Raw genomic sequence first — 57,671 nt, 5'->3', positions numbered from 1 at the left:
CGGCCGGTGCAGTGCGTCGCGGATCTCGCGGCTGGGGTGCCACGCCAGGTCCAGTGGCGCCCCCACCCTCTCGAGGAGGTCTTGAAGTTCGGTATCCGAAAGCGCGGGCAAGCTGAGACAGTCAGCCTGCCGGAGGTTGGCGTCCGGACGGCTGGTGGCCAGAACCTTGCGGCCGGGCGCACTGTAGAGCCACGATCGGAGATCATCAAGGACCTCTGCCGATCGCGCAGCCCCGAACTCGTCCACGCCGTCAAGGAAGACCGTCACCTGCTTATGGTCCCCGGGGAAGCGCGCGAGCTGATCGTCGAGTGCCCGCCGTAGGTCGGATCCACCCGACTTCGCAGTGAAGTGGACCGGCAGCGGCGCGTCGGGATCGTCAATGGCCCGCAGCGCCAATGCCTGGTACTCCCGCTCCAGGGCGACGGTCTTCCCAGAGCCGAAATCGCCTGTCAGGACGGCGAATCTGCGTCCGACGTGAAAGTGCTCGAACTCCTGGCACGCGCCGGTAGCGCTGTCGTCCGCCAGTTCCTCCGCCTGCTCGGGATCCAGCCCCACGGCAATCCAGCGGGTCACCAACCGACCCCGGCTGGCGGACAGGTCGGCGAGCAACGCATCCCGCCTGACCGCCTCGCTCGCGGCGCCGCCGCCGCCGGAAACCTCCTGTCGGCGGACAGCCTCCTCGTGGGCACGCTTCATCGCCAGGAGGGTGTCCACCCGGAAATTCCGTCCGTGTTCCTTGTCGATCAGCGTGTGATGGGTCGGGCAGAGCAGGATGAGGTTGTCGTATGCGTTCCGGTCCGCGAGCGGAAGGCCAGGGTTGCCCCTCGGACCGTCATCCTCTCGCGCGACGATGTGCGCCTCTTCTCCGAGCACAATCGGGTTCCGCAGCGCCGGATCGCCGCCTAGGTCGACCGTGAGCTCCTGGCGACAGCCAGGGAAGGCACACTCGTTCCCGGACCTGCCCCAGAGGCGCTTCCGGTCCACGTCCTTGATGGCCAAAGGCCCTCCGTCCTATTCCGTACTTCGGCCCCAGTGTGCTCGTCCGCCCGGTCGGTCGAGGGGCAGAAGGCAGGGGCACGATGGCGGCATGGAGCTGCTGACTGACCTCTCAACTGCTCAGCGGCTGAACGTGTTTCATTCGAAGAGCAGGCTCAAGAGTCTGGCATGCCGAGCCGTACTGCTCGCGATTGCTACGCCGTCGCAATCAGCTGATGATCCGTCGGCAATGTTGGCAGCTGCAACACCAGCAGCACAGCCCCAGCAGACCAGACCGCCCAAGGGCTGCCCCGAAACTGGGGCGGGGCAGGCCCTTTCATGCAGGGCCGGCCCCGGTGGGAGGATGGCGTCCTCAACGATGTCCAGGAGGCGCTCCGCGTGCACACGCCCGCCGACTACCGTGATCTGGCGCGTGCCTCGAATGATGGTTCCGTCTTGCATCGGCTCGCGCGGTGCTCGTACCCCTTCGTCTGGCATGAGCTGGCTGCCAATCCCCACACGCCGCCCATTGCTCTGCTGGAGCTGACTGCGGCCCGCCACACCAGCTGGAACGACAACAGGCTCCTTCGCCTACTGGCCGAGCACCCCGGAGCGGACCGTACCGTCCTGCGTGCCGTCCTGGACGCCACAGCAGCGAAGCTGACGGAGGGTGAACGACCCTATGCCGCCGTGCTGGCTCTGGCAGAGCGGGTCGAGCTTGAAGCGGACGAGGTGAGGAAGCTCGCGGCTCTCCCCGGTGCTTCCGCCCGTCTGCGCGGTCTGCTTCACCGACGGCTCGCCGCCCGCGGCTGAGTCAGCGCAGGATGGCCGCGCTCACTGCGTTCACGGGCGCCTTTGGAGGACTGACAAAACCCCTTAGGCAGCGATGAACTGCAGGAGGTGGTCGTTGACCAGGTCCGGGCGTTCCAGGTTGAGTCCGTGGCCGGCGCGTTGCACGATCTCGGCCCGAACTCCCGGGATCAGTGCGGTGACCCTGTCCAGCACCTGGCGCGGCCGGAGCAGGGCGCTGCGACTGCCCAGCAGGACGAGGGTGGGCAGCCGGATGGAGCTCAGTTCCTCGTCGGTGAAGGGCCTGGCCGCGGGGCGGGTGCTCGGCTTGTAGGTCCGCATGGCCAGCATCAGGGGGGCGATCATCTCGGGCGGTGAGCTGAGTGCGGGGTTGGCGAGCAGCCGGCCCAGGGCCGGGCGCAGGCGCCGCGGGGCGAGCATCCCGAACAGGCCGCCGATCATGTGTGCGTAGAACCGCGCGGGAACCTTCTCGATCCCGCCGGGGTCCAGCGGCGCGATCGAGGCGAGGCGTTCGGGCGCGTGGATGGCCTGGTTGAGGGTCAGCCAGCCGCCGTAGGACAGGCCGACGAGGTGGATCCGCTCCAGGCCGAGAGCGGCGAAGACCTCGCCGAGCCAGGCCGCGTTCTCCTCGGAGCCGGCCGCGACGGCGCGCTGAACGCTGCGGCCGGGGTCGTCGAGCGTGTCGATCGCGTAGACCGGGTGGTGCAGACCCAGGGCGGCGACCTGCGGGTACCAGTTGGACGCGTGGCCGGCGTGACCGTGCAGCAGCACGATCGGTTCGCCGGTCCGGGGTCCGTAGTGGTGGACGTGGACGGTGCCGTAACCGGTCTCGACGTCGAGCTCCCGGCGGGGGCTCGGCCACAGCTCCATCGCCTGGTCGTAGGCCACGAGGAACTTCGCCCGGGCCTCCTCGCTGACGAAGTGTCCGATGCTCGTCCTGGTCATGTTCCCTCCCGATACGCAGTAGAGCAGCAGCGTTTGATGATATGTTTGTACCATAAAATATTCGAAGGGGACCCGATGCCGAAGCTGGTGGACCACGAGGAGCGGCGAGCCCACATCACCGACGCGCTGCTCCGCGCGGCGGCGAGCGACGGCCTGCATGCCGTCACCATGCGGTCCGTCGCGATCGAGGCGGGTGTCTCGGTGCGGCTCGTGCAGTACTACTTCGACACCAAGGAGCAGCTGCTGCTCGCGGCCCTCACCCGGCTCGCCGTGCGGATGGGCGAGCGGGTCCGCGACCGGGTGAGGGCGGCCGGCCCCGTGACGGCTCCGCGGGACGTCATCGAGGCGGTGCTGCTCGAAGCCGTGCCGACCGACGAGGAGAGCCGGACCTTCCACCTCGTCTACACCGAGTACGCGGTGCTCGCCGTCACCGATCCCGCACTCGCCGACCAGTCGTTCCTCGCGGCGCCCAACGAGATGGAGGGCTTCCTGGTCGGCCAACTGACCGCCGCCCGGCAGGCCGGCGAGACCGATCCACGCATGGACGCCCGCCAGGAGGCCGTCGTCCTGCTGGCGGTCTCCGCCGGCCTCGGCCTGAGCGTCCTGCTCGGCCAGCGGACGCCGGAGGACGCGACCGCGGTGCTGCACTACCACCTCGGCCGGCTCTTCCCCGGCACTGGGGCTCCGAGCGCGACGGCCGTGCGCTAGCTAGCGGGGCCCCTTCGACAGGCGGCGGGCGGCGCGGGAGCGGGAGCGGGGGTGCAGCAGGACGGCCGCCACGGCGGCGGGGACCGTGGTGAGCAGCAGGTAGGAGACGGTCGAGCGGCTCTGCGCGGCTCGGCTGTGGCGGTGGCCCAGCAGCGCGCCGACGGCGGACGACGGCGTGCCGGACGGTCGCGGGCGGACCGCGGAGGGGGATGGGGTCGCGGATGGGGACGGGGACGGGGTGCCGGCGGGCGGGGTGCTGGCGGGTGGGGTGCTGGCGGGTGGCGTCGCGGACGGGGTGATGGCCGGGGGCGCGGGCGGGACTGCTGCGGGCGGCTCGGCGGGCGGTGGCGGTGGCGGTGGCGGTGGCGGCAGGAGTGGAGGGGGCGGCGGGGGCGGCGCGGCGGCGGCCACGGCGGCGGGGACTGGTGGCACGGCCGGCGGGATCACGGCCGGCGTAGGTGCCACGGGTGACGCGGGCGGAACGGACGGGGGTGCAGGTGCGGATACGGACGGCGAGGGCGTCGGCGTGGGCGACACGGTCGGGGTGGGGGTTGGGGTAGGGGTGAGGGTGGGCGTGGGCGTGGTCGGTGACGTCGCGGCGGCGATGGCCAGGGTGCCACCCGGCGTGCCGGAGGGTGTGGTCGGCAGCGGGGAGCCGGCCGAGACCTCCGGACAGGGCGCGGCCGTCGCCTCGGGCGGGCCTGACGCGCCGTCGGCAGTCGCTGCCGTGGCACCCACTGCCGCCGGGCCGCAGCTGAGTGCCGCAGCTGCCACGACGGCCAGCGCCGCGGCGATTCGCCGCGGTCTACGAGCAACCTGCCGATCCGGCTGATCCGTCGGCGCACCCTGGCTCATCATCGGATTGTCTCCGCCCCAGGTCCCCGCGGGCCCAGCGACACCCACCCGCTGAGCCGTCCCGCACCGGCGCCGCCCGAACGGAGCAACCCCGGTCGGCAGAGGCCGCTGCCGGCCTCAACGGGAAGCGCTCCAGTGCCGGTAGGCGGCGCCGAGGAGCAGGAGCAGGAGGGCGAGGATGCCGAAGCGGCGGCAGCCGGGGCGCCCGCCCGAGCGTCCGTCCGGGCGGCTGCCGGGCCGGCTGCCGGGCCGTCTTCGGTTGATCTCGACGTGGCCGCCCGGGGGGATGCCGGGGTGGCGCTTGGCGTAGTGGGTGATCTGCTGGCGTTCGCCCTGGGGCTGGGTGAGCCAGGGGGTCTTGAAGCCGCATTCGCCGCACCAGTAGCGGTAGGCCATCGGGGTGACTCCTGTGGGGGCGGCGGCGGGTCAGCGGCGGGGTCGGCGGCGGGAGCGTGGACGGGCCCTGGGTAACCCGCACCGGGTGACGGGGGGTGGCGGCCCTGCGGCCGTCACGGCCCGCACGGCCACCCCCCTGCAGCACTGATCGTCGGCCTTTCCGCTGGTCAGCGAACAGGCCACGGCACCGGCCATTTATGACCGGCCGTCACGGTAGGCTCACTCGCCGGGGATACTGGCGAGTAGGGGAGACGACCCGGTGACTGATCAGCTCGGCACGCTGCTGCGTCGGTTGCGCCGCCAGGCCGGGCTGACGCAGGAGCAGGCGGCGGAACGGTCCGGGGTGAGCGTCCGCACGATTCGCCGGCTGGAGACCGGCAAGTCCACCGATCACCGGCTGGGCACGGTGCACCTGCTGGCGGACGCACTCGACGTCGGACCGGCCGACCGCCGCCTGCTGGCCGCCCTGCTCGCGCGCACGCAGGAGGTGGCGGACACCGGCGCCGGGGTGCCGGAGGTCGAGCCCATACCGCCCGGGCCCATACCGCCCGAGGCCGTGCACCGGACGCCGGGCATGGAGCGCGAGCGCGAGCGCGAGCGCGAGCCCCAGCCCCAGCCCCAGCCCGTGTCCGCTCCCCCCGGCTTCGTGCCGCCCGCGCCGCTGCCGGTTCACGGCGCGCTCGCCGAGGCCGTGCAGGAGCTGGCCCGGGAGGTCCGGCGGCGCTGGCGGTACGAGGAGGAGCAGCGCCGGGTGCACGACCCGTTCCCGCTGCCGGTCCGCTGGCGGCCCGCGCCCGCCGGCCTGACGGACCACTGGGAGAACATCCAGCGCCTCGGCCCGGGTGCCGAGCCGCGCCGGCTCGACCTGAGCGGTGACCTGCGCAGCGTGGCGGCGGTCTACCGGCGGATCTCCTCCGGCCGGCTGGTGATCCTCGGCCGGGCCGGCTCGGGCAAGTCGATCCTCACGATCCGGTTCGTCCTGGATTTCCTCGATTTCCCGGATTTCCAGGAGCCCACGGCCGGGCCGGGCCGGGTGCCGGTCATCTTCAGCCTCGGCTCCTGGGACCCGACCACCACCGCGCTGCGGGACTGGCTGATCGGCCGGCTGCTGCGCGACCACCCGCACCTGGCCCGCCCGAGCGCCGGCGGTTCGACGCTGGCGACCGCGCTGCTCGACGCCGACCTGATACTCCCGGTGCTCGACGGGTTCGACGAGATCGCGGAGGGCCTGCGCCGCCAGGCGCTGGAGGCGCTCAACGCGACCTCGCTGCCGCTGGTCCTCACCAGCCGCCGCGGCGAGTTCGCCGAGGCCGTCCAGGCGGCGCACGCACCACTGGTCTGGGCGGCCGGGATCGAGCTCACCGACCTCACGCTGGACGACCTCGCGGGCTACCTGCCCCGCACCGCCCGTGCGATCGGTCGGCCCGACGACGACAGCAACCACTGCGGCAGCACCGCCCCCGAAGCCCGGTGGGACGCCGTCCTCGGCGAACTGCGCACGCAGCAGGCCCCGGCGAGCGCCCGCCTCGCCGCCGTACTGACCACCCCGCTGATGGTCATCCTGGCCCGCACCAGCTACAGCGAGGTACCCGACCGCGATCCGGCGGAGCTGCTGGACCCCGTGCGCTTCCCCACCGAACACGCCGTCGAGGAGCACCTGCTGGCCGGCTTCGTCCCGGCGGTCTACCGTCGCCGCGTCCCCGAACAGGACGCCGGCGGCCACCGGCGCCGGCGGCACGGCCCGGATCCCGAGCGCGCCCAGCGGTGGCTCGGCCATCTGGCCCACCACCTGGGCCGGCTCGACCTCGACCAGCAGGACCTGGCCTGGTGGCGGATCGGCGACTCGGTGCGGCACTCGACCCGGATCATGGTGGTCGTCCTGGCGACAGCGCTGAGCGTCACCCTGGCCGACTGGCTCGGCGGCGCGCTGGTCGCCCCGGCCGGGATCGGTGAGGTGCTCCTCCAGGGCGCCCTGATGGGCCCGGTGGCCGGCCTCGCCTTCGGCTGCGTGTACGCGCTGATGCTCGCCTACCGAGGCGGCCCGGTGTTCGAACCGGCCCGCGTACGGCTGCGCCTGCGCCTGCCCGGGGCCGGTCCCGCGATCGGACGGCGGACGCTGCGGACCTTCGCCGCGCGGTTCGGGGACGGGCTGCTCGGCGGCTCGGTCATGGGCGTCGGGTGCGCGTGCGCGCTCACCCTCGAACGCGCGCTCTACTCCGGGCCCCCGCTCACCGCCCCGCACGTGCTCGAGTCCACGCTGATCAACATGGTCTGCTTCGGACTGATCTTCGGCACGGCCGCCGGGCTGGTCTTCGGGCTGATGTCCGCGCTGGAGGCGCCGGTGGACGTCACCTCGGCGGCCACCCCGGTGAGCCTGCTGGCCGCCAACCGCGCGACGGTCGGGCGGCAGATCCTGGTCCTGGTGCCGCTGCTCACGGTGGCGATCGCCTGCGGGGGCCGCCTGATCGTCGACCTGCTCCGCGGGCCGCTGGGGCCGCTGAACTGGGAGCTCTCGGACGGGCTCATGATCGGCGCGATCGGCGGGCTCGGCGGCGCGGTCTCCTACGGCCTCGCCTTCACCGCCTGGGGGCAGTGGCTGGTGCTCTCCCGGGTCTGGCTGCCGCTGACCGGCAAGCTGCCGTGGGACACCGTCGCGTTCCTGGAAGACGCCTACCACCGCGGCGTGCTGCGCCAGACCGGCGCGGTCTACCAGTTCCGCCACATCCGGCTGCAGCACCACCTCGGCCGCAGCTTCCGCGAGCAGCAGGCCCGGTACCGGCCGGCCAGCTTCCCCGGCGAACAGCACGGCCCGTCCTAGCTACTCGGACCCGTCCCGATGCCCCCGGCGCGGCGCCGGTCCTGACGACCGGCCATGGATGGCCGGTGGCCCGATGGCCGGTGCGGTGGCCTGTCCCGCGGGCCCGGCCGGGCGCCAGCATCGACGTACCCGGTCAGCGGCGTCCCGGACACCGCGTCACCTGGGGTCTGACGACAGGCCCTCGGACCGGAACCCTCACCGCCGTGGACGAAGGAGTCCAATGAAGTCCCTCCGCTTGACCGCCGTCGGCGTGACGCTGCTGCTGGCCGCCCTGGCCGGTACCGGCTCGGCGAACGCGGACGCACCGACCGCGGCCGGCATCCTGCAGGCCGGCGCCCAGCAGGGTGTCGCCGACGGGTACCCCGGCGTGATCGGCCTGGCCCGCGTGGGCGACACCACCCAGTACGTGCACGCGGGCACCGGCAACCTCGCCACCGGTGTGCCCGCCGACCCGCAGGCGCAGTTCCGGATCGGCAGCAACACCAAGGCGTTCACCTCCACCGTGCTGCTCCAGCTGGAGGCCGAGCACCGGCTCTCGCTGGACGACACCGTCGCCAGGTGGCTGCCGGGGGCGGTCAACGCCAACGGCTACGACGGCTCGAAGATCACCATCCGCGAGCTGCTCAACCACACCTCCGGCCTGCCCGACTACGCCGGGCTCACGCAGTACTCCGGCCCGTACGTGCTCGGCCTTAACGCGACCCAGACCTACTCGCCGCAGTCCCTGGTGGACGCCGCGCTCGCCTCGGTGGCCCCGAGCAGCGCACCGGGCCAGGCCTGGCACTACGCGAACACCAACTACGTGCTGGCCGGCATGGTGATCACCGCCGTCACCGGCAACAGCCCGGCCACCGAGATCCAGAACCGGATCATCCAGCCGCTCGGACTGGCCCACACCAGCTTCCCGACCAGCGACCCGAACCTGTACGGCAACTACCTGCACGGTTACGTGCACCCGGTGACCTTCTACACGAACGACGTCACGGTCTCGAACGTCCAGCTCTACAACGCGGCGGGCGCGATGGTGTCGACCCTGGACGACCTGACCACCTTCAGCCGGGCCCTGCTGACCGGGAAGCTGCTGCCGCCCGCCCAGGAGGCCGAGCTGAAGACGACGGTGCCGGCGGACAGCGCCGGAGACGGCTACGGCCTGGGCATCGAGCACGCCAAGCTGCCTTGCGGCTGGGCCTGGGCGCACGACGGCGCCGTGATCGGCTACCTCAGCAACTGGCTCACCAGCGACGACGGGACCAAGCAGATCGCCGAGGTCAACAACGAGTACCACCTGCTCTCCCCCACCACCGGCCAGACCGACACCGGAACCGCGCTGCTGAACGCCTACTGCGCGCTCTGACCGTTCACGGCCCTCGCACCGCACTCGCATCGCTCGCGCTCCTGCTGCCGCTCCCGCTCGCGCTCCGAAAGGACCACCCATGACCTCCCTGCTCCCCCGCCGCTGGCGCCGGCACGCGACCACCGCCGCCGTCGCCGCGGCGATGGCCGTGACCGGACTGCTCGGGGTCTCGCCCGTCGCCGCCCACGCGGACGCCGGCGCCCCGCCGAGCTTCACCAACGGGTTCGGCCTGACCCAGATCGGTGCCCCCGAGGTGCACTCCAGCACCGACTTCACGCTCACGGTGGCCACCGCACAGCTCTCCGGCACGCACAAGATCCGGATCCTCCTCCCGCAGGGCTACGCGGCCGACCCGACCAAGCGCTGGCCGGTGACCTACTTCCTGCACGGCGCCGGCGGCACCGTGGACGACGCCGCGGCCGCGCCCGCGCTGCACTCGGACTCGATGATCACGGTGGTGCCGGACGGCGGCCTGAAGGGCTGGTACCAGGACTGGGCCATGCAGAACACCGCCCTGGGCGCGGCGAACTGGGAGACCTTCCACACCACCCAGGTGGTCCCGTTCATCGACGCCAACCTGCGCACCATCGCCGACCGGGCCCACCGGGCCGTCGTCGGTCTGTCGATGGGCGGCTTCGGCGCCCTGCACTACGCCGAGGACCGCCCCGACCTGTTCGGCCACACCGCCGCGCTCTCCGGCGGCATCGACTTCGGCATGGCGGAGATCCGCGGCGCCGTCCTGGCCACGGAGCTCAACCTGCTCGGCGCCTGGTGCGCGGTGAGCACCTCCGGCACCGGCCAGTGCACCGGCGACGGGCCCTACGTCGACAGCGACGCGATCTTCGGCTCGCCCTACCCGGTCTTCAACGCGGACCACATCTGGAACCAGGTCAACCCCGCCGACCCCGCCAACCTGGCCAAGCTCGGCAGCACCGACATCACCCTCTACACCGGCAACCAGGGGCCGATCGACCACTTCACCGAGATCGCGTCCAACACGGTCAAGGCCCGCCTGGACCAACTCGGCATCCCGAGCCGCTACGTGGACTACGGCAACGGCGCCTCGCTCTCCCCCACCTGCGACGGCGGCCACGACTACGGCTGCTGGGCGCCCGCCTTCGCCGACTACATCCCCCGCCTCGCGGCCGCCTTCAACGCCGCGGGCTGACCCGACGCGAGCGACTGCGCGCACGCCCGACGCTGACGCGGCCGACCCGACCGGCGGATGCCGGTCGGGTCGGCCGCGTAAGCGTCAGCGGAGGGCGTGGGCAGCGGGCAGGTGGCGAGTGGCGGGTCGCGGGTGGCAGGTGGCGGGTGGCAGGTGGCGGGTGGCGGGTGGCGGGTGGCGGGTGGCGGGTGGCGGGTGGCGGCTGAGGGATCATGGAAGCGTGGCAGAGCAGCTCACCCCCGGCGGCGTCCTCGATGTCGCGCCGAGCGCGCGCACCGCGGTGGCGTGGCTGCCGCCGCCGGAGCTGTGGCCGCCGATCCAGGACATCCGCTGGGAGCACGACCCGCAGATCCGGCGCTGGCCACCGCACGTCAACGTGCTCTTCGGCTTCGTGCCGGAGTCCGACTTCGAACGGGCGGCGCCGCTGCTGGCCGCCGCGGCAACCGAGGTGCCGGCGTTCGACGCCCGGTTGCAGGGCGTGCACGCGTTCCGGCACCGGCGCGGCTCGACCGTCTGGCTCGACCCGGCCGCGGCCGACCCCGCCCCGTGGGCGGCGCTGCACCGCGCACTCGTGGAGCGGTTCCCACGCTGCCGGGGCCGGGCCGAAGGCTTCACCCCGCACCTCTCGCTGGGCCGGAGCGACCGGCCGAAGCAGCTGATCGCCGAGTGCAACGCCCGACTCGGCGGGATGTCCGCGCCGGTCGGCGAACTCACCTTGCTCTCCCGCCGCGGGGACGAGCCGATGCGGGCCCGCGCGACGGTCGCCCTGGGCACGGGTGAGGTCCGCCGGCTTTGACCACGCTGCACCGATTACCGTCCACCGCACGCCGACCCGTACCGTGCGAGAACCGCCCTGCTCCCCACCCCGGAACGGACGACATGAAGCTCAGCGCACTGCTGCACGGCCTGGACCACACCGTTCTCAGCGGCGACCCGGACGTCGAGATCACCGGCGGCGTGGTCTTCGACTCCCGCGCGGTGCGCCCCGGCGCGCTGTTCGCCGCGATCCGGGGCCGGCACATCGACGGGCACCGCTTCCTCGCCCAGGCCGGGCTGGCGGGCGCCAGGGCCGCGCTGGTCGAGCAGGACGTCCCGGCGGTGCCCGGTCTGACGCTCGTCAGGGTGGCCGGCACGCGGGCCGCGACTGCGCACGCCGCCGCCCGGTACTTCGGCGAGCCGGGCCGCGAGCTCCAGGTGATCGCGGTGACCGGCACCAACGGCAAGACCTCGGTCGGGTACCTGCTGGAGGCGGCTCTCGGCTCACTCGGCCGCCGGGTCGGGGTGATCGGCACCGGAGGCCCGCGGCTGGCCGGCCGGCCGCTGGCCGTCGCGACCACGACGCCGACCACGCCCGAGGCACCCGATCTGCAGGCGATCCTGCGTCAACTGGTCGATGCGGCGGCGGACACCGTGGTCATGGAGACCTCATCCACCGCGCTGCTCCAGCACCGGAGCGACCACAGCTTCGTCGACATCGGCGTCTTCACCAATCTGACGCCCGACCACCTGGACGACCACGGCACCATGGCGGCCTACCGGGACGCCAAACTGCGGCTCTTCCGCGGGCAGTGCCGCACCGCCGTGGTCAACGCCGACGACCCGGTGAGCGCCGAGGTCCGCGCGCTGATGCCGGACGCTACCCGCACGTTCTCCGCCGCCGGCGCGGCCGCCGACTTCACCGCGCGGAACGTCCGGATCAGCGCTGCCGGCAGCTCGTTCACGCTCCACCACGACGGTCGGTCCTACGCGTGCCGGCTGCCCGTGCCGGGCCGGTTCGCCGTCGCGAACGCGCTCGCGGCGGTGGCGGTCGCGGTCACCGCCGGCCACGAGCTCGGAGCCGTCCTCGCCGGGCTCGCCGAACTGCCGCAGATCCCAGGCCGGTTCGAGACCCATCGGACGAGCACCGGGACGACCGTGGTGGTCGACTACGCGCACTCCGAGGACTCGTTGGGGCAGGTGCTCGACACCATCCGCGGCTTCGCCACCGGCAGGGTCGTCACCGTGTTCGGCTGCGGCGGCGACCGCGACACCACGAAGCGCGCGCCGATGGGCGCGGTGGCGGCCCGGCTCAGCGACCTGGTCGTCCTCACCTCCGACAACCCGCGCACCGAGGACCCGGAGGCGATCCTCGACCAGGTCGAGGCCGGGCTGGCCGGCGGCCGGACACCGTACGAGCGGATCACCGACCGCCGTCAGGCGATCTCCCGGGCCCTGCGACTGGCCGGTGCCGACGACATCGTGCTGCTGGCCGGCAAGGGCGCCGAGCCCTACCAGCTGATCGCCGGCCGCAGCGTCCCGTTCCAGGACATGGCCGTGGTCAGGGAACTCGACCTGGCGGGCAGGCCGGCCTGAGGACGGCCTGACCGCGACCCGCCGGCCGGGCTGGGCAGGCTGAGCCTGCCGGGCGTGTCAGCGGCCGTGTTCGACGAGCTTGCGCACCCGGTCGGCGATCTCCGGGACCGGGACGCGCTCGGTCTCGCCGGTGGCGCGGACGGTCAACTCGACCACGCCGTCGGCCAGTCCGCGCTTGCCGACGGTCACCCGCAGCGGGATGCCGACCAGTTCGGAGTCGGCGAACTTCACACCGAGGCGCTCGCCCCGGTCGTCGATCACCGTTTCGACGCCGGCCGCGAGCAGCTGCCGGTAGACCTGCTCACCGGCCGTCGCGGTCTCCTCGTCGTTCGGCTGGGCGACCACGACGACGGCGTGGAACGGCGCGATCGACAGCGGCCAGACGATGCCCCGGTCGTCGTGGTGGCACTCGACGACCGAGGCCATCGCGCGCTCGATGCCGATGCCGTAACTGCCCATGATCAGGTTCACCGGTGCTCCGGCGGCGTCCTGCACGGTGAGGCCGAACGCCTCGCTGTACTTGTAACCGAGCTTGAAGATGTGCCCGACCTCGATCGCCTTCTGCACCTGCAGCCGCTCGCCGCAGTTGACGCACGGCTCGCCGGCCACGACCTCGCGCAGGTCCGCCCAGCCGCCGACCGCGACGTCCCGCTCGACGTCCACGCCGCGCAGGTGCACGCCGTCGGTGTTGGCGCCGGTGAACATGTCGGTCCGGCCGCGCAGCGCCTCGTCGGCGAGCACCCGGATCGCACTGCCCACGCCGACGGCGCCGAGGCTGCCGGGCAGCGCGCCGAGCGCCTCCCGGATCTCGTCCGGACGGGCCGGCCGCACCGTGACGGCGCCGGTCGCGTCGATCAGCTTCTGCTCCGCCAGCGCGTGGTCGCCGCGCAGCAGGACCAGTGCGAGCTCACCGTCCAGCAGGTAGACGAGCGTCTTCACCTGGCGCTCGGCCGGTGCGTCGAAGCGCTGGGCGAGGTCCTCGATGGTGCGCACGCCGGGCGTGTCGAAGCGCTCGGGGGCGGCCGGCCCGGCGGCGTCCCGACTCGGCGCGAGCTGCGAGGTGGCCTTCTCGACGTTCGCCGCGTAGCCGCAGGCCGGACAGTGCACCACGAAGTCCTCGCCGATCCCGGCCGGGCACATGAACTCGGTGGAGTCGGAGCCGCCCATCGTGCCGTTGGACGCCTCGACCGGGATCGCCGGAATGCCGATCCGGTCGAAGATCCGAAGATACGCCTCGCGATGCCGCGCGAACGCGGTGTCCAGGCCCTCGGGGGCGAGGTCGAAGGAGTACGAGTCCTTCATGGTGAACTCGCGGGTGCGCATCAGACCGGCCTTCGGCCTGGGCTCGTCGCGGAACTTCGTCTGGAACTGGTACCAGATCTGCGGCAGTTGCCGGTACGAGCTGAGCTCGGCGGCGAGCGTCGCGAAGATCTCCTCGTGCGTCATACCGAGCGTCAGGTCGGCGCCCTTGCGGTCCTTGAACCGGAACATCTCGTCGCCCAGGATCTCCGAGCGGCCGCTGCGCTGCCAGATCTCGGCGGGATGCATGGTCGGGAGCATGAACTCCTGGGCGCCGATCGCCGTCATCTCCTCGCGGATGATCCCGATCACCTTCGCCCGGACCCGCACCGCGAGCGGCAGCAGCGAGTAGTGACCCGCCATCAGCTGCTTGATGTACCCGGCCCGCAGCAGCAGGCGGTGGCTCGGCGCGTCGGCCTCGGCCGGCGTCTCGCGCAGGGTGGGGATGTGCAGCTGGGACCAGCGCATGGTCGGCACCTTTCTTTTGCGACCCCGGTTTCTTCAGGGGCTCCGGCCAGCCTAGGGCTCAGCGGGGCTCACCCGTTCGGAATTATTCGCGCGCGCGAGTGCGTGACCTGCGGCTCGACCACGGCTGAGCCCGCGCCACCTGCGGACGCGGGCTCAGATTCGGCTGTGGTCAGTGGTGGGGTCAGTGGTGCGCGAGGGCCTGGACGAGCTTGGCGACGTCCACCGTGCCGACGCCGGTCGCCTGGTCGTAACCCGGGCCCGCGGTGTAGCCGTTGGGGCCGGTGGAGCCGGTGGTGACGTCCACGATGCCGGCCGAGTGCTGGGCGTACAGCCGGTACAGGTCGTCGTCGATCTGGCCCAGGCGGTGGCCGGCGGCCTGGTCGGCGAGCGCGACGACGCCGGCGAAGAGCGGCGAGGACTCACTGGTACCGGCACCGTCCGCCGTCCAGCCGGTGTTCTTCGGGTCGAAGCTGGAGTAGATCCAGAGCGCGCCGTTCGGCGAGCCGGCCATGCTGACGTCCGGGGTGCCGCGGTGCTCGCCGACCACCGAGCGGACCGCGTTCTGGTAGCCCGGACGGGCGAAGACCTTGGAGAGCTCGCCGCCGCTGCCCGACCACGCGGCGTCCGGCGCGGTGCGGGTGCCCTGGTCGTCCAGCGAGAGCTCGGTCCCGCCGACCGCGGTGACCAGCGGGTCGCCGGCCGGCCAGGCGGCGTCCAGCTTGGTGGAGTCGCCACCGCCGTCGCCGGAGCTCGCGGTCAGCGTGACGCCGTGCTTGGCGGCGTTGGTGAAGGCGTAGCGCAGCGTGGTGAGGCTGGTGTAGTCGCCGACGTCGAAGCCCGGGAACATCGCCTCGCTGGTCGCCCAGCTCATCGACACCACGTCCGCCTGGTTCGCGTTCACCAGGTGGTTGATGCCGCTCATCATCTCGGGCACGCCGACCGGGCCCTCGGTCTCCGAGACGCCGGTCTCCAGCAGCACGATCTTCGCGCCGGGCGCGACGGCGTGCGCGGCCTCGACGTCCAGCGTGGTCTCGCTCGCCCAGCCGGCCATGTCGGCGTTGGTCGGGTCGAAGGTCGGCACCTGACCCCACTGCACCACCTGGACCTGGCTGCTGGGGATGCCGAACTGCGCGGAGTAGGTGTCGAGGTCGTGCTGGATCGTCGGGGAGCCGTACGAGTCGACGATCACGATGGTCCGGCCCTGACCGGTGGTCCCGGCCTGGTACAGCGGGTTGAGGTCATACGCCGTCCGGTACTGGAGCGGCGTGTAGCAGGCGCGCTGGAGCTGGGCGACGCAGGCGCTGGTGGCGATCGGCGCGGCGAACACCGGGTCGCTCGAGCTGCCGGCCCGGCCGACGGCGCGCAGCGCACCCGAGGCCGGGTGCGCCGCCGGGACCGCGGCGGCACCGGTGGTGCCGGTAGCACCGGCAGCGGAGACCGACGACGAGGCGGCACCGGTCAGCGCCGGGACCAGGGCGAGCGCGAGTGCGCCCGCGGTGGCGGCGGCGAGTCGCAGGCGTGCGGACTTGGACACGTGACGTCCCCTCTGGGATGGGAGCTGAGATCTGAAGGCACTGCACTGACACTGCACTGGCACTGCACTGACTGAGAGCACGGCTGACGGGAGCACCGCTGACGGGAGCAGGACAAGCCCCACCCTAGAAGGAGAGGTGATCAGTTGGCGAGAGGGAGAGCCGGGTCGCTCGGCAAGTTCGCCCCGCTACAGTCGATCTGAAGTTACGTCATATGACGTCCCATCAGCTGCTTTGCCGGCTGTTCGAGCAGCAACATTACGTGAGCATACGGCCGACTTCCGACAATCGCGTCTCCCGACCCGATGAGGAGTTCCCATATGTCGGACTTGGTGCCACGATCGATTAACCGGATGGAACCTCGACCCCCGGGATCGCTATACGCAGCGAGAGGCGGTGTCCCCCATGAGATAAATCCAAGCCATGACCCGTGGGCGCCGACCTTCCGCGGCGCCCACGGCTCTGCCCGCCGGAAACCGACGGAGGAGCGAGCAGCGACGCGCGGTGCCAGAGCCTGTCCGGCCGAGCCGGGAAGAGGCTGCTGGTGGCGCGCCGAACTCGTGTTCGGGTCGGGTGCGGTGGCAGGGTCTTCATGGTCGGCCGAATGGGGACGAAGCGTCTTCGGCCGGATTTCATCGCAGCCGTTTCCGGCGCGCTTTCGGCGTGCGTTCGGCGTGCGTTCGGCACTCGCGAAATGACGCTGCTGACGTTCCGGAATATCTCGTGGCCGCCGCCGGGCACGGCGCGGCGCGCATTACTCCGCATTCCCCGCCAGAATCGCGTTCCCGTGACCCGCAGCGCTCCACCCTCGGAGACGGCGCCGGTCCGGGACTTCCCCGTGGGCCGGAGCAGTGGCCTCAGCGGCCGCAGTAGCTGCAGTGAGCACAGTGGGCGCGATCGATGCCCTGACTGCTCGTCATGCCGGCCCACCCACGCACGGAGGAGAGAAGCTACTGATGCACACGGCTACCAGGCACGCCGCCGGTGACCTGCTGCGCGACGGTTACGCCCGGATCACACTGCGCGACGGCGGGGTGCGCCTGCTGCACCGGGTCCTCGGCGAGAGCCGGCTGTTCTTCGAGCGGCCGGCCGAGCAGAAGGAGCGCCACTCCAGCGCGGACTTCGACCTCGGCTACCGCCCGCTGGGCCGCGAGTTCTCGGTCAGCGCCGACCGGCCCGACCTCAACGACTGCTTCACGCTCTGGGACGACCGGCTCGACCTGATCCCGCATTCGGCCGAGATCCCCGAACTGACCGAGGCGCTGCTTGAGTGGCGCAGCTACCTCGCCGCGATCGTCAGCGAGGCGGTGGGTGAGGTGGCCGGTCTGCTCGGCGGGCACCGGGTGCCGCCGTTCGAGTCGGCCTCCTTCCTCCAGCTCAACAACTACGGCGTCGCCGACTCCGAGCGCGACCTGCTGCAGGACCGGCACGAGGACGGCCACATGGTCACCGTGGTCCACTCCACCGCGCCCGGCCTGGAGCTCTGGCTGAACGGCGCGAGCCGCCCGGTGCACACCGCGCGGAACGAGGTGCTGCTGCTGCCCGGTTCGGTCTTCGGCGAGCTGACCGACGGCCGGGTGCCGGCCCTCCCGCACCAGGTGCGCAACCTGCGCCTGTCGAACCGGACCGCGCTGCAGTTCTTCGTCAGCCCCGAGCTGACCGAACCGGTGTACGCCTGGACCCCGGAGCCCGACTCGGTGCCGGTCGACCTGCGGGAGCGGCTCCGCGGCGCCGCCGCGCGCTTCGGGGTGCCCGAGACCGTCGCGCTCTGATCATCCGACGGTTGAGCTCGACTTCCAGCAGTCCAGCGGCGTTCCGCAGCCCGGACACGGTCCGGGGGCCGGCCGTGCTGGACTCGGTCGTGGACTGAACTCGTGACCAGTGACAAGGGAGAGACCATGAAGATCGGAATCATCGGCGCCGGACGGATCGGCGGCGTGTGCGCCCGGCTGCTGGTCGGCGCGGGCCACCAGGTCGCCGTGGCGAACAGCCGCGGGCCGGCCTCGCTGGCCGAGCTGGTGACCGAACTCGGCCCGGCGGCAACCGCGCTGGACACCGAGCAGGCGGTCAGCGCGGCCGAACTGCTGGTGCTGTCGGTCCCGTTCGGCCGGGTCGAGGGCCTGTTCACGGCGGCTGCCGCCGAGGGCAAGATCCTGATCGACGCCACCAACGCGTTCCCGGCCCGCCCGGCGGGCGACGAGGACACCTCCAGCGAGCGGCTCGCCGCGCTCTACCCGGGCGTGCGGCTGGTCAAGTCGCTCAACACGATGAACTGGGTGACGCTCGGCGAGGCGGCCGGCCGCTCGGGCCCGGACCGGCTGGTCCACTTCACGGCCGGCGACGACAAGGCGGCCAAGGCCGAGGTCGCGGCGCTGATCGAGAGCCTGGGATTCGCCGTGCTGGACAGCGGCGCGCTGCACGCGGGCGGCATGCTGCAGGAGCCCGGCGGCCCGCTGTTCAGCACGCAGTTCACCGAGGCCGAGGCGCAGCGGGCCCTCGCGGCAGCCGCCGGCTGAGAACCGGCTGGCCGCCCGGCGGGCTAACCAGCGGCCTGGCGGTGGCGGCGGTAGCTGCGCCACTTGGTGCGCGCCCAGAGCAGTTGGGCGCCGCCGAGGAGGAGCAGCACCGCCGCGCCGTCGAGCCGTTCGGCCGGTCGGTGGCCGGGGCCGATCCGGCGGACGGCGTGCGCCAGCACGGTCAGATCGGTGGGCCCGGTGAGCGTGACCAGGACGCCGAGGCAGAGCGCGGTGCCGAGCACCAGCACGGCGCTGTAGAGGCGGACCGCACGCCGCTGGGCGGGCGGCAGCTCGCGGCTCGGGTCGGCGGTGGACCGACGGCCGGGCCGGCGGCCCGGCAGCGCGCGGCTCACCAGCCGCCCGGCGAGGTGACGGGCGTAGGCGCGGCCGTCCCCGTACAGGTCGCGGCAGCCGGTGAGGTCCTGGAGCACGAAGTAGACGTCGGTGCGCATGAAGACCAGGCACTGGAACGGCAACGGGATCAGCGCGAGCAGCACCAGGATCTGCACCGCACGCTGCGGGCCGGCGGCGGCGAGGGCGATGATGCCCCCGGCGGCGACCGTGAGGTTGACGGCGATGCCCGCCAGGTACGCGGTGAGGCGGTGCCGGCGCGGGGCCAGGTCGATACCGCTCATATCGGTCTGCGCGACCAGGAACTGCAACCGGGTGCCGAGTTCGATCCGCGCCGGTACGCCGGTGGCGCGGGCGGTGACCAGGTGCGCGGCCTCGTGCAGGAGCAGCAGCGGCCAGCCGGCACCGAACATCACCAGCAGGACCAGGCTGCCGTACGGGCTCCAGAGCAGCGCGTGGTAGCCGGGCAGCACTCCGGGCCGGACGGCCAGCACGGCGAGCGCGGCCACCAGCACCGCGCCGAGCGCCACCGGCACCGCCGGGCTCAGCGACCAGGCCGCCCGGCGCGGTGTCAGCCAGCGGAAGCTCGGCCGCGGCGGTTCGGCGCCCGGCAGCACGACGCCGTCGATCTCCGCGACGAAGCCGAGCCCGGCCAGCGCGCTGACGAACTCGGCGACGTCCACCTCCTCGCCGCACTCGGCGGCGATCCGGTCGCGGACCTGACCGACCGTCAACTCGCGGCCGAGCAGCTCGATCGCCCGGGCGCCGACCGGCGGCAGTGCGACGAAGTCGCCGGTGGCGGGCCGCCCTACGATCACCTCCGCGCCGTCCGGCCGGGAGGCCAGCTCGTGCAGCCGGACGCGGGTGTGCTCGGTCACCACCGGCGTCACCACCGGCTCGGCGGGCGCGGGTGGGGCGGTCACGGTGCTGCCACGGCCGGGCCGCAGGCCGGGCAGTCCGCCCGGCGGGGGAAGCGCTGCAGCACGGTGTCGTCCAGCGCCGCGAGGTTGACGCCGTAGCGCAGGCCCGGGTCCAGCGGCGGCGCGCCGGTCAGCAGCGTGAGCGCGCCGTGCGCGATCAACAGCCCGGACAGACCCGCGGTGACGGCGGTGACCGGGTTCCACGGCATCCGCGGCGAGGCCGCCTGCTCGTCCTGGCCCGGTGCGAGCCCGAGGTCGCGCCGCTCGGCCTCTCCCGCGCGCAGGCACTCCCAGCACGCGCCGTCGCCCGGGACGTACACGCCCGCGGTGACCAGCGGGCCGTGGTAGCCGCCGTCGATCCACGGCAGTCCGGCGTCCAGGCAGGCCCGGTTGGCCCAGCGCCGGATCGCCGCCGGCTGGTCCGCGCAGAGCAGCAGCAGGTCGTACGGCTCGGCGCCGGCCGTGAACAGCGCCGCGAGGTCCGCGGGGCCGGTCACCCGGCGGCGCTCGCCGGTGATCGTCACCTGCGAGTTGAGCGCGCGCAGGTCGTCGAGCGCCGCGTCCACCTTCGGCCGGCCCAGGTCCCGCTCCCGGTAGAGCGGCTGGCGGTTGAGGTTGGACAGCTCGACGGTGTCCTGGTCCACGCAGTGCAGCAGCCCGACGCCGCTGGCGACGAGCGCCTGCGCGGCGTAGCCGCCGGTGCCGCCGAGGCCGATCAGCAGCACCCGGGCCCGGGCCAGCCGCTCCTGCATCTCCCAGGCGCTGCGCCGCGGCGAGCGGTCCAGCCAGCGCAGCAGCGGGACGCCACGGCTGTAACGCTCCTGCTGCTCGGCGGAGAGCACGGGAGCGGGCGCCGCGGCGTCCTCCAGGTGGCCGGCCGCATGGAGATCCGCGACGGCCTGCCGAACGTCGGCCGGGCCGACTTCCGGGTGCGCGGCGGTGACCAGCTGCGCCAGCTCGTCGGCGCCGCGGGAGCCGTCCAGTGCCTGGGCGAGGGTCCAGACCCAGCCGTCCGGGTCGGGGATCTCGACGCCGATGCCGTAGATGACGCTGCCCATCCGGACGTTGCCGTCGACGGTCCGGTACGCGGCGTGCTCCGGCTTGATCCTCGGTCGCAGCAGCATCACAGGTCGTCCAACTCCCCACCCGCACCGACGGATACCGTCCGACCCGATGGCCTCGGCAGCCGACTGAAATCGCTTGACACCCCCTCACCTCACATGACGTACTGATGGTGCGTCAACCACCTTTTGGGTTGGCCGCTATCACTCCGTCCGACGAGAAGGAGAAACTTATGAACAAGATCGAGATCAAGCCCCTCGACAAGAAGCAGACCACTGGCGACAGTGGCGCGACCGGCAACTGAGCCGAGTCGTGCCCGGGCGGCCGCCGGCCTTCGCCGGCGGCCGCTGCCACCCAGTGAGCGGAGTCACCAGCCGTGCCCCTCGACGCGACGAGCGAGGTCGGCCGGGCGATCACGGCCGCCGACCGGTATCCGACGCTCGACGAAGTCACGGCCGCGGCAAGGCTGCTGGCCACCCGCCATGCCGACCTGTGCGGCCTACGCAGCATCGGGCGCTCCCGCGCCGGCCGGCCGCTGCTCCTGCTCTCGATCGGCGACGCGAAGCACCACGCCCTGGTGGTGGCCGGCGCGCACTCCGACGAACCCGTCGGCGGCGCGACAGTGCTGGAGCTCGCCCGCCGGGTGATCGCCGAGCCCGCGCTGCGGGCCGACGTGAGCTGGCATCTGCTGCTCTGCCTGGATCCGGACGGCATGCGGCTGGGCGAGGGCGCGAGCCACAATCCGCGCGCGCTGCGCGAGCAGTTCCGGCACTTCTTCCGGCCGAGCACCGAGGAGCAGCCCGAGTGGGCACCCTCGGTCGGGTCGATGCCGCCGGAGAGCGCGGCGCTGCTGCGACTGATAGCCGAGCTCCGGCCGTTCCTGCAGATCTCGCTGCACAGCGCGGACGTCGGCGGCAGCTATCTCCAGGCCACCCGGGAGATCCCGGGGCTGGCCGAGCCGTTCGGCGCGGCCGCGGCCGCGCTGGGGATCCCGGTCGAGCTCGGACCGTACGACGCGTTCTACTGGCCCAGCCCCGGCCCCGGCGTCTACGTGATGCCGCCGAGCGGGCAGGCCGAACGGTTCGAGGCCAACACGGAGGACGCCGCCACCTCGACCTGGCAGGCGCCGCACCGCTACGGCGGCGCCACGCTCGTGGTGGAGGTGCCGCTGCGGGCGAGCGAGCGGCTGGCGGACCCGACCCCGCTCGCCGACGCGCGGGCACCGCTGGGCGCCAGTGCGGAGCTGCTGCGTGCGCGGGCCCGGCTGCTCGGCACGCTCGTACCGCAGGTCGAGCGCCGGCTCGGGGCCGACGGCGCCGCGATGATGCGTGCGGCGCACACGCTGCTCGCCGTCGCCGAGCCGCTGGCCGACGAGTGGGACAAGTGGGACGAGTGGGGCGGCCTACCGGACGAGGCACCGCTGCCGCTGACCGAGGCCCGGCTGGCCAGTCTGGAGACCTGCGCGCACCGCATCTCGCTGCGTGCCGTGGCGCTGCTGCGCCGCGCCGTCGCCCCGGCCGCGCCCGGCGCCGGGCCACTGCGTGGCGTCGATCCACTGCGCGGCGTCGATCCTCTGCATTGGCGGCTGGACCAGCTGCTGGACGAGTGGTGCGACGCGTACGAGCGCCGCTTCTCCCCCAGCTGGGTACCGGTCGCCCGGCAGGTCGAGCATCAGGTCCGGGTCGCGCTGGCGGCCGTGGCACTGACCGGGCCGACCGGCTGACGCCCGCGGTGAGCGGTGGCGGGGCAGGGTCAATCGGTCGGGCCGCGCGCTCGGGTGGCCCGGCCTCCGTGCGGAGGTCGGGCCACTCGGACCGGGCACCTGCGGCAGGCAGCGCTCGGGATCAGCTGGGCGGGGTGAGCCGGCGGCCGGTGACCCGGGTGGGGGTCAGCCGGATCCACAGCTCGCGCGAGCCGGCCGGGGCGAAGCCCGCGCCGGGGCGGGCGGCGAGCCCGGCGATGGTCTCGGGCTCGGTGACGGGCTCGGCCTTGCCGGTCAGCAGCACGCTCCAGCCGGCGGTGCGCCCGTCGTCGATCTCGTCCACCTCGATCGTCAGGTGCGCGCCGGCCGGCACGGCCGTGCCGCCGCCGGGCGCGCTGTGGTAGACGATGGTCGCGCCGTCCACCAGGTAGTCGATCGGCAGCGCGGCCGAGCCGTGGCCGCCGGGCAGCGCGATCCGCCCGGTCCCGTGCTCGCCGAGCAGCTCCCAGCACTCGCCGGTGGTCAGCTGGGTCAGCACCGGGCGGTGTCCCGTCCTGCGCTGACCGGCGCGGCGCTCCTCCCGGCCGGTCAGCAGCGTGTGCGGGCTGAGCTTCAGCGCGGCGGCCAGCCGCTGCACCCCGTGCGGGTCGAACTCCGCTCCCAGGTCCTCAAGGTGCCGCAGGTAGGCCGGGGCCATCCCGGCCCGCCGGGCGAGCTGCGCCCGGGTCAGGCCGAGCTGCGCGCAGCGCCGGGCCACCCGCTGGGCGATCCCGCCGGGATCAACCGCCGGTCCGGCCGGTGCGCCGGCCGGGTCGGTGTTCGCCGTCATCCGTCTCCCCTTCGTTCGACTTCTTCGTTCGGGTCTTCGTGCGGCTTGTCAGTTCGGCTTCTTCGTTCGGCTTCTTCGTTCGGCTTGTCAGTTCGGCTTCTTCGTTCGCCTTCTTCGTACGTATGGCATCACCTCAGGCCGGCATACCGCCGGACCGGCCGGTCCAGTTCGGCTCGACGGCCTCCCACTCCCGCTCCCAGGCGGTGTCCGCCCGGCGCTCGATCGAGTGCCGGCGCAGCCCGTACCCGGTCAGCACCAGGACCGACACGCCGGTCAGGGTGCCGACGCCGACCGCCAGCGAGTCCGCGAACATGTCGGCGCCGGACGGCGGCGGCGTGCCGAGGCTGCCGTCCTGGGTGACCAGGACCGGCACGCTCGTCCCCGACCTGGCGTCCGCGGCGACCGGGACCAGCCCGGTCACCCGCTGACCGTTCGGCGCCGTCCAGCTCGCCTGCGCCTGGTAGCTGGCCTCGCCGTCGAGCGCCGCGCGGTCCGCCTGCACCGGGCCGGCCATCAGCACCGCCTCGGTCAGGTGCAGCCGGGCGGCCATGGCGTGCGCGTGCACCTGCACCGAGCGCAGGGTCAGCAGCGAGAACGCGACCGCGATCAGCACGGCGAAGAGCAGCCCGCAGTGCAGCGCGAGCCGGAGTCGGCTGCGCGACCGGTCGACCGGACGGCACAGCGGGTTGTGGTCCGTGCCCAGGGCTCGGCGCAGATCCGCGGCCGAGGAGCCGGGGTGCCCCTCCGGCCGGGGACGATGTGGTGTGCTCGGCATTGCTGGCCTCCTGCGACGGAGCGTGTCGGCGCGGGGCAAAGTGGCGACGCGGACCGGGGTTGCCGGGGCGACGCCTGGTGGTGCGGTGCAGGGCGAGGCTGTGCGGGTTCGGTACCTTCGGTGTGCTTACCTTCCAGCCTGCGCGGCCGAAGGCCCGACCGCCAGAGGCCCTCGCCTCTCACGGCCGGTTCCGCCGCCGGCCGCCGAACCGGTCGGCCGGGCACCCGCCCTGGTGGGGGCGGTGCGGCCATCCGGACGGGTGCGGCGGACGAGTACCGGAACTGCGCCAGATTTCGGTGCAGCACCTGGGTTCGGTGGGTCTGCGGCGACTGCGGTGGCCGTCGGCGTCCCGAGTGGCCGTCGCACCCACCGAGAGTTACCATCAGCCGCCGCCGGGCGCCGGTCCGTTCCGCAACGCCGCCAGGCGCTCGTGGTATTCCGCCGTGTCGATCTCGCCGCGGGCGAACCGTTCGGCGAGCAACTGCTCAGCCGACGGCCGCGGCTGACCCGCACCCGACCACCCCGGCGCCGGGGTCACGGGTCGGCGCGAGCCGTGACCTGCGGAGCGGACGAGGAGGGTCACCGCCAGGACGATCAGCAGGACGGCCAGCACCATGATGACGGTGAACAGTCCGATACCCCAGGCGTGTATGCCGTTGTCGTGGAATCGCCTCATCGCGGGCTCCTCACGCTGGGAACGGGCCGCAGGGCCTGCTGCGGCCGCGGGGTGGCTGCGGGGTGGTCACCCTCTCCATAATCCCGCGCGACCAGCCGTCACGGGCCACTCGGTCCACACTGGTAACTCTGGTGACAGCTCTTTTAAGGAAGCGCTCATGACCCAGCAGCCAAGGACGCAGCCGAGTACGCCGCCGAGTATGCCGCCGGACGGGCAGCCCGACCCGGCCCGGTCCCGGCGCAGCAAGACGTGGACGCTGCGGCTGGAACTCACGGAGGAGGGCGACGCCACCACCGTCCACGCCGTCCTCGACACCGGCGGCAGCACGCTGGAGAGCCGCACGCGCGCACAGCGCAACCCGCACGACGACCCGGATCCGCGGATCGGCGACGAGTTCGCCGCCGGCCGCGCGCTGGTCGAGCTGGGGCACCAGCTGCTCCGGGCCGGAACGGCCGACGCGGCGGCGGCCTCGCCGGATCCGGAGGCGTGATTGGCGCGGACAGTGTCCGGACGGGCAGGCTGGTGCCATGTCCGAACGCCGCAACCGCCGCCGCCTGCACGCCCGAGCCCGCGCCCTCGGGGTCCCCGTCGAAGCCGTCCCCCGCCGGGGCGCCGCGAAGGAGTGGCCCGGTCGACGGTTCTCCACCCCGTCCGGCCCCTCCGGCGACGCGCCGCGCTGGCAGGACACCGAGACTCCGGACCGCGAACTGCCCTACCGCGAGCTGCCGTACCGCCAGGACGATGCGCACGACTCTTACGACTCGTACGACCGGGGCGACCTCGTGCCCCGTCGCTCCCGCGCCGCGAACTGCTGCGAGGTCGTGCTCACCCGCAGGGTGCTGGACGGCGGCACGATCGTCATGCTCACTACCCACGCCGCCGAGTGCCCGCTCTGGTCCTCGCAGCCGTAGCCGGGCCCGCTTGCCCGCTCCTCGCCGGGCGAGGGTGGTGCGGACCTATACCCCACGGGGTACCATGGCAGGCACTCGACCCAGGAGGAGCAGCACCGTGAACCCCGATGACGAAGCCTGCGCCGCCGTCCTCAACCGGCTGCGTCGTGCTCAGGGCCAGCTCAATGGCGTGATCGCGATGATCGAGGCGAACCGTGACTGCCGGGAGGTGGTGACCCAGCTCGCCGCCGTCTCCCGTGCGCTCGACCGGGCCGGTTTCAAGATCCTCGCCACCCAGATGCGCGACTGCCTGACCACTCCGGAGGGCGAGGAGCCCGCGATGACGGAGGAGCAGTTGGAGAAGCTCTTCCTCACGCTCTCCTGAGCCTGTCCTGACGCTCCGCTCCACGGTCAGGCGCACGGTCAGGCGGGCGGTCAGGCGCGCGGTCAGGCGTCGGCCGCGGCCGCCGTCCGGGCCGCGCCGGCCGAGGCGCAGGCGACCGCGACGATGCCGATCCACTGCACGGCGGCCAGCTGCTGGCCGAGGAAGAGCAGGCCGACGACCGCACCGACGGCGGGCTCCAGGCTGGTCAGGATGCCGAAGACGCGGGGCGGCAACCGCCGGATCGCCTCGAACTGGAACGAGTACGGCAGCACGCTGGAGAGCACCGCCACCGCCAGCCCGAGCGCGAGCACCCAGGGCTTCAGCAGCGCGGCCCCGCCGGAGGCGATGCCGAACGGCAGGCTGAGCAGCGCGCCCCAGCTGACGGCGAGCGCGAGAGCGCTGCCGCCCGGGACCCGCCGGGCCAGCCGCGCCGAGAGCAGGATGTAGCCGGCCCAGCAGGCGCCCGCCACCGCGGCGAAGCCGAGGCCGGCCGCGTTCAGCGCGAGGCCACCGGCACCCAGCAGCGCCACGCCGCCCAGCGCGAGCACGGCCCAGGCCAGATCGGCGGCACGCCGCGAGCCGGCCAGCGCAAGCGCGAACGGGCCGAGGAACTCCACGGTGGTCGCAGCCCCGAGCGGGATCCGGGCCACCGCGCTGTAGTAGGTCAGATGATGGACCGCCAGCAGCGTCCCGGCCGCGACGATGATGCCGATCGTGCCGCGGTCTAGGCGCCGCCCGGTGCCGCGGTCGGTGATCGGGCCGGGCCGCCAGACCGAGCAGAGCAGCACCGCCGCGAGGCAGAGCCGCAGGGTCACCACGCCGCCGATGCCGACGGCCGGATACAGCCGGGTGGTCAGCGCGGCCCCGGCCTGGAGGCCGCAGACGCCCGCGAGCACCAGCCCGGAGGCAGGGGCCCGCCCGAGCGCGTGGCTGATCGCCCGGGCGGTGGGGTTGGGCAGGGCGGCGCCTTCGGACTGCATGGTTCGCTCACCCCCCGTCGGTCTGCGCTACGGGGGATCATGTCGGGAACGAAAATGCCCTGTCAAGGATGAATATTCAACGGATTCCGCAGGTTTACCGCTGCTCAGGCCTCGTCATCCTCCGCCGGGAGCGCGAGCTGCACCACCGTGGACGGGTGGCTGCGGCGGACCAGCAGCGCGCGCCCCGGCGGGCGCAGGGCCGCGCGCTCGCTGCCGACCAGCGCGCCCTCGCGGGAGTCGCCGGAGAGCAGCAGGCCGACCGAGCCCAGTTCGCGCATCCGGGCCGGCAGCGGCTCGCTCAGCTGGCTGCGGCTGCTGCCGGCCACCCGGCGGGCGACCACCAGGTGCAGGCCGATCTCGCGGGCCTGCGGCAGGTAGTCGGCCAGCTCCGCGAGCGGCGACTGACGGCCGCCGACCAGGTCGTAGTCGTCCACCACGATGTAGAACTCGGGACCGCTCCACCAGCTGCGCTCCTTGAGCTGGCGGTGCGTCACGTTCGCGGGCGGCAGTCGCTCGGCCAGCTTGGCGACCACCTGATCGACGTACGCGCGGGCCGCCGTCGAATCGCCGGCGTAGGCACCCAGGTGCTCCTCGGGGATCCCGCCGAGCAGGCTGCGGCGGTAGTCGAAGACCACGAACCGCAGCTCGGAGGCGGGCCGGCGGGCGGCGAGCTGGGCCATCCACATCCGCAGGAACGAGGACTTGCCGGCTCCCGAGTCGCCGTAGACGAGCAGGTGCGGCTCGTCCACGTCCAGATCCAGCCGGACGGTGGCCAGGTCCTGCTCTCCGACGCCGATCGGCGTGCCCGGCAACGCCTCGACGCCCTCGACGAGTTCGCTGACCTGAAGCCGCTCGGGCAGCATCCGGATCGCGGGTGCCGGGGTGCCGGTCCAGCCGGCCGCGATCTTCGTGATCGCCTCCTGCTGCGCCTCGGCGAGGCCCTCGGTGCTCTCCTGGCCGTCCAGCCGGGGCAGCGCGACCTGGAACAGGTGGCCCTGCGGTGACATGCCGCGACCGGCTCCGGCGCCGACCAGCTGGCGCGCGGCGCGGCGGTTGATCTCGCTGTCCGCCGGGTCGTTGAGCCGCAGTTCCAGGCGGGCCGAGAAGGCGTCGCGCAGCGCCATCCGCAGGTCGGCCCAGCGGTTGGCGGTGAGCACCAGGTGCACCCCGACGCCCAGGCCGCGCCCGGCGATGTCGAGCAGCGTCTCGTCGATCCCGGTGATCTCGCCGCGGGCCGCGCCCCAGCCGTCGATCACCAGGAAGAGGTCCGCCGCCCGGGTGCCGGCCGGCAGCTCGCCGGCCTCCCGGCGGCGGCGGAACTCGGCCGCGCCGTCGATCCCCGACTCGCGGAACAACCGCTCGCGTTCGCTGATCAGTTGGAGCGCCTCGGCCAGTGCCCGGCGCACCCGCGGCTCGTCGTGCCGCCCTGCGACACCGCAGACGTGCGGCGCCCGTTCGTACGGCAGCAGCGAGCCGCCGCCGAAGTCCAGGCAGAGGAACTGGAGTTGGTCCGGGGTGTGGGTGAGCATCGCGGACATCAGCAGCGAGCGCAGGAAGGTGCTCTTGCCGGACTGCGGCGCGCCGACCAGCGCGAGGTGGCCGTGCTCCTTGCCGAAGTCGGGCACCAGCGGGTGCTGCTGCTGGCGCACCGGGACGTCCACCACGCCGACCGGCACGCGCAGTTCGCCGCGGTGCGGCCACCACTCGGCGGCCAGTCCGGCGCCGGGGTCGAGCGAGAGCGGACCGGTCAGCGCGTCGAGTGGCAGCGCGGCGGGCAGCGGTGCCAGCCAGACCTGGTGCACCGACTGGCCGGAGCGGCAGAGCCGGTCGACCAGCACCTGCATCTCGGTCGGCCCCGCGAGCAGCGGGCGCGGGCGCTCGGTGGTCGCCGTGGTGACGGCGGTCTCGGCGTCCGGATCGGGCGCGGTGCGCAGCTGGAACTCCGCCACGGCCGGTACCCCGGAGCCGAGTTGGGCGAGCCGCTGGTCGGCCGACAGGTGCGGTCCGGAGACGTGCGCGACGCGGAACCGCTCGTAGAACGACTCGGCGACCTTGAGGTACGCGGAGCCGGGGATCGGCGGCAGCCGGTAGGCGTCGGGGGTGCCGATCACGGTGCGCGACTCGGCCGCGGAGAAGGTGCGCAGGCAGATCCGGTAGGACAGGTTGGCGTCCAGGCCGCGCAGCTTGCCCTCCTCCAGCCGCTGCGAGGCGAGCAGCAGGTGCATGCCGAGGCTTCGGCCGACCCGGCCGATCTGCCCGAAGAGCTCGATGAAGTCCGGTCGCCCGGTGAGCAGTTCGCCGAACTCGTCGACCACGATCAGCAGGTAGGGCAGCGGCTCCAGCGGCTTGCCGTCGGGGCCGGTCTGGCCGGCCGCGCGGCGCAGCTGGTACTCCCGGACCGAGTCCAGGTTGCCGGCGTCGCGCAGCATCTTCTGCCGCCGCTGCTGCTCGCCGACCAGCGCGTCGCGGACCCGGTCCACCAGCGCGAGGTCGTCCACCAGGTTCGTGATCAGGCCTGCCACGTGCGGGAGTTCGGTGACCCCGGCGAAGGTGGCACCACCCTTGAAGTCGATCAGCACCAGGCTGAGCAGCTCCGGCGAGTGGGTCGTGGTCAGACCGCTCACCAGCGTGCGCAGCAGCTCGCTCTTTCCCGAGCCGGTGGCTCCGACCACCAGGCCGTGCGGGCCCATACCGCCCTGCGCGGCCTCCTTGAGGTCGAGCAGCAGCGGCTGCCCCTCGCCGTCGAAGCCGATCGGCACCCGCAGCACCGACTCCTCGTCGGGCGCGACCCACTGGTCCTCGGGGTCGAAGTTGTCCAGGTCGTGCACGCCGAGCAGGGCCGGCAGCGAGACGGTCTGGGCCAGGATCTCCTCGCCCTCGGCGGAGAGCCGCAGCGGCGCCAGCGCACGGGCGATCGACTCGCACAGCTCGGCCTCCGGCTGGTCGGCGACCGCGTCGGCGACCTGCGACACCTGCTCGGACCGGCGGCCCTCCATGGTGAGCGCGCCGTCCGCCGCGACCCGGACCCGGATGTCCGCCCGGGTCGGCTCGTCGGCCTCCTTCTCGACCACGCAGACCACCGTGACGGCGAGCGCCGGGCTCGCCGCGTCCAACAGCTGCGCGGCGACGGCCGAACGGGCCCAGCTGGTGCGCGGGTCGTAGCGGTCGAGGAAGACCACCAGGCGCTGCCGGGCGTCGGGCGCGCCGCGGTCGGCCAGCGTGGTGCGGCGGCCGGACTGCTCGCGGGCGGTGGTCAGGCGCTGCTGGAGGTAGCCGGCCAGGCCCTCGAAGTCCTCGGCGACCAGCGGGGTGACCCCGGCCGCGCTCGGCGTCTCGGCCGTCTCCGGCTCGTGGGTGTGCGGCAGCCACTTGGCCCAGGCCCAGTCCTCACCGCCGGTCACCACGGCGATCGCGACGTCCTCGGGCGCGTGGCCGACCGCGAGCTGGCAGAGCAGCGCGCGGGCCAGCGCCCGTGCCTGCTCCGCCGGACCGAGCACGCTGACCACGCCCGCCTTGGCGAGGTCGATCACGGCGGGCTGCTGGCCGACGCTGGACATCGAGCCGATCAGCTGTTCGGCCGCCGTCTTCGCGCGCAGGTCGTACTCGACCGTCGGGTCGTTGCGGCTGGCGAGGCGGATCGGCGTGGTGAGCGGCGCGCGGCCGCTGCCGATGCGGATCTTCAGGAAGTCGGCATCGCCGACTCTGCGCTCCCAGACCCGGCGCCGGCGCGCGGCGATCGCGCGCAGCCGGTGCGGGGAGGGGTGCTGCCAGGCGGCCACCACGCGCTGGTCGGCGGCGACCTGGCGGGCGGCGCGGCGGACCTCGATCAGGTGGGCCAGGTAGCGGTCGCGGGCCCGGGTCTTCGTCTTGCGCTGGGCACCGCGCATCTGCATCCGGACGCCGACCGTGACACCGATCGAGAGCAGCACGAACGAGATGCCGAGCAGGATCAGCATCTTCTTGCCGGCCACGATCATGTAGCCCGCCATGCTGACGCTGGAGAGTAGCGGCATCAGCAGCATCACCCAGGACGCGTTGGAGTCCTTGCCCGGCGGCTGCGGCGGCGCGGCCAGCACGACCGGATCGGTCGGCAGCTGCGGCGGGTGGACCCGGGCGGGGCGGTGGAAGACGATCCGGGACATCAGGCCCCCCGGCGACCGGTCGGCGGGACCGGGAACTGCGGCATGACGAGCGGCGGGCGGTTCGCCTGCGCCGCCTGCCGGACACCCGCGAGGATCCCGTTCAGCTGCGCCTGCACCGAGCCGAGCTGCTCGGCCCGCGACTCGATCGCGGCCTGGTGCGCGTGCTGCGCCGCCGTCACCACGAGGTCGGCCAGGCTCTGCGGGTCCTCGGGGTCGATCACCGAGGGGTCGATCCGCAGGTCCAGCAGCCGACCGTCGCCGGCCACCGTCGCGGTGACCAGCCCGTCGGCGGAGTGCCCGGTGGTGGTACCCGACAGCAGCTCGTCCTGCGCGTCCCGCAGGTCGTCGGTGAGTCGCTGCGCTCGCTGCCGCAGCGCGGCGAAGTCGGACTGTCCGGGGTCGGGCATGGGCCGGCTCTCTTCTCGTACGGGTCGGCGTGGCCCGGCCGGTCGGGCGCGGAGGCAGCCGGGGCCGGGGGTGCTGCACGGGCGCCGGCAGCGGGCAGGCCGGTACGGCGCTGACCGGTACGGCGCTGACCTCGGCTGACCTCGGCACTCGTGCACTGGTCATGCTGGCGGTAACGGGGCGGACCTGCCCAGGTCCCTGTTCGGGGACAACGGCGGGGACGTCACTGCGTACGGATCAGTCGGACTGCCTCGGGGATGGAGTCAACCGTGAAGTCCGGGGTGAATTCGGGCGTGGCGTCGGGGGTGGCGTCTGGGGTGGCGTCGGCGGCAGGGCCGGTGCGGAGCCAGATCGTGCGCAGCCCTGCGGCCTGCCCTCCCCCGATGTCGGCGGAGAGGCTGTCGCCGACCATCCAGCCGCCGTGGTCGGCGGGGGCTGCACAGCGGCGGGCGGCCAGGCGGAAGATCTCGGGGTCGGGCTTGCGGATGCCTGCCTCCTCCGAGATGCACCAGGCATCGACCAGCTCGGCCAGGCCACTGCGCCGGATCTTGGCCAGCTGGTTGTCCTGCATGCCGTTGGTGACGATCGCGGTCCGCCACCCGGCGGCGCGCAGTTCACCGAGCGCCGCGAGAGCACCGGGCCGGCAGACGAGGAGTTCCGGCATCCGCCGGCGGTACCGGGCCCAGAGCACCTCCACCGGCTCCGCGAGGCCGAACCTCTCCCGCACGCTCGCGAAGAACCCGTTCATCGGCCCGGCATGGCGAGCGTCCGCCTGCAGCAGCCAATCGTGCGCCGCCGCATCGAGCGACCGCTCGCCGATGAACTCGGCTGCCCAGACGGCGAACGCCGCATCGCGGTCGAGCAGCGTGCCGTCGAGGTCGAAGAGAGCCAGTGGCTGCATTCAGAACACCCTAGCGGTGGGCCTGTTCAGCGGGACTCGCAGTTGGAGATCTTGAGGTCGGCGGGCTCCGGGCGGTTCTGGAGCGTGGTCCGCAGGTCGGGGGTGGTGGTGTGCCAGAGCTGGTGGTCCTGGTCGAGGGGGTCTTGGTCCAGGGGGTGCAGGCCGAGGGGGGTGAGCAGGGCCGACTGCTCGGGGCCGGTGGTGGCGGTCACCAGGACGTGGTCGGCGGACTCGTCGGAGGCGAGCTTGGCGGCGCGGTGGAAGAGCGCGTCGGTGATCTCCTGTGCGCGGCCCTGGGTGGTGTCCGGGAGGAGGGAGGTGATGTGGAGGACGCGGATCGGCTGGTCGGGAGTGGTGCCGGCCGCGAGGGACTGGAGCGGGTGGCTGTCGGAGAGGGTGGTGGTGGCCAGGCCGCCGACCTCGTAGCGCAGCAGGCCCATCGCGCGGCCGTCGTGGGGGTTCAATTGGCCGTCGCCGGCCGGGGCGTGCCAGGTGACGGCCTCCAGGCGGCCGGTGGTCAGGTCGCGGGTGGGGAGCAGCGGGACGGACAGCGGAGGCAGCGTGCCGGCCGAGGTGGCCGCTGCCGCCTGGGAGGCTGCGGCGGCCGAAGCAGCGGCGGCGTTCTTGGCGGCGGCCTCGGAGGTGTTGATCGCGGCGGAGGCGGCCGCCTCGCTGGTGGCGACCGCCTCCTCGGGCGTCGCGGCGGCGGGGCTCAGCAGGACGGCGCCGACCGGGACGGCGGGGAGGGGCACGGTGGTGACCGCCGGCCGGACGGGCCCGGGCACCTTGAGGAAGGCGGAGGAGGCAGCGGAGGAAGTCGGGGAGGCGGACTTTTCGGGGGTGGGCGGGGCGGGAGTGATGGTGATGACGGGTACGGGCGGGGCCGGCGTCGTGACGGTGACGGCCTTCGGGTCTGCCTCAAGCCGGGCGGGTGGCAGGGTGACCGCGCTCGGGGCGGTGATCGGGGCGGTGGTGACGGTGGGAGTGGTGGGGATGGTGGTGACAGTGGGGGTGGTGATGGTGGGAGTGGTGGTGAGAGGGGTGGTGGTGATGGGAGTCGAGGGCGGGAGTTCCTCGTACTCCTCGATCTCGATGGTGGTGACCGTGTAGCCGAGGGCCGGGGGTGCCGTGGGCGTGACGACGATGGTGGGGAGCGCCGCACCCGCCGAGCTGACCGGCGTGGGCTGGACGGGGAGCCACTGGGTGCCCTGCGGGGCCGCCTGTGTGAAGACCGTCCGGCCGGTGCCGCGGACCTGCTCGGTCACCTCCTCCTTCGGGATCGACACCGCGAACGGGACCACGCCCGACAGGCTGTGCGCCGTCGCGGCGGCCTGCGCCTTGTCGCTCCGGCCGTGGTGGAAGGTGAACTCGAACTCGACGTGCCCGTCGAAGTGCACCAGCGAGACCGGGAGCTTGGAGCTGGCGATCGCCCGCCCGCCCGCCGCCTGCTCGCCGCCGCGCCGCTTGCGGTAGCCGCCGCCGAACGTGAAGATCGCCGCGAACTTGCCGGGCAGCTTGCTGAACTCCGCGCCGATCTGCGCCGTCAACTGGCCGTGCCGGGAGGTCAGGTGGCGCTCGGTGCGGCGGGCCGTGGTCTCGCCGACCAGTGCGACCTCGGCCCCCTTCTCCTCGCGGTCGTACGCGAGATCGACGACCTTCGCGGTGACCGAGACCCACGCCGTCTTCCCGTTCACCGTGAACGGCGCGCTGCGCAGCTCGCCGCCGGCGGTCAGCTGCGGCAGGTTGGCCCACAGCTTCTCGCGGCTGAACGCGCCCATCACCAGCTCGGAGCGGCGCTTGCCGCCCGCGCCCTTGCGGTTCCACGCGCCCTGGTAGGCCGCCCGGCCGCCGGCGTCGAGCAGGCCGCGCAGCGCGCCGACGTTCGGCAGGTCGCGGATCGGGTAGTTCGCGGCCAGGCCTTCGGTCCACACCTTCTCCGGCGGCACCTGGAGCTGGCGCGGCTGGGCGAGCTGCGCCGCCTCGGCGGCCCGCACGTCGGGGGTGACCGGCTGGTTCGAGGTCAGCCGGGCGGCCGCCGCGTCCGCGACCTTCACGGTGTCGGCGGTCTCCACCAGCGCCTGGAACCTCACCTCGGCCTGGCCGTAGGCGTGTTCCGCGACGCCGAAACTCTTCTTCGTCATCGGGGCGACGGTGCCCGCGACCGGTGGCGCGGCGAGCTTGGCCGCCGCCGAGGCACGGATCCGGTCGGTCGTCTCGGCGACCTTGGCGTCGTACTGCCTGCGCAGCGAGGCGACCTGCGCCTCGGTGCCCGGCTGCCCGACCAGCTCGTCGATCTGCCCCTGCAGCCAGTCCAGTCGGTGCTGAACGGCGGGGGTCTCAACCGGGATGCTCTGGTCGACCGTGCGGCCCCACGGCCGCCACGGCTTGCGGAACTCGAAGTTCAGCACGGCCACGCCGTCGAAGACGCTGCCGGGGACCTTGCTCTTGGTGCCGATGCCGGTACGGCCCGCGCTGGCCGCCTCGGCCGTGTGGTCCTGACCGCTGGTGTGGGTCACCGTGGCACCGGCGACCACGGCGGCCGGAAGTGCGCCGAGCGGGTCGGAGGTGGCGAGCACCTGGAGTGTGGTGGTCTGCGTCGCGCCGGTGGTCCGGGTCGCCTCGCCGTCGGTGGCGACGCTGGAAACGGCGCTGGTGGCACCGGTGTTGAACTCGGTGGCCTTGGTATTGGCACTGTGGTCGAGCTGCTTGATGCCCGCGGTGACGGTGACGCTGCCGCCGCCCTTGAGCGCGATCACCCAGGGCTGGCCGGCCATCAGCGACTTCATCCGCGGCTGGAGGCCGCCGACGGTGAACTTCTTGCCCAGGCTCTGCTTCGCCGCCGCCCAGGAACTCTCCGAGCCGAAGACGTAACGGCCGGTCTCGTCGAGCTGGTCGAGCACCGCGGCCGTCGCCGTGGCCGCCGTGACGGGCACGGCGGCCGAAGTAGTGGCCGGTGGCTGGACCGTGAGCACGATGTCCGTCGCCGAGAGCACCAGCGACTTCGCGATGCGCGGCGGCGCCGCGTGGTACTGGCTCGGCACCGGCTTCTGCTGGGTGGCCGGATCGATCGGCAGGTCGCGCAGCGGGAACGCGAACTTCGCCTGGGTGCTGGAGTGCAGCATCTGCGTGCTGCCCGGGATGCCCAGCGGGTAGGAGAGCTTGACCTCGATGTCGAACCGCAGGTCGCCCTGGAAGAGCGCGGCCGGCTCGACCGTCTTGCTCTTGGAGACGGCGTTGGCGGTGTCGTCCAGCGTCTCGCCGGTCAGCGTGTCGGAGTTGCGGGCGTGGCCGAGCGTGATCGAGACGTACGGCGCCTTCGCGGTCGCACCGGCCGAGGCGGTCCAGGTGTTGGTGTCGTCGGACATCTCGCCGAGGGTGGCCGAGGACTCACTGCCGACCTCGAACTCGAAGTCCTTGACCGACTTCAGGTACGTCGTCATGGTCGCCGAGGCGCTGGTGATCCTGACGTCGGCCGTGACGCCGTTGGCCGTGACCCTGGTGCCCCAGCTGTGGTCGCCGGTGAGCGCGGGGACCTGCGGGCGCAGCGCGATCGAGTCGAAGAACGGCAGCAGGTCGGACTCGACCTTGTTCCAGTGGCCGCCGAAGGTCGGCGCCAGCGAGGTGCGCAGCGTCTTGATCACGGCCAGCGGATCGCCGAAGGCGGTGACCACGTCGGACGCGCCGAGCTGGCCGAACTGCGAGACCCGCTCCGGCGGATCGACCGTCAGGGGCGTGACGACCGGCACGGGAACGGTGACGGGCGCACTGGTGTTCGCGGCGGCAGCGGCGGCAGCGGCGGCAACAGCAGCCGCCGCGTCGGCCCGGGAGAAGACCTGCTTCGCCGGCAGCGCGTCCGTCGTCACGTACTGCTCGGCCATCGACTTCGGCAGCGCGACGACGAACCGGATCTCGGTGTCCCCCGTGGCCGCGCTCGTCGGCTTGTTCTGCTCCTCGATGGTGAGGTCGACCTTCGCCGTGGCCAGGTAGACCACCATCGGCTCGGCGAACTTGCCGGCCGCGACGCTGCTGCTCGACTCCGCGCCCCGCGAGCCCTCGCGGTGCCGGTGCGCGAAGCCGCCGCCGATCAGCGGGACGCCGAGCGTGCTGTTGCCCGGCAGCTCGGCCTGGTAGCCGCCCTGCACCTGGCCGCTGAAGATGTGCCAGTCGGTGTTGCGGGCCGCGGTGCCCTGGGCGGACTCGTTGGTGAGGTTCAGCTCGCCCTTGTCCATCACCCGCAGGTACTCCAGCTGGAGCACCTGCGCGGTCGCCTTCGCCCGCGCGTCGCCGTGCAGCGGGCGGGCCAGCAGCGGGCTCTGCAGCGGCAGGCCGCGGGTCATCGAGGGCAGCCAGGCGGCCGTCCGCTCACGCCCGAAGGTGCTGCGGACGGAGGGCCGCAGCCCGGCCCAGTCCGAGCCGAAGAAGCTCCGCCCCAGGCCGCCGAACGTCGCTTCCAGGCCCGGGAGTTGCGGGTCGCCGAGGGTCCGGGAGGGCTGCGGGCCGACGAAGGCGTCGAAGACGACGGCCTCCTCGGGCAGGCCGAGCGAGCCACCGTCCTGCAGCCCCCAGGCCTCCGCGTTCGGACGCCAGGCCGTGGACCCCGGTTCGAGCAGCGGCGCTTCGAGCACCTGCGGGCCGGTGGTGCCGACCGGCGCGGTGAAGGTCTGCGGCGTCTCCACCGCCTGCGCCTCGCCCGCCTCGACCTGCGCCGAGAAGCCGAGCTGAGCCGTCGCACTGGCGGCCGTGGCCGCTGCGGCGGGGCCGGTGAGGTGGCGGAACGTCAGCGTGGCGACACCGTCGAAGACCACACCGCCGACCTTGGACTTGACGCCGCTGCCGTTGCGCAGCGTGACCTGGTCGATCGAGGTGTGGTCGCGGCCGTACTGCACGCCGACGCCCTCGGACGCGCGCATCGGCCCCTCGGCCAGCGGGCTCTCGGTCACGCTGAACGGCAGCTGGCCGCTCAGGCTGGACGTGTCGTTCGCGTTGAAGGTGCGGATCGCGTCGGTGCCGGAGTTGAACTCGGTCTGGTCGATGCTGCGGTGGTGCGACATCTCGGCGACGTGCGCCGAGATGGTGATGCTGCCGTGGTCGCCGGAGAGCGGAACCTCCAGCGGGTCGCCGCTCATCATCGACTTGAGGTCGGTCTGCAGGCTGAGCAGATCGACCTGGTTCAGGAACTCCTCCCGCACGCCGGCCCAGTCGGCGCCGAACTCGCTGCGGCCGAAGGACTCCAGCGAGCCGGCCGTACCGGCGTTGCCGAGCAGGGCCGGCACGCCGCCGCTGGACTGCTGCCCGTTGGCGCCGATCGCGAAGACGTTGCGGACGACGTCGGTGAGGCCGAGCGCGAAGGTCTGCTCGATGCGGGCCGGCGGGCGGTAGTGCACCTGCTTGGCGGGCGGCGGCGCGAAGGCCGCCTCGGCGGCCGGCACGGCCACCGGGACCGGGATGGTCACCGCCGCCTTGTTCGCCAGCGGGCCGGTCGAGCCGCCCACCGGCATCCGCTGGTCGTCCTTCTTGACCTGCGAGAAGTCGAAGTTCAGCCGGATCCGCGCATCGACCATCAGCGCCGGCTCGGGCGACTTGCCACGGCTGAACATCCGGCCGGTCGAGGAGACCAGGTCGGAGTTGATCTGGTCCTTCGTCACGCCGAGTTGGCCGGTCGGCGTGGTGTCGGCGGTCGCCTTGCCACGCAAAATCACGCCGACCGTGCCGCGCTTGCGGCCCTCCCGGAACGAGCCCGCGGTGGCGTAGGAGTCGCTGCCGTCCTCGAACTCCAGCTTCTTGATCGGCGCCACCGTGGTCGCCTTGACCACCGTGGCGGTCACCCGGACGTCACCGCGCCAGCCCGCGACGTCGAGCGAGATCGGCAGCGCGTCACCGCGGGTCATCGCGGACAGTCGCGGCCGCAGCGAGTTCAGGCTCAGCTCAGCCGACAACTGAGCCTTTGCATCGGCCAGTTGGCTCGGCTTCAGCACGGTGGCGAGCTGCGGCGCCAGTGCCTCGACCACCGCGTCGTCGGCCCCGGCGATCGGCAGCACCCGGTCGCCCGCGCTGAGTTGACCGAAGTCGATCATCCGGGGCGGCGGCGCGTTCAGGCCGGCCACTCCGGGCAGGGTCAGCTGCTCGGCGCCCGCGTCGGTGTCCTTCAGCAGCGCCTTGACCGGGCGGGCGGTCGAACTCCCCACGCTGCCGAGGGTGGTGTTGCCCTCGCCGTGCACCTCGATGTGGACGCCGAGGCCGTCGGCCAGCACGGCGGCGAAGAACGGGAGGTCCTCGCGGTTGTAGGCGGCGTCCCAGTTCCGTACGGCGTCGGAGAGTTCGGCGGCGGTCGGGGTGGCCGCCGCGGACGGGACGGTGGTCGGGCTGACGAGGGCGAAGTGGGCGGGGTCGGTACCCGCCACCCAGTCGGCCAGGTGCGCGGTCACCAGCGGGCGCAGCGCGGCGAGTTGCGGAGGATTCTGATCGCGACGGTAGGTCGCGAGGACGCCGTGCGGGTCGGAGAGCCAGGTGTGCAGCGGGTCGGCGACCGCCAGGACGCCGGCGTCGGTGAGCTGGTCGCGGGCGAAGACCGGGTCGCTGACGACGGTCAGGTCGATCAACTCGGCCGGGCCGAAGGGGATCGCGACCTCGGTGGAGGGCTTGGGCTCCTTCTTCGGCTCGGCCTTGACCGGCGGGGCGGCGACGGTGACGGGGGTGGGGGGCGCCACGTGCGGGACGGGCGGCACGGTGAGGGTGGCGGACGGCGCCACGGTGACGGACGACGCGACGGTGGCACCCGACACCGGGGTGGTGACCGGGGGCGCGACGCTGGCAGTGGTGACCGGGGGCGCGGTGCTGGTGGTGGCGACCGAGGGCAGCGGGCGCAGTGCCGAGAAGTGCGCGCCGCCGAACTGGCCGCCGTCGCGGTACAGGTGGACGGTCGGGCGGCCGGGCTCCGAGCTGAGCGGGGAGAGCGTGTTCGTGTCGTCCAGGACGGCGAGGTTCAGCCCGAGCGACTCGGTCACGACGAGCGGCGCCGAATCGAAGAAGGCCGTGTTCCAGAGCGCCTGGTTGCGGATCGCGACATCGACCATCGTGCTCATGCTCATCCCGGCCAGCGTCGCCGGGTCGAGCAGCACGGGACCGCGCGCGGTCGGGGACAGCCAGAGCGGCTGGGCGAACTGCGGGCGGACGGAGACCAGTCGGCCCCAGACCTGGTTGGAGAAGTAGACCGCGACCTGCTGCCGGGTGCCGATGCGGCCCCCGGTGATCGGCTCGACCAGCGTGGCGACGACCTCGGCGCGCACCGCGGCCTGCCAGTCGCCGGTGGTCGGCAGCGGACCGGGCCGGCCGGCGACCTGCCAGAGCTGATGATCCGTCAGATCGTTGACCATGACGTCCAGCACCGGCGGGTTGGCCGAGTCGAGGTTGTTCCGCAGCGCCTGACCGCCCGGCCCGCGCAGCCAGTCCGAGGCGTGCGTGCGCAGCCCGGGAACGTCCAGCGCCTGGTGCGGCCAGCCGCCCAGCTGCGCGTGCGCGCCGACCAGGACGGAGGTGAAGAGGCAGTCGCCGTCACCCGGCACGGTGAGCGCCTCGAACGGCCGACCCTGGACGTCCAGGTTGGCCCGGTAGGTGCCGCGCGGGCGGGTGGCGATCTCGGCGACGGTCGTGGCGCTGATACTCGCACTGGTGCTCGCGGAGGAGCCGGCCGAGGTGCTGGCGTTCGTCATCACCGTTCCGCTGAACGCACTGACCGAGGTCACCTCCTCGCCGGTCGGGGTCGGTGCCAGGACCACCGGCGTCAGACCGGTCGTCACCGTCGGCGTGAACTTGACCCAGCGGCCGGGCCGGCCCTGCTCATCCGGCAGCAGGCCGAAGCTGGCCCGGCCCAGCGAGTCGGAGACCACCACGTCCGTGGTCGGCGCCCAGACGGTGAGCCCGGTCCGGTCGGCGACCGCCTGACCGATCGCGACGCCGTCCTCACCGGTCACGCCGGCCCGGCAGGCGGGCAGCACGATCTGCGCGTTCTGCCCCAGGCTGCCGAGGCTGGGCCGGCGGGACAGCACGGTGCCGAACTCCGGACCGCGCAGCTGGGCCTTGGTGATGGCGCCGGCCGCCGCGCCGGTGCTGGTCTCCACCGTGACGGTGCGCTCGGAGCCGTGCACGATCGCGGTGTAGAGCGAGGTCCCGGGCGACCACGGGGTCCGGTCGAAGGAGTGGATGTCGGCGCCGGTGAACTGGGTGCGACCGGCGTCAACCGGCTTGAAGTGCGCGAACTCCGGCTTGGCCGGATCGAAGTGACTGAGCGTCAGGTCATGGTCGAAGATCCGCCCGATGGCCGAGCTGTCCGGCAGGGTGTCGAGCACCTTGCTGACGATGTCGCCGATCTCCACCGAGCCGGCCGGGAAGGCGGGCAGCGGGTGGTCGAGCAGATCGCCGTGCACGGGGGCGGGCGGCTCGGCCTCCGGGGTGAGCGAGTGGTCGGGGGCGAGCGCGTCGTCCGGGGAGAGCGAGTGGTCCATGGTGAGCGAGTGGTCCGAGGTCAGGGAGTGGTCCGGCGTGAGCGAGTGGTCGGGCTCACCCGAGGGCTTCGGGCTGTCGCCGGACGGGCGCAGCTCGGGGCGCGGCTGCGGCAGCGGGGTCTGCGAGGCGGGCGGCTCGCCGCCCTGGTCGCCGCGGAACGGACCGGGGCGACCCTGGTCCCCCGCGGCCTTGGTGAAGACGTCGCCGTTCTTCTGCTCGTCCGCCAGCCACTTGTCCAGGTCGAGACCACCGTCACCGGTCAGCTTGTCGTGCAGCTCGATCCAGTCGTGCCGGAAGCCCGCCACCTCGTCCGCGAAGCCGCCCGCCGCGTCCGCCGCGTCGATCCCGAAGCTGCCCACACCACCGAACGAGTCGCCGAACGCCTTGCCGCCGCGCCACATCGCGCCTTCGAGGTTCAGCTCGTGGTCGATCCGGCGGCCCATCCCGCCGGACAGGTCGCCGACGTCCTTCCGGAAGGCCAGGTACCGCGGGTCGAGGTGGTCGTTGACCAGCGGCCGCGCCCCGCTCTTCACGTCGCCGAGGTGCTGGTCCGCCAGGTCGTTGATCTTCGCGGTGTACTCGTCGCCGATCCGGCCCAGACCGGACTCGCCGAGGTCCCAGCCCTTGCGGTCCAGGGTGTCCCGCATTCCGGCGAGCGTGTCCTCCAGGTCCTGGTGGAAGTGCAGCCGGCTGTTCAGCGCGGACGGCGACAGCAGATCGCCGGCCGCGCCGGGGCGGGTCAGCGCCTCGGTGGTCGGCGCGGTGCGGTAGCCGTCCCTGGCGAGGCTGTCGTGGACGGCGTCCTTGAGGTCCTTGGCCAGGCTCTGCTTGGCCGAGTTGATCGCCTCGTCCGAGTAGCCGTGCGTACCGGCCACCTTGTCCAGCGCGGCATCCGCCTGCGGCAGCAGTTCGAGGTCGAGCGTGAAGTCCGCCTGGATCTTCACGCTCGCGCCGCGCAGCGCGTCCTTCGCGGCGCCCTGTTCCGCGGGTGAGAAGTCCTTGAAGCCGCTCGGGCTCTGGTAGGCCTTGCCGAGCTCCTTGCCGACCTGCGGACGCAGCGACTCCAGTTCCGGTCCGGAGAGCGGCTGGTTCGGCTCGTGGCCGGGCCGGGTGCGCTGGTCGCGCAGCGAGGAGATGTGGTCCATGACGTGGTCGGTGTGGTCGAGCACCGTGCCGGCGTAGTCGTAGCGGCCGGGCAGCGAGTCGTCGAGGGACTTGACCGAGGGCAGCTTGGCGTCCGTGTGGGAGAGCTTGTCGAGCTCGTCGGTCAGCTGGTTCCTGACGATCTCGTCGTGCTGCCCGTCGGAGCCGCCATGCCGGTCGATCCGGCTGTCCACCGTCTCCCTGAACTCGTTGATCTCCAGCTTGTGGTCGAACTGGCTCGGGAGCTTGTTCAGCCGGTCGTCGACCTTGGCGGACCACTCGTGGTGCAGGGCCGTCAGCTGGTCGTCCGTGAGCTTTGCCAGGTCGCGGTCGCCGACGAGAGCGCGGAAGTCGTCCTTCAGCGCCTTCTCGGTGTCCGTCAGGATGTCGTGCACCGTCGCCTCGTCGAGGCTGTCGTGCCGCAGGCCGGCGCCGGTGTCCTTCTCCCACTTGGTGAACGCGTTGTCCACCTTGCTGGGCAGGTTCTCCAGGTCGACGTTGCGGTGCTCGGCGAGCCCGAGCAGGTTGCCGGTGTGGTCCAGCAGGTTCTGCTCGCCGGCGTACAGCAGGTGCGTGACGGCGGCGTCCGGGGCCGGGTGCGGCAGCCGGGCGCCGACCCAGTCGCCCGCGCCCAGCTTGCCGCCGGTGGCGACGTCGTCGTACGCGTTCGCCCAGTCCTTGTGGAACTGGTGCTCCAGGTCGCCGCCCGGGCGGCCCAGGTTCGGGTGCTGCTCGGTGAGCTGCTGCCAGGCCGACTTGGCGTCGTCCTGCACGGTCGGCAGCTGCTCGGCGGCATGGTGCAGGTCGGGCAGCGAGTCGGTGATCCCGTGCAGCTCGTGGTCCAGCTCGTTCAAGGCGTTGGCGACGGCATCGGGTTCATAGCCGGCGTCGCCCAGCTTGACCCGGGCTCGGGCGAGCGCCGCGTCGATCTGCAGGCTCGCCTGCTGGCCGACCAGCGCGGCGGCCTCCGGCGGGGGCCGGTGGCCGTCGGCGGGGCTCCAGTTCCGGATGTCGTGCAGCGCCTGTTCGGCCCGCTTCGCTGCTGAGTCCTCGAAGGTGTAGCGGTCCGGCAGGCTGTCCTGCAGGCCGTGCAGGTGGTCGGTGAGCCGCTGCGGCAGCGACGGCGTGCCGTTCGGGCTGTTGGGGTCGTGCGGCCCGTTGGGGTCGTGCGCGTCGGCGGCGAAGGTGTCGAAGGCGTTCTTCGCGTCGTTCAGCACGCCCGCGTGGGCCGCGGCGTGCGCGGACTCGGACGGGCGGCCGCCGTGGAAGAGCGAGTCCAGCTCGGGGTAGTGCAGCTGCTTGCTCGCGAGCGGGCCGAAGTCGTGCAGGTGCTGGGTGGCGTCCAGCGTGTCCCGCAGGTTCGTCATCAGGTGGTTCTCGACGTCGCCCCAGCCCTTGCGGACGTTCCACAGCGCCGCCGCCTTGGCCTTCGCCTCGGCGGCCGGATCGGCGTGCGGGGTCTTGCGGAGGTTCGTGAGCTCCTTGTCGAGGGAGTTGCGGAAGGCGTCGTTCAGCGCCTGCGTGCTCTGCCCGTGCACCGAGTCGAGCTCGGACTTCGACCACTCCGGGTGCGCCGTCTTCCAGCGGTCCAGCGTGTCGCCGAGCAGCTTCGAGGTGTCGCCGAGCAGGTCGTTCGCCTGCTCGTGGAACTTGCCGCGGCCGGGCAGGTCGTGGTCGATCGAGGAGAGGTGCCGGTCGAGCGTGCCCTTCGCGTTGACCTTGGTGAACGACTTCTCGTCGAGCGGGCGGTAGCTGGCGTCGAAGGCGTGGTTCAGCTCGGAGCGGTAGGCGTCGGAGGCGCTCTTGACCGCGTCGTCGGAGAGCCCGGCAGCCCGCCAGCCACGCTCGGCGACGGCGACCTTCTTGTCCACCGTCGAGGCCCACTTCTGGTGCGCCGTCTCCTTCTCGGCCCGCCCAGGAAAGGTCTTGGCAAGGTCGTCGGCCTTCTTGGTCAGCGCCTTTCCGGCCTTCGCCCAGTCACCCGGACGGGTGTCCTTGCCGCCCAGACCCTTCAGTTCCTTCTCGAAGGACGTGCGCAGATCGTTCTCCGCCGCTGCGAAGACCTTGTCCCGGGAGGCCGGGTCGAGCTTCTGCAGGCGGCGCGAGCCGCGGACCGAGTCGTCGAACTTGTCGCGGAACTTCTCCTTGACGAGGTTGTACTTCTCCTCCAGCTTGAGCTTCTCGTTGTAGTCGTGGGTCAGTTGGCCGGTCTTGTCACGGAAGTCCTGGCCGCGCTCGGGGTCGCCGCGGAACGGGTCGGGGTACTCTCCGGCGTTGCGGCCGGGACGGTCCGCACCCTCGCCGGCGCGGGAGCCGGACCCGGAGCCGGCGTCGCCCGGGTGGGAGCCGTCGGCGGGCGGCGCGCCGTGCTGGGCGGGCGGCTCATGGCTCGTGCTCGTGGGCTTCGAGTGCAGGTCTTCCGACTTCACAGCCTCCGGCTTCACGCCCTCCGGCTTCACGGTCTCCGGCTTCACCGCGACGGGCTTCGCGCCATTGCCGCGGCCCAGGTCCGTGTTGCCCTTCGCGCCGGCCGCCGCCTGGTCGCCCGCGCCACCGACCCCCTCGCCGGCCCGGGTGGGCGTGGCGTCGGCCGAGGTCGGGACGGTGTTCCGGTCGCCGCCCAGTGACTCCGGCTCCACAGGCGCCGCCGTCCGCTCCGGCTTCGTGCCGGCGCCCGGCCGCTCCCCCAGATCCGACGAGTTCGACGGCTTCGACGTGCTCGACGAGTTCGACGTGCTGGATTGGCTGGACTGGCTGGACGGCCCCTCGGACACCTTCCCGTCGGGCCGCTCGCTCGGGTTCGGCAGACCGTCGGCCACCTTGCCGTCCGGCCGCAGCGAGTTCACAGGGACCTCGGCGGCCTTCCCGCCGCCGAGCGGCGCCTCCGGCAGCGCGGTGCCGTTCGTCACGCCGACGCTCTTGCCCTCGCTGCCCGCAGGCGGCGCCTCCGGGTTGGCCAGCGGGTCGTTCACCCCGCGCCCGGTGCCGCCACCCGACCGGTCGCCGACCGAGAGCGGGTCGTTCGGCCGTCCGGTGCCGCCGCCGAGCGTCGGACGGTCCTGGGAGGTGCCCTGCGGCGTCAGGCCCGAACCCGGCTGGTCCAGTTCGGACGGCTTGCCCAGCTGCGGCCCGCCGTCGGCGGGTGCGACCGGCCGCCCGGTCGGCGGCTCGTTGTCGAGGCGCGCGGGCACCGGCGTCCCGGCCTTGCCGGCCGCCGAGCCCTCACCCTGCTGCCCGGCGCCGAGGCCGCGCTCGCCGACCTCTGAACTATTAACGCCAGAACCAGAGTTGAGCGAGGAGTCAGGCGCGACCGAATGGGCCGGGCCACCCGTCTCCAGGCCCGACGTGGAGCTCTTCACCGTGTTGCCGCCGAGGCCGCCGCCGAGCTCCTCCGGCGTCGACACCGGGCCGCTGGACGTCCCGCGACCGCTGCTCTCGTCGACCGAGACCGGACGGTCCACCACCGGATTGCCCTGCCCGCTGCCGCCAGGGCGACCACCCAGGCCACCCGGGCCGCTCTGGTCGTCGGACGACAGCACCGGGCGGCTGGTCACCTCGTCCGGACCGCCGGCGGTGACCGGGCGGCCGCCGTTCTCGACCGGGATCTCGCCCGGCCCGTCCGGGGTCTTCGGGATCACGTCACCGGGCCCACCGGACACCGGCCGGTTGATCGACCCGGGCGGCAGTTCGCTGATTGGCGCGGGGATCTCCTTGATGCCACCGAAGTTGCCGTCCGGCCGGACCGGCGGCAGACTGCCCGGCCCGTCGAAGCCGGTCTCCGGGGAGTTCACCGGGTGCACGGTGTCCACACCGGGCGGGGCGTGCACGCCCGCGCCCGGGTCGCCGAAGTGGTCGCCGCCGTTCACCGGGACGGTGTCGTTGTGCAACCACGGCTTGTCGCCGAGGCCCTTCACGATCGGGGCGAGCGCGCCGCCGATGTGCGCCAGGATCGGCAGGCCGCCGGCCAGCCCGATGCTGACCGCCTCGTTCTTCCAGAAGTCGACGCTGTTGTAGTCGGTGTAGCTGCCGTAGACCGCGTCGCCGATCGCCTGCGAGGCGATGTCGATGGCCAGCTGGACACCCGCCTGCAGGGCGGCGTCCACCGCGACGGTGCCGGCGAAGACCAGCGCGTCGGGCAGCGCGGCGGCGAGTGTGGCGCCCAGTTCGGCGATGACGCTGACGATGATGTCGGGCAGGATCGCGGCGAGCGCCGCACCCAGCAGCTCGCCCAGGCCCGGCAGGAACATCAGCGGGATCGACGCGAGCAGGCCGATCAGCTCGGCCAGCGCGGAGGCGTCGGCCTGCGCCTGCTCCTTGCCCATCAGGCTGACGATGTAGTCGCCGTAGGCATTGATGTGGTTGCCGATCTCCCGCGCGGCGTCCACCGCCGGCGTGAGCTGCAGACTGCGCAGGTCGTTCCAGGTGTTCTGCATCACCATGCTGCCGTCGCCGGTCCAGCGCACCCCGTGGATCAGGCCGTCCATCGCGCCGAACTGCTCGAACAGCCGGTCGCTGAAGTCGATCCAGGCGTTGCCCAGGTCGTAGATCGGGCTGACGTCGAAGGTCGGGTTGTAGTCGCCCAAACTCATGCTGGAAACCACCTTGCACACGGCCGGGTACGGCCGGAACGGTCAGGTCGTGGTGATGGGAAACGCGGAACACCCGTTCGCCCGAGCCGGGTTGGTGTCGGCCCGGGCGAACGGGCGGATCAGTAGGACTCGCTGATCGCGGTGAAGTTGGGATCGGTGATCGGGGTGCTGCCCGGGGCGCCGCTGCTCGGGCTGTTGTGCTCGTTCCAGATCACCGTGTCCGAGACGGATCCGGTGAAGTAGAAGAGGTCCACGATCGCGTCCTCGGCGGCGAGGTAGTTGTTCCCGGCCGTGTCGAGGGCCGCGGCGATCCGGCCCATGATGCTGGTCTGCGCGCTGTTCTGGTCGCCGGCCTTGCCGTAGAGCGTGGTCATGCAGGCGTCCAGCCGGTCGAAGAACTCCTGGGCCTCGTCGGCGGTCTGGCCGGCCCAGCCGAGCTGGAGGCCCTTCAGCGTGGTGAAGATGCCGGTGATGTCGGAGCTGATGCCGTCCAGCTGCACCAGCACCTGCTTGCTGAAGTTCAGCAGCATCTCGGGGTCCACCATGATGGTGGAGTCGGTGCCGGCGCCGGCGTAGACGGCGGGCGGTGGCGTGATCACGGTCGCTCCTCGCGGTGGTGCCGACGCGGCTACTTGGTCTGGAAGTTGGCGGTGTTCTGGTTCTCGACGTCGACGTACTGCTGGTGCGCCGCGGTCATCCGGGTGACCATCTCGTCCAGCAGGTCGTTCAGCGTCTGCATGTACTGGGAGAACTCCGCCTGGACGGCGACGAACGAGCTGCCGGCCGGGCTGTGCCAGAAGCCCTCGGCGGCCGTCAGCGCACTGTTGAGCGCCTCGACCTTCAGCTTGATCGAGTCCCGGCGCCCCCCGACGATCTGGATCGCCTCGGCCAGCTGCTCGACATCGACCTTGAACTCGGCCGGGGTGATGCTCGGTTCCGCCACGCCGCCCGCTCCTCTCCCCTGATGCCCGTCCGGCCGGCGTCTGCCCGGCCGGGCCGCCGCTCGGCAGGCCCGCTGCCGAGCGTAGGGTCGCCGCCGCGGCCCGGCGATTCCCCTTTTCCCGCGCCCACGGGTGTCCCCGAACAGGGACCTGGGCATCCCCCGCGCGCGCCCGCGAGGATGGGACAAGACTTCCGTACCATGACCGCTGCCATCCCCCCGCGGAGGAAAAGTGGCCACCACCCCGCACAACTCCCTGCACGGACCGCCGCGCGACGACAACACCGACGGACCGCAGTCCGGCGGCAGCAGCGACCCGAACGCCCCGTCGCCGTCGTACTACAGCGACCCGTACCTCCAGATGCTCTGGACGCAGGCCCCCGACATCACCGGCGACTTCCCGAACTCGGGCAGCGGCGGTGGCGGCGGCCACCGCAACCACCCGGCGATCGCGGTGGACCTCGGCTCGATCCGGGACACCGAGAACGGCATCCTCAGCCAGGCCGGCACCTCGGTGGCCGGCTACATGCAGCTCAAGGAGAAGGTCCGCGCCGCGATCGACGGCGGCTCGGTCTGGGGTCAGCACGCGACGAAGACCGTGCACCACCCGGCCATCGGCAACGCGCACTACGGCACGCCGGCCCGACCGGACACCCAGGAGGCGGACGGCCCGATCCAGCAGGCGGCGAACGAGTACGCCGCCGCGATGAACCCGGTGATGAGCGAGGTGCTGCGGCAGATCGCCGACGCGATCGAGAGCGTCGGGCAGTTCACCGCCTGCCTGAACCGGGCCGGCCAGCTCTACGCGCACGCGGACCGCGGCTCGTTCTTCCCCGACCCGCCGGCCGCACCGGCCACCACGTAGTCCGTCTGAGACGCTGCTGCCCCCGAAGGACTTCGTCCTTCGGGGGCAGCAGCGTCTCAGATCACTCGCCGGCTCGGATCATTCACGGGCTCGCCGGTTCAGACCGCGTCCACCGCAGGGACGTCCTGCGGCAGCAGCGTGAGCAGGTCCTCGGTGGTCGGCTCGGCCAGCTCGGCGACCCGGCGGGCGTGGCGCTCGGTCATCCGCTGGAACAGCTGACGGGCGGTGCGCCCGTTGCCGAACCGGTCGTCGCGGCCGACCGTCACGAAGTACTCGACGAGCGCGGCGCCGGTCGCCTCGGTCAGCTCGTAGCGGTGCCGGCGGGCGTTGCCCTCGACGATGCTGACCAACTCGGCCGGCTCGTAGTCGTCGAAGACCAGGGTGCGGGCGAACCGCGAGGCCAGACCCGGGTTGGCGTCGATGAACCGGCCCATCTCGTCCGGATAGCCGGCCACGATCACCACCACGTCGTCGCGGTGATCCTCCATCAGCTTGACCAGCGTGGCGATCGCCTCCAGGCCGAAGTCGCTGCCCTGGCCGGCCGGGACGAGCGCGTACGCCTCGTCGATGAAGAGCACCCCGCCCAGCGCCCGGCGGAAGACCGCGGTGGTCTTCGGCGCGGTGTGACCGATGTACTCGCCGACCAGGTCGCCGCGGTCGGTCTCCACCAGGTGCCCCCGGGAGAGCAACCCGAGCGCGGCCAGGATCTTGCCGTAGAGACGGGCGACCGTGGTCTTGCCGGTGCCGCTGTTGCCCGCGAAGACCAGGTGCCGGCTGAGCGGTGGCGGCGGCAGGCCGGCCTCGGTGCGGCGGCGGACCATCTGCATCACGTTGACCAGCGTGGAGACGTCGTGCTTGACCCGCTCCAGGCCGATCAGCGCGCGCAGTTCGTCGAGCAGGTCCTCCAGGCTCGGCGCCGGCTCGGCTTCGCCGTCGGGGCCGGTGCCGAAGGCGGGGCCCGCGCCGGTCGTGCGCACCGCGGGGGCGCCCGCACGGACGGGAGCGCCGCGACCCTGGGCGGGCAGCGAGTCGACCGTCACGTTCTCGACCTGGCAGTGCTCGAAGACCGGCGCCGCGCCCTCGGCGAGCTTGAGGTCCTCGTCGGTGTCGTGGATCCGGCAGCCGCTCAGCACCGGCGTCGCGCCCGCGCCGACGTAGACGGCCGGGAACCCGGTCGCCGAGATCGCGCAGTCCGCGAGCACGCCCTGGGCGCCGTCGGCGAGGTAGACGCCGTTCTTCGCGGTCCGGGTCACGCTGACCGCGCGCAGCCGGGGCCTGGCACCGGACCAGACGACCAGTCCGCTGCCCTCGGTGTCGCTGATCTCGCAGTCGCTCAGCCACGGGGTGGCCCGCTCGCCGATCAGCACACCGGCCGACCTGGTGTTGCGGATCCTGGTGTCCACCACCAGCGCGCCGCTCTCCTCGCCGAGCCGCAGCCCGGTCTCGGCGCAGCCGTCCACCTCGCACTCCTCCACCAGCGGGCGGTGCGCGCCGGTCAGATCGATGCCGGTGCCGCAGTTGCTCACGGTGCACCGACGGGCCGTCAGATCACCTCCCTCGACGGCGATCCCGGTCAGCGCGGCGCGCTCCACGGTGGTGCCGCGGAGGTCCAGCAGCGAGCGCTCGGTGGCCCGCAGGCCGTGCTGCGGGGTGCCGCGCACGGTGCAGTCGGTGAGCGAGGCGCGGGCCGCGCCGGCCAGGTGGACGGCGGTGTACTCGGTGTCGCTGATCGCGCAGTCGACCAGCACGAGTTCGGCGTCACCGCTGGCGAACAGGCCGTTGGCGGCGGCCCGTTGCACGGTGCTGCGGCGCAGCTCCAGGCGGGCCGAGCCGGTCGCGGCGAGCGCGCTGTCGGCGGTGTCGCGCACGGCGGTGTCGAGCAGCCGCAGCACGGCCTCGCCACCGACCAGCAGGCCGGCCTTGCCGGTCTCGGCGATCCGGCAGTCGCGCAGCTCCAGCACCGCGCGGTCGCCCGCCTGCACACCCGTGCCGGCCGTCCTGGCGATCTCGCAGTCGAGCAGCAGCACGCCCTCACCGGCCGCCGATGCCTGGCCGTCCGAGGCCGACACCTGGCCGCCCGGGGTGGCGGCGGTGCCCGAGCTGCCCGGGGCCGGTGCGGAGGCGTCGGTGCGGCCCGCGTCCTCGCCGATCAGCAGGCCCTGGGCCTGGCCGTCGGTGAGCCGGCAGGAGCGCAGCACCGGGCGGGCCTCGCCCTCGATCCGCACCGTCGGCCCGGCGGAGCCGGTGAACTCGCAGTCGGTCCAGGTGCCGCGCGCCGAACCGCGGACCAGCAGCGCGCTGCCGCCCGCGCCGGAGACGGTCAGCGCGCCGACCACCGGGTCGGCGCCGTGCTCGACCAGAACGGCCACGGCGTCCGCGGCGGTGACCGTGGTGCGCTCCACGGTAGCCCGGCTGTCACCGGCCAGGTGCAGGCCGATCGCGCCGGGGCTGCGCAGCGCGCAGTCGCGCAGCGTCGGCGCGGCGTCGCCGGAGACCTGGAACCGGCCGCCGGTGAACTCGCAGTCGGCGAACAGCGCCGCGCCGCCGCTGACGGCGACCACCGGCTGCCCGGGGTCGCCGCCGCGCACGGTCAGTCCGCGGACCTCGCCGCCGGCCAGCACGGTCAGCGCGGTGCCCCGCTGGGCGACCAGCTCGACCGTGCCGGGGCCCTTCTCGGCGACCAGGGTGATCTCCTGGTCCAACACCAGGTTCTCGGCGTAGACACCGGGCTGCACCGAGACCACCGCGCCCGGCGCGGCGGCCCGCAGCGCCGCGCCGATCGTGTGGTGGGCGCCCCAGCCCTTCGGGGAGACCCGCAGAATGCGACCGCTCATGCTCGGGATCCCGCTCAGTTCTCGGTGCAGGTCAACCGCACCGCAGAGGCGGCGTCGTGCGCGTGCGAGGTCGAGGAGGTGTAGTCGATGCCGGTGTTGACCATCTTCAGCGTGACCTTGCCGGAGCTGACGCCGAAGGTGTCCTGGTCCACCCACCGGCCCAGGTTGCCCACCTGCGACATCGAGAAGTTCCCGATCGGCGCGGTGTTCATGCCGTACTCGTAGTCGTCGCCGAACAGGTAGTAGTACGTGGGATTGCCGCCCACGTACTGGATGTTCGAGTTGTTCGGCACGTAGATGGAGAGCCGGCAGGCGGCCGAGCTGAACTTGCCGCTGAAGTCGAAGTGCCAGAGCGCGCCCTGCGTCTTGTCGTAGTGGCCGGGCGTGGCGTCGCCGAACATCGGCTCCGAGTAGTAGGTGCCGTCGCAGCCGTCGCCGCTGTAGCCGCCGGTGCTGGACTTCAGCCAGCCGGAGACGCCGAGCGTGAAGTCGGCGTCCTTGCCGAGGAAGCCGGTCGAGCCGTCCGAGCAGTTCGGACCGGCCACCGCGGTGTACGTCGGCTTCGCGGGCGCCGGCGGGGCGGCCGGTGCGGCGGCCGGCGGCTGGGCCTGCTGCTGCACAGGCGCCGCTGCGGGCGCCTGCTGCGGAGCGGCGGGCTGCGCGGGCTGCTGGACGGGCGCCGCGGGGATCTGCGGCTGCGCGGGGGCGGGCTGGTTCTGCGGCTGGGCCGGGATGTCGGGCTGACTGTTGTTCTGCTGGATCGGGGGCACCGCGAAGCCGCCACCCGAACCGCCCGAGCCACCCGTGCCGCCGCCCGAACCACCCGAGCCACCGGACCCGCCGCCCGTGCCGCCGGCGAACGAGCCGGGGCCCGGGTCGGCGATCGGCGGCTGCTGACCCGGCGCCTGCGCGGCCGGCGGCGCAGTCGGCGCCGAGGCGCTCTGCGGCGCGGCGGACGGCGGCGTCGGGGCGGCGCTGCGGGCGTCGGCGACCGGCGCGGCCAGCAGGCTCGGCGAGGCGGCCGGCTTGGCCGTGGCCTTGCCGGTGCTGCTGCCGATCGCGCCGATCACCAGGGCCGCGAGGCCCGCGGCGACGGCCACGGCGGTGCCGATCATCACCAGGCGGCGGCTGGACCGGGCTTGGTCGGCCTCGGGGCGGACGCCGCCGATGAACGCCGCGATGAAGCCGTGCCGGTCGGCCTCCTCCATCGGACGGCCGGGCTCGGTCGGCGGGGTCTTGGCGGGGACGGCCTTCGGCGGCACGGCCTTTGCGGACGCGGCCTTCGGCGCATCGGCCGGCTTGGGCGCGTCAGCGGCCTTCGACTCGGTCGGCTTGCTCGGCTCGCTCGCCTCCTTCGCCTCCTTCGGCTCCGGCTTCGCGGTGGCCGGGCTCTTCGGCAGCACGGCCGTCACGTCCGGGCCCGTCGTCGAAGCCGACGAAGCCGACGAAGCAGCCGAGTTGGTCGCCGAGGAGCTCGCCGACGTGTCGGCGCCGCCGGCCGGCACCGCGGCAGCGTCGCTCGACGGCGTGGCCGTGCCCGTCTCCCGCCGTCCGGAGACGCTGCGGGACCGGCCGCCGCCCCCCACGGGCTTCGCTTCGGAAGCCGTCGGCCCGGCGGGAATATCTTTCTCGGACACGTGCTCTCCCCACTTGTGCGCGCCCTCGGAGCAAGGGCCCCGGAATCATGCGCGCTGATGACTCACCGATTTTCCGACGACCGGAGAATACCGTGATCAAGGGGGCCGGATTCTCGTCAATTCTGAACGGAAAGTGAACTGCTGACGAGTCTTGGTGAAACTCTCCGACGGCCCGTCAGTGGGCCCTGACCTGGTGAACCTTCCCATCTCCGCGCTGCGTCAAGAGAAATGACATCGCGGCGACCGAAACGGGTCCGCCTCCTCGCGGCTGCCGGCCGGTCGGGTTCGTGCGGCATGCTGTGCGCTGCGGGGACCACACCAGCCGGAGGTAGCGGCACAACATGCCGGCCATTTCACAAATAGCCATCGTCGAGCACCAGAGTCTGCTGCGGCACGGGATGGAACGAGTCATTTCACTGAGCGAGCAGATGCGCGTGATCGCCACCGCATCGAGCCCGGACGAGCTCGACTGCGCCGGCGAGCGGCCGGACGCCATCGTCTACGGCCCGGCGCCGTACTGCGAGGGCCTGGTCGAGGAGATCCGGGCCCTGGCCGAGCTGTCCAGGGTGATCGTGGTCGGTGACTTCAGCGCGCCACACGCGCTGATCGACGCCGTCCAGGCGGGCGCGCTGGGCTGCGTGACGCACCAGGTGAGCGACCTCGAACTGCGGATCGCCGTGCGCACGGTCGCACTCGGCGGCTTCCACGTCGCCCCGCTGCTGGCCGGCCAGCTGCGCGAGGAGCTCGGTCAGCTCGGCCGTCCCGACCCGCGGGTGCTCGCGCCGCGCGAGCTGGAGACCGTCCGCTGGCTGGCCGACGGCCTGACCCACGCGCAGATCGCCCGCCGGATGGGCCTCACCGAGGCGACGGTGAGCACGTACGTCAAGCGGATCAGGTCCAAGCTGGGCGTCGGCAACAAGGCCGACCTGACCAGGACCGCGATCGAACTGGGCCTGCTCGGACACCGCGCCGGGCCGGGCTCGCGTGGCGGCGCGAACGCCGGCGCCGGCGCGGTGGTTCAGGTGGGCGGCCGCTGACTCCCGCCGGGGCGGTCGTTCGCCGCCCCGGTGGGAGTCGGCACCACATCGGTGCTGCACCGGCGCTACAGGTGCCGCCCGAGACCCATCAGCTGGCCGAAGACTCCGAAGCCGGCCAGCATCAGCGGGATGCTCAGCGCCCCGAGCACCGCACCGGCGGTGCCGAGCCAGGCCGGCCGGCGCAGCGCGCGCAGGTCACTGCGGAGCAGCCGGCGCAGCCCGTAGCCGAGCAGCCCGAGCGCGCAGAGCGCGAGCAGTGCGGGCACCGTCCAGCTGGGCCAGTGCAGTTGGGCCGGTCCGGTGAGCAGCAGGGCGAACAGCCCGGCGGCGCCGGCCAGTGCGCCCGGGACCACCTCGACGACCACCTTGGCCGAGCCCGCCCGCAGCAGCAGCGCCAGCCCGAGGCAGCCCGCGATCGCGCTGCCGTAGACCGTGTGCGAGGTGCCGAGCAGCACCACCGCCACGCCGAGCAGGACGGCCAGCAGGCAGCCCCAGACCGCGAGCAGCACCATGGCACTGCGCACCGCGGCGCGCAGTTGCTCGCCCTCCTCCGGGTCGGTGGCCGGATCGGCCGGACCGCGCCGCCGGAAGGCCGCCGCGACGATCCGCCCGGCCGTCGCCGGAGCCGCGCTGAGCAGCAGGAACGCGACGATCGCGACCACCGCCGCGCTCTGCGCGGGATCCGCCTTCAGCGCGACCAGCGCCCCGCCGGTGACGGCCGAGACGAGCGCCGCCCCGAGCACCGCGAGCGTGGTCACACCGCTGGCCGCCGCATAGGCGAGGAACGCGCCGAGCAGCACACCGGCACCCGCGCAGGCGACGGCCAGGCCGTCGGCGGTCACCGCCGGGTGCGCCCCGCCGGTCAGCGGCTGCGCCCAGCGGACCGTCACCAGCGCCCAGCAGGCGACCGCGAGCGCGGGGACGGCGGTCAGCGCGGCGCCGATCCGCAGCGCGGGCGGCACCGGCCAGCGGCGCTCCCCCGCGACCCAGGCGAGCAGCGGCAGCAGCAGGCCCGCGCCGGCTGCCAGCGCGCCGACACCGGGCAGGCCGACCGGCGTCATCGCGGCCATCGCGAGCAGCGCGGCGGTCAGCCAGACCAGACCGGCCGAGAACACGGTGGCCGCCCGGGCGGTGGCGTCCCAGGGCCGGTCCAGCAGCTGGCCGGAGGCCTGGGCCACCTGTTCGGCGACGTCCAGGACGACCGGCTCCTCCAGCTCGCCGGCCAGCAGGTCGCGCAGGTAGAGCACCTGGCCGTCGGCGATGCCGAGGTCGGCCAGCGAGCGCTCCGGGGCGAACGGCCCCGCCAGCGAGGTCGCCAGCGACCAGGCCGGCGGCATCAGCTCGTTCTCCTCCAGCGCGCACAGCCGGGCGAGATCGTCGACGTAGTCGGTGATCGGTGCGCCGGCCGGGACCGCGAGGTCCACCTGCCTGCGCTCGCCGACCACGGTGATCCGGCAGTACTCGTCCGCCATGATGTGCTGTCAGATCCTCTCGGGGGTACGTGACTTGGTGCGGTCAGCGGTGGCGCCAGGTGGACACGTTGGCCCACTCGGCGTCGGAGTAGTTGGCGAAGTTGACGTTCATCACGGCAGCCACGTTGCCCAGCACGCCGTTCGGGCCGAACAGGCCCTCGGCGGCGGTGTTCCACTCCTGCTGCAGGATCTCGTAGTCGGCCTGCGCCTCACTGGTGTTCCAGGTGTCCTTCAGCGGAGCGAGCAGCGCGACCAGCCGCTGCAGCTCGCCGATGATCTCCTCGGCGGAGGCGTAGATGTGCGGGCCGACCTCGCCCAGCTGGGCGTGGACCAGGATCGAGGTCGAATCATTGCGCGGCACGGCGTTCTCCTCTGGGGTTCTCGGGGGGAGGGGGCGATCGCTGACGGCTCGGTCAGCCGAGCCGCAGCGGCGGAAGCTCGCTCTGCAGCTGGTCGATCTTCTGGAGCGCCGCGTCCTCGGACGTCGAGTAGTTGACGTACGTGCCGCGCAGGCCCTGGGCGATGCCGGTCAGCGCCTCGTGCAGCATCCCGGCGTAGACGTCCCACTCCTGCATGTAGATGTTGAAGGCCTGGTGGGCCCCGCCCTGCCAGTACGACTCGACATTGGTGCGAACGTACGCCTTCAGCGCGTCGAGCTGCTGCTGGATCTCGGTCGCCGTCGAGTCGACCTGGACCGACGCGTTCTGGACCTCCTCCGGTGTGACCCGGAAGGTCCTGGCCTCCAGCATGCCCGGCTGCCCCTGCTCGGCCATCTGCCCCGTCCTGTTCCGCGGCGGCACTGTGCCGCGCCGCCGCTCTGCCCGTGGGTACCGCTGTCTAGCCACACACTGGCAGCGGGGACCGGACGGCGGGCAGTCCCCCGTTCTGGTGTCCCCTCCGGCACGCTCACCCGGGACGTCAGCCGCGGCGCAGCTCCCCCGCGGTGACGCCGCGCCGCTCGCGCAGCAGGATCCGCAGCGTGTTGCCGTTCTCGTAGCCGACCCGGCGGGCTATCGCCTCCACCGGCAGGTCGGTGCTGCGCAGCAGGTGGCAGGCCTGCTCGACCCGGACGTCCTGGGCGAACCGCACCGGGGAGGTGTCCAGCGTGCGGCGCACCGCGCGCTGCAGGGTCCGCTCGCTGACGCCGAGCGCGCCGGCCGCCTCGGGGATGCTCAGCGGCTCGGCGAGGTGGGCCCTGATCCAGGACTCGAACGCGGCCACCACCGGGTCGTGTTGGGCCAGGATGCTGGGCAGCGCGTAGCCGGCCTGGGACGGACGGTCGTCCACCACCAGGTAGCGGGCGACGAGTTCGGCGAGCGCCGGGCTGGTCATCCGGACGATGGCGAGCGCGAGGTCGACATGGCCGAACGCGGCGCCGGCCGTGGTGACGGTGCCGGAGGTGACCACCATCCGGGTGTCATCGAGCCGCACGGCGGGGTAGCGCTCGCGGAAGACCGGCGCCAACCACCAGCTGGTGGTGGCGAGTTCGCCGTCCAGCAGGCCGGCCTCGGCGAGCAGCGCGGTGCCCGAGCAGGCCGAGGCGATCAGCTGGCCACGGGCGTGCGCCTCGGTGAGCAGCCGCCGGGCCGGCGCGCAGGCCGGCGAGGCGACGTAGTCGATCAGCTCGCGCGGGGTGCGCTGGAAGAGCCCGGGGAGCACCAGCAGGTCGGCGGCGGCGAGATCGGCGGCCGGGTCGTCCGCCGGGAGCACCGGCACCTGGTGGCCGGCCCCCGTGCGCACCGGGCCGGGCCCTGCGGCGCCGACCGTGCGGACCCGCCAGTGCGGCGGGTTCGGCAGCTCCGCGCCGAGCTGGTCGGCGGTGCGCAGCACGTCGAGCACCGCGGAGAGGCCGGAGTCGAAGACGCCATCGACCACGAGTATCGCGATATCCATGGCGGAAACCGTATCAACGGTGTCGGTCGCGACACTCGATCACGGCCCGCGACCGCCGTAGCGTCTCTCTCGTCAGGAACGACCGCACGACCGCGACACCGCGGCATCGCGGCACCACACCGACCGGTGCCGCTGTGCGACTTACGGCAAGGAGCCACCCCATGAGCAAGATCGGCCTGCTGGTCCGCTTCGAGACCAAGCCCGAGTACGCCGCCGAGTTCGACCAGCTGCTGCGCGACGCGCTGGAGCTCGCCCGCGCGGAGCAGGGCACGGTCAGCTGGTTCTCGTTCCGCGAGGACGGCAACCGGTTCGGCGTCTTCGACACGTTCGAGGACGAGGCCGGCCGCACCGCGCACCTGGAGGGCGCGATCGCGGCGGCGCTGATGGAGCGGGCGCCGTCGATGCTGGTCGCCCCGCCGACGATCCAGCGGATCGACGTGCTGGCCGCCAAGCTTTCCTGAGCCGCAACCGCAACCCGCAGCCACACCACAGACAGCCGCGGCGGGAACCTTTCCCCAAAAGAAGGGGAGGGGGGGGGGAAGTCT

General features: G+C 73.0%; 41 protein-coding genes (1 of these 41 only partly in view). 17 read left to right on the top strand and 24 right to left on the bottom strand.

What is annotated here, in order from left to right; all coding sequences use genetic code 11:
• Positions 1–999: the beginning of an HNH endonuclease gene (locus tag AC060L_RS11920; RefSeq protein ID WP_483798630.1), read on the bottom strand. 1,704 nt of this gene lie to the left of the window's left edge; the window shows 999 of its 2,703 coding nt (coding positions 1–999); the start codon lies at positions 997–999; the stop codon falls past the left edge of the window.
• Positions 1,000–1,374: 375 nt separating this feature from the next.
• Between AC060L_RS11920 and AC060L_RS11915 the strand changes: the two genes are divergently transcribed.
• Entirely contained in the window at positions 1,375–1,788 is a 414-nt protein-coding gene (locus AC060L_RS11915) for a hypothetical protein (protein WP_483798629.1), read from the top strand.
• Between the two features lie 63 nt (positions 1,789–1,851).
• On the opposite strand, the gene AC060L_RS11910 is transcribed toward AC060L_RS11915, so the two are convergent.
• Entirely contained in the window at positions 1,852–2,730 is an 879-nt protein-coding gene (locus AC060L_RS11910) for an alpha/beta fold hydrolase (RefSeq protein WP_483798628.1), read from the bottom strand.
• A 75-nt stretch (positions 2,731–2,805) separates the two neighbouring features.
• Between AC060L_RS11910 and AC060L_RS11905 the strand changes: the two genes are divergently transcribed.
• Positions 2,806–3,438: a TetR/AcrR family transcriptional regulator gene (locus tag AC060L_RS11905; protein ID WP_483798627.1), complete on the top strand. Its 633-nt coding sequence runs from the start codon at positions 2,806–2,808 to the stop codon at positions 3,436–3,438.
• Here AC060L_RS11905 and AC060L_RS11900 read toward each other — a convergent pair whose 3' ends face one another.
• Both AC060L_RS11900 and AC060L_RS11895 read right to left on the bottom strand, forming a co-directional pair.
• Positions 3,439–3,870 (bottom strand): hypothetical protein, encoded by a 432-nt coding sequence (locus tag AC060L_RS11900; RefSeq protein WP_483798626.1) that lies wholly within the window; start codon positions 3,868–3,870, stop codon positions 3,439–3,441. It lies immediately after the preceding gene.
• Between the two features lie 540 nt (positions 3,871–4,410).
• The gene (locus tag AC060L_RS11895) at positions 4,411–4,689 is read right to left on the bottom strand and encodes a hypothetical protein (protein ID WP_483798625.1); all 279 of its coding nucleotides are present in this window, start codon (positions 4,687–4,689) and stop codon (positions 4,411–4,413) included.
• Positions 4,690–4,948: 259 nt separating this feature from the next.
• Between AC060L_RS11895 and AC060L_RS11890 the strand changes: the two genes are divergently transcribed.
• The 5 genes from AC060L_RS11890 (at position 4,949) to AC060L_RS11870 (ending at position 12,381) form a co-directional block, all read left to right on the top strand.
• On the top strand, positions 4,949–7,507 hold the full coding sequence (locus tag AC060L_RS11890) for a helix-turn-helix domain-containing protein (RefSeq protein WP_483798624.1): 2,559 nt from the start codon (positions 4,949–4,951) through the stop codon (positions 7,505–7,507).
• A gap of 220 nt (positions 7,508–7,727) precedes the next feature.
• A complete protein-coding gene (locus tag AC060L_RS11885; RefSeq protein WP_483798623.1) occupies positions 7,728–8,861 on the top strand; it encodes a serine hydrolase domain-containing protein in 1,134 nt (377 codons plus the stop codon).
• Between the two features lie 79 nt (positions 8,862–8,940).
• Positions 8,941–10,029 (top strand): alpha/beta hydrolase, encoded by a 1,089-nt coding sequence (locus tag AC060L_RS11880; protein ID WP_483798622.1) that lies wholly within the window; start codon positions 8,941–8,943, stop codon positions 10,027–10,029.
• Between the two features lie 220 nt (positions 10,030–10,249).
• Entirely contained in the window at positions 10,250–10,825 is a 576-nt protein-coding gene (locus AC060L_RS11875; RefSeq protein WP_483798621.1) for a 2'-5' RNA ligase family protein, read from the top strand.
• A gap of 83 nt (positions 10,826–10,908) precedes the next feature.
• Entirely contained in the window at positions 10,909–12,381 is a 1,473-nt protein-coding gene (locus AC060L_RS11870; RefSeq protein ID WP_483798620.1) for a UDP-N-acetylmuramoyl-L-alanyl-D-glutamate--2,6-diaminopimelate ligase, read from the top strand.
• Between the two features lie 57 nt (positions 12,382–12,438).
• Here the strand turns inward: AC060L_RS11870 and AC060L_RS11865 are convergent, their stop codons facing one another.
• Both AC060L_RS11865 and AC060L_RS11860 read right to left on the bottom strand, forming a co-directional pair.
• On the bottom strand, positions 12,439–14,148 hold the full coding sequence (locus AC060L_RS11865) for a proline--tRNA ligase (RefSeq protein WP_483798619.1): 1,710 nt from the start codon (positions 14,146–14,148) through the stop codon (positions 12,439–12,441).
• 181 nt (positions 14,149–14,329) lie between these two features.
• Positions 14,330–15,682, bottom strand: a complete 1,353-nt coding sequence (locus AC060L_RS11860; protein WP_483798618.1) for a S53 family peptidase — start codon at positions 15,680–15,682, stop codon at positions 14,330–14,332.
• A gap of 954 nt (positions 15,683–16,636) precedes the next feature.
• On the opposite strand from AC060L_RS11860, the gene AC060L_RS11855 reads away from it, so the two are divergent.
• Both AC060L_RS11855 and AC060L_RS11850 read left to right on the top strand, forming a co-directional pair.
• Complete coding sequence (locus tag AC060L_RS11855) at positions 16,637–17,452, top strand: 2OG-Fe(II) oxygenase family protein (protein ID WP_483798617.1); 816 nt, start codon at positions 16,637–16,639, stop codon at positions 17,450–17,452.
• A 126-nt stretch (positions 17,453–17,578) separates the two neighbouring features.
• The gene (locus AC060L_RS11850; RefSeq protein WP_483798616.1) at positions 17,579–18,196 is read left to right on the top strand and encodes an NADPH-dependent F420 reductase; all 618 of its coding nucleotides are present in this window, start codon (positions 17,579–17,581) and stop codon (positions 18,194–18,196) included.
• A 23-nt stretch (positions 18,197–18,219) separates the two neighbouring features.
• Here the strand turns inward: AC060L_RS11850 and AC060L_RS11845 are convergent, their stop codons facing one another.
• Both AC060L_RS11845 and AC060L_RS11840 read right to left on the bottom strand, forming a co-directional pair.
• Positions 18,220–19,470: a hypothetical protein gene (locus AC060L_RS11845; protein WP_483798615.1), complete on the bottom strand. Its 1,251-nt coding sequence runs from the start codon at positions 19,468–19,470 to the stop codon at positions 18,220–18,222.
• Positions 19,467–20,591, bottom strand: a complete 1,125-nt coding sequence (locus AC060L_RS11840; RefSeq protein ID WP_483798614.1) for a HesA/MoeB/ThiF family protein — start codon at positions 20,589–20,591, stop codon at positions 19,467–19,469. Before AC060L_RS11840 ends, AC060L_RS11845 begins: the two co-directional genes overlap by 4 nt.
• A 107-nt stretch (positions 20,592–20,698) precedes the next feature.
• Here AC060L_RS11840 and AC060L_RS11835 point away from each other — a divergent pair, with 107 nt between their 5' ends.
• Positions 20,699–20,833 carry a hypothetical protein gene (locus AC060L_RS11835; protein ID WP_483798613.1) on the top strand — a complete coding sequence of 45 codons (135 nt, stop codon included), beginning with the start codon at positions 20,699–20,701 and terminating at the stop codon, positions 20,831–20,833.
• A gap of 72 nt (positions 20,834–20,905) precedes the next feature.
• Positions 20,906–22,252: a M14 family zinc carboxypeptidase gene (locus tag AC060L_RS11830; protein WP_483798612.1), complete on the top strand. Its 1,347-nt coding sequence runs from the start codon at positions 20,906–20,908 to the stop codon at positions 22,250–22,252.
• Positions 22,253–22,373: 121 nt separating this feature from the next.
• Here AC060L_RS11830 and AC060L_RS11825 read toward each other — a convergent pair whose 3' ends face one another.
• From AC060L_RS11825 to AC060L_RS11815, 3 genes are all read right to left on the bottom strand, one after another.
• Complete coding sequence (locus AC060L_RS11825) at positions 22,374–23,060, bottom strand: helix-turn-helix domain-containing protein (RefSeq protein WP_483798611.1); 687 nt, start codon at positions 23,058–23,060, stop codon at positions 22,374–22,376.
• Between the two features lie 133 nt (positions 23,061–23,193).
• Positions 23,194–23,835: an Rv1733c family protein gene (locus AC060L_RS11820; RefSeq protein ID WP_483798610.1), complete on the bottom strand. Its 642-nt coding sequence runs from the start codon at positions 23,833–23,835 to the stop codon at positions 23,194–23,196.
• 382 nt (positions 23,836–24,217) lie between these two features.
• Positions 24,218–24,511: an SHOCT domain-containing protein gene (locus AC060L_RS11815; protein WP_483798609.1), complete on the bottom strand. Its 294-nt coding sequence runs from the start codon at positions 24,509–24,511 to the stop codon at positions 24,218–24,220.
• Positions 24,512–24,668: 157 nt separating this feature from the next.
• Between AC060L_RS11815 and AC060L_RS11810 the strand changes: the two genes are divergently transcribed.
• The 3 genes from AC060L_RS11810 to AC060L_RS11800 all read left to right on the top strand — a co-directional run bounded on the left by AC060L_RS11810 (position 24,669) and on the right by AC060L_RS11800 (position 25,786).
• On the top strand, positions 24,669–25,001 hold the full coding sequence (locus AC060L_RS11810; protein ID WP_483798608.1) for a dsRBD fold-containing protein: 333 nt from the start codon (positions 24,669–24,671) through the stop codon (positions 24,999–25,001).
• A 37-nt stretch (positions 25,002–25,038) separates the two neighbouring features.
• Positions 25,039–25,422: a hypothetical protein gene (locus tag AC060L_RS11805; protein ID WP_483798607.1), complete on the top strand. Its 384-nt coding sequence runs from the start codon at positions 25,039–25,041 to the stop codon at positions 25,420–25,422.
• 97 nt (positions 25,423–25,519) lie between these two features.
• Positions 25,520–25,786 carry a metal-sensitive transcriptional regulator gene (locus AC060L_RS11800; protein WP_483798606.1) on the top strand — a complete coding sequence of 89 codons (267 nt, stop codon included), beginning with the start codon at positions 25,520–25,522 and terminating at the stop codon, positions 25,784–25,786.
• A 62-nt stretch (positions 25,787–25,848) separates the two neighbouring features.
• On the opposite strand, the gene AC060L_RS11795 is transcribed toward AC060L_RS11800, so the two are convergent.
• The 7 genes from AC060L_RS11795 to AC060L_RS11765 form a co-directional block, all read right to left on the bottom strand.
• A complete protein-coding gene (locus AC060L_RS11795; protein ID WP_483798605.1) occupies positions 25,849–26,766 on the bottom strand; it encodes an EamA family transporter in 918 nt (305 codons plus the stop codon).
• 104 nt (positions 26,767–26,870) lie between these two features.
• Positions 26,871–30,908 (bottom strand): type VII secretion protein EccCa, encoded by a 4,038-nt coding sequence (gene eccCa, locus AC060L_RS11790; protein ID WP_483798604.1) that lies wholly within the window; start codon positions 30,906–30,908, stop codon positions 26,871–26,873.
• A complete protein-coding gene (locus tag AC060L_RS11785) occupies positions 30,908–31,315 on the bottom strand; it encodes a YbaB/EbfC family nucleoid-associated protein (RefSeq protein WP_483798603.1) in 408 nt (135 codons plus the stop codon). The genes eccCa and AC060L_RS11785 overlap by 1 nt, the downstream gene beginning before the upstream one ends.
• Positions 31,316–31,536: 221 nt before the next feature.
• Positions 31,537–32,214, bottom strand: coding sequence for an HAD family hydrolase (locus AC060L_RS11780; RefSeq protein WP_483798602.1), 678 nt, complete (start codon positions 32,212–32,214; stop codon positions 31,537–31,539).
• Positions 32,215–32,240: 26 nt separating this feature from the next.
• The gene (locus AC060L_RS11775) at positions 32,241–46,448 is read right to left on the bottom strand and encodes a hypothetical protein (protein WP_483798601.1); all 14,208 of its coding nucleotides are present in this window, start codon (positions 46,446–46,448) and stop codon (positions 32,241–32,243) included.
• Between the two features lie 119 nt (positions 46,449–46,567).
• Positions 46,568–47,047, bottom strand: coding sequence for a WXG100 family type VII secretion target (locus tag AC060L_RS11770; protein ID WP_483798600.1), 480 nt, complete (start codon positions 47,045–47,047; stop codon positions 46,568–46,570).
• 29 nt (positions 47,048–47,076) lie between these two features.
• Positions 47,077–47,391 carry a WXG100 family type VII secretion target gene (locus AC060L_RS11765; RefSeq protein ID WP_483798599.1) on the bottom strand — a complete coding sequence of 105 codons (315 nt, stop codon included), beginning with the start codon at positions 47,389–47,391 and terminating at the stop codon, positions 47,077–47,079.
• A 229-nt stretch (positions 47,392–47,620) separates the two neighbouring features.
• On the opposite strand from AC060L_RS11765, the gene AC060L_RS11760 reads away from it, so the two are divergent.
• The gene (locus AC060L_RS11760) at positions 47,621–48,253 is read left to right on the top strand and encodes a hypothetical protein (RefSeq protein WP_483798598.1); all 633 of its coding nucleotides are present in this window, start codon (positions 47,621–47,623) and stop codon (positions 48,251–48,253) included.
• 98 nt (positions 48,254–48,351) lie between these two features.
• Here AC060L_RS11760 and AC060L_RS11755 read toward each other — a convergent pair whose 3' ends face one another.
• Together AC060L_RS11755 and AC060L_RS11750 are read right to left on the bottom strand one after the other, a co-directional pair.
• On the bottom strand, positions 48,352–51,087 hold the full coding sequence (locus tag AC060L_RS11755; RefSeq protein ID WP_483798597.1) for a right-handed parallel beta-helix repeat-containing protein: 2,736 nt from the start codon (positions 51,085–51,087) through the stop codon (positions 48,352–48,354).
• A gap of 14 nt (positions 51,088–51,101) precedes the next feature.
• Complete coding sequence (locus tag AC060L_RS11750) at positions 51,102–52,724, bottom strand: hypothetical protein (RefSeq protein WP_483798596.1); 1,623 nt, start codon at positions 52,722–52,724, stop codon at positions 51,102–51,104.
• A gap of 341 nt (positions 52,725–53,065) precedes the next feature.
• On the opposite strand from AC060L_RS11750, the gene AC060L_RS11745 reads away from it, so the two are divergent.
• A complete protein-coding gene (locus tag AC060L_RS11745) occupies positions 53,066–53,761 on the top strand; it encodes a response regulator transcription factor (protein WP_483798595.1) in 696 nt (231 codons plus the stop codon).
• A gap of 65 nt (positions 53,762–53,826) precedes the next feature.
• Here the strand turns inward: AC060L_RS11745 and AC060L_RS11740 are convergent, their stop codons facing one another.
• The 4 genes from AC060L_RS11740 to AC060L_RS11725 form a co-directional block, all read right to left on the bottom strand.
• Entirely contained in the window at positions 53,827–55,233 is a 1,407-nt protein-coding gene (locus tag AC060L_RS11740) for an EsaB/YukD family protein (RefSeq protein ID WP_483798594.1), read from the bottom strand.
• A 43-nt stretch (positions 55,234–55,276) separates the two neighbouring features.
• The gene (locus tag AC060L_RS11735; protein WP_483798593.1) at positions 55,277–55,594 is read right to left on the bottom strand and encodes a WXG100 family type VII secretion target; all 318 of its coding nucleotides are present in this window, start codon (positions 55,592–55,594) and stop codon (positions 55,277–55,279) included.
• A gap of 52 nt (positions 55,595–55,646) precedes the next feature.
• Complete coding sequence (locus AC060L_RS11730) at positions 55,647–56,006, bottom strand: WXG100 family type VII secretion target (protein ID WP_483798592.1); 360 nt, start codon at positions 56,004–56,006, stop codon at positions 55,647–55,649.
• 145 nt (positions 56,007–56,151) lie between these two features.
• Positions 56,152–57,126, bottom strand: a complete 975-nt coding sequence (locus tag AC060L_RS11725; RefSeq protein WP_483798591.1) for a GlxA family transcriptional regulator — start codon at positions 57,124–57,126, stop codon at positions 56,152–56,154.
• 161 nt (positions 57,127–57,287) lie between these two features.
• On the opposite strand from AC060L_RS11725, the gene AC060L_RS11720 reads away from it, so the two are divergent.
• Positions 57,288–57,587 carry a putative quinol monooxygenase gene (locus tag AC060L_RS11720; protein WP_483798590.1) on the top strand — a complete coding sequence of 100 codons (300 nt, stop codon included), beginning with the start codon at positions 57,288–57,290 and terminating at the stop codon, positions 57,585–57,587.
• Positions 57,588–57,671: the final 84 nt, after the last annotated feature.

The organism is Kitasatospora sp. NEAU-69 (assembly GCF_057158765.1).
The sequence above is the reverse complement of the archived record's forward strand: the minus strand, read 5'-3'. Positions and strand labels throughout refer to the sequence as shown.

Coding starts and splice junctions, on each gene's coding strand:
- eccCa (WP_483798604.1), bottom strand. CDS start 30,908: ATGTCCCGGATCGTCTTCCACCGCCCCGCCCGGGTCCACCCGCCGCAG.
- AC060L_RS11805 (WP_483798607.1), top strand. CDS start 25,039: ATGTCCGAACGCCGCAACCGCCGCCGCCTGCACGCCCGAGCCCGCGCC.
- AC060L_RS11775 (WP_483798601.1), bottom strand. CDS start 46,448: ATGAGTTTGGGCGACTACAACCCGACCTTCGACGTCAGCCCGATCTAC.
- AC060L_RS11825 (WP_483798611.1), bottom strand. CDS start 23,060: ATGACGGCGAACACCGACCCGGCCGGCGCACCGGCCGGACCGGCGGTT.
- AC060L_RS11745 (WP_483798595.1), top strand. CDS start 53,066: ATGCCGGCCATTTCACAAATAGCCATCGTCGAGCACCAGAGTCTGCTG.
- AC060L_RS11785 (WP_483798603.1), bottom strand. CDS start 31,315: ATGCCCGACCCCGGACAGTCCGACTTCGCCGCGCTGCGGCAGCGAGCG.
- AC060L_RS11740 (WP_483798594.1), bottom strand. CDS start 55,233: ATGGCGGACGAGTACTGCCGGATCACCGTGGTCGGCGAGCGCAGGCAG.
- AC060L_RS11725 (WP_483798591.1), bottom strand. CDS start 57,126: ATGGATATCGCGATACTCGTGGTCGATGGCGTCTTCGACTCCGGCCTC.
- AC060L_RS11730 (WP_483798592.1), bottom strand. CDS start 56,006: ATGGCCGAGCAGGGGCAGCCGGGCATGCTGGAGGCCAGGACCTTCCGG.
- AC060L_RS11855 (WP_483798617.1), top strand. CDS start 16,637: ATGCACACGGCTACCAGGCACGCCGCCGGTGACCTGCTGCGCGACGGT.
- AC060L_RS11815 (WP_483798609.1), bottom strand. CDS start 24,511: ATGAGGCGATTCCACGACAACGGCATACACGCCTGGGGTATCGGACTG.
- AC060L_RS11720 (WP_483798590.1), top strand. CDS start 57,288: ATGAGCAAGATCGGCCTGCTGGTCCGCTTCGAGACCAAGCCCGAGTAC.
- AC060L_RS11780 (WP_483798602.1), bottom strand. CDS start 32,214: ATGCAGCCACTGGCTCTCTTCGACCTCGACGGCACGCTGCTCGACCGC.
- AC060L_RS11795 (WP_483798605.1), bottom strand. CDS start 26,766: ATGCAGTCCGAAGGCGCCGCCCTGCCCAACCCCACCGCCCGGGCGATC.
- AC060L_RS11865 (WP_483798619.1), bottom strand. CDS start 14,148: ATGCGCTGGTCCCAGCTGCACATCCCCACCCTGCGCGAGACGCCGGCC.
- AC060L_RS11840 (WP_483798614.1), bottom strand. CDS start 20,591: ATGCTGCTGCGACCGAGGATCAAGCCGGAGCACGCCGCGTACCGGACC.
- AC060L_RS11850 (WP_483798616.1), top strand. CDS start 17,579: ATGAAGATCGGAATCATCGGCGCCGGACGGATCGGCGGCGTGTGCGCC.
- AC060L_RS11895 (WP_483798625.1), bottom strand. CDS start 4,689: ATGGCCTACCGCTACTGGTGCGGCGAATGCGGCTTCAAGACCCCCTGG.
- AC060L_RS11905 (WP_483798627.1), top strand. CDS start 2,806: ATGCCGAAGCTGGTGGACCACGAGGAGCGGCGAGCCCACATCACCGAC.
- AC060L_RS11755 (WP_483798597.1), bottom strand. CDS start 51,087: ATGAGCGGTCGCATTCTGCGGGTCTCCCCGAAGGGCTGGGGCGCCCAC.
- AC060L_RS11820 (WP_483798610.1), bottom strand. CDS start 23,835: ATGCCGAGCACACCACATCGTCCCCGGCCGGAGGGGCACCCCGGCTCC.
- AC060L_RS11885 (WP_483798623.1), top strand. CDS start 7,728: ATGAAGTCCCTCCGCTTGACCGCCGTCGGCGTGACGCTGCTGCTGGCC.
- AC060L_RS11810 (WP_483798608.1), top strand. CDS start 24,669: ATGACCCAGCAGCCAAGGACGCAGCCGAGTACGCCGCCGAGTATGCCG.
- AC060L_RS11870 (WP_483798620.1), top strand. CDS start 10,909: ATGAAGCTCAGCGCACTGCTGCACGGCCTGGACCACACCGTTCTCAGC.
- AC060L_RS11835 (WP_483798613.1), top strand. CDS start 20,699: ATGGTGCGTCAACCACCTTTTGGGTTGGCCGCTATCACTCCGTCCGAC.
- AC060L_RS11880 (WP_483798622.1), top strand. CDS start 8,941: ATGACCTCCCTGCTCCCCCGCCGCTGGCGCCGGCACGCGACCACCGCC.
- AC060L_RS11910 (WP_483798628.1), bottom strand. CDS start 2,730: ATGACCAGGACGAGCATCGGACACTTCGTCAGCGAGGAGGCCCGGGCG.